The organism is Vreelandella sedimenti, from assembly GCF_013416325.1.
GTDB classification, from domain to species: Bacteria; Pseudomonadota; Gammaproteobacteria; order Pseudomonadales; family Halomonadaceae; genus Vreelandella; species Vreelandella sedimenti.
In genome coordinates, this window is the sequence record NZ_JACCGK010000012.1 from 57299 (window position 1) to 114969 (window position 57671).

At 55.9% G+C, this 57671-nt stretch carries 47 protein-coding genes and 3 tRNA genes (1 of these 50 cut by a window edge); 16 read left to right on the plus strand and 34 right to left on the minus strand.

Features of this window, described 5'->3' with window-relative positions; genetic code table 11:
• Positions 1–455, plus strand: the end of a protein-coding gene (locus HZU72_RS14395; RefSeq protein ID WP_235976125.1) for a tRNA dihydrouridine synthase. 541 nt of this gene lie to the left of the window's left edge; only the last 455 of its 996 coding nucleotides appear in the window; its start codon lies off the left edge, out of view; its stop codon occupies positions 453–455.
• Between the two features lie 176 nt (positions 456–631).
• On the opposite strand, the gene HZU72_RS14400 is transcribed toward HZU72_RS14395, so the two are convergent.
• From HZU72_RS14400 to HZU72_RS14440, 9 genes are all read right to left on the minus strand, one after another.
• A tRNA-Arg gene (locus HZU72_RS14400) sits at positions 632–708 on the minus strand.
• A gap of 141 nt (positions 709–849) precedes the next feature.
• Positions 850–926 (minus strand) — tRNA-Arg (locus HZU72_RS14405).
• A 56-nt stretch (positions 927–982) separates the two neighbouring features.
• Positions 983–1075: transfer RNA gene (locus HZU72_RS14410), tRNA-Ser, on the minus strand.
• A 133-nt stretch (positions 1076–1208) separates the two neighbouring features.
• The gene (csrA, locus tag HZU72_RS14415) at positions 1209–1397 is read right to left on the minus strand and encodes a carbon storage regulator CsrA (RefSeq protein WP_007111501.1); all 189 of its coding nucleotides are present in this window, start codon (positions 1395–1397) and stop codon (positions 1209–1211) included.
• A 193-nt stretch (positions 1398–1590) separates the two neighbouring features.
• Positions 1591–2841 carry an aspartate kinase gene (locus tag HZU72_RS14420; RefSeq protein ID WP_180093259.1) on the minus strand — a complete coding sequence of 417 codons (1251 nt, stop codon included), beginning with the start codon at positions 2839–2841 and terminating at the stop codon, positions 1591–1593.
• Positions 2842–2940: 99 nt separating this feature from the next.
• Positions 2941–5550 carry an alanine--tRNA ligase gene (gene alaS, locus HZU72_RS14425; RefSeq protein ID WP_180093261.1) on the minus strand — a complete coding sequence of 870 codons (2610 nt, stop codon included), beginning with the start codon at positions 5548–5550 and terminating at the stop codon, positions 2941–2943.
• Positions 5551–5764: 214 nt separating this feature from the next.
• A complete protein-coding gene (locus HZU72_RS14430; RefSeq protein WP_180093263.1) occupies positions 5765–6229 on the minus strand; it encodes a regulatory protein RecX in 465 nt (154 codons plus the stop codon).
• Positions 6230–6253: 24 nt separating this feature from the next.
• Positions 6254–7327, minus strand: coding sequence for a recombinase RecA (recA, locus tag HZU72_RS14435; RefSeq protein ID WP_180093266.1), 1074 nt, complete (start codon positions 7325–7327; stop codon positions 6254–6256).
• A 129-nt stretch (positions 7328–7456) separates the two neighbouring features.
• A complete protein-coding gene (locus tag HZU72_RS14440; RefSeq protein WP_180093494.1) occupies positions 7457–7996 on the minus strand; it encodes a CinA family protein in 540 nt (179 codons plus the stop codon).
• A gap of 213 nt (positions 7997–8209) precedes the next feature.
• Between HZU72_RS14440 and mutS the strand changes: the two genes are divergently transcribed.
• Together mutS and fdxA are read left to right on the plus strand one after the other, a co-directional pair.
• Complete coding sequence (mutS, locus tag HZU72_RS14445) at positions 8210–10771, plus strand: DNA mismatch repair protein MutS (protein ID WP_180093268.1); 2562 nt, start codon at positions 8210–8212, stop codon at positions 10769–10771.
• A gap of 159 nt (positions 10772–10930) precedes the next feature.
• On the plus strand, positions 10931–11254 hold the full coding sequence (gene fdxA / locus HZU72_RS14450; protein ID WP_007111508.1) for a ferredoxin FdxA: 324 nt from the start codon (positions 10931–10933) through the stop codon (positions 11252–11254).
• Between the two features lie 567 nt (positions 11255–11821).
• Here fdxA and eno read toward each other — a convergent pair.
• The 12 genes from eno to pilM all read right to left on the minus strand — a co-directional run bounded on the left by eno (position 11822) and on the right by pilM (position 29020).
• A complete protein-coding gene (gene eno / locus HZU72_RS14455; RefSeq protein WP_180093270.1) occupies positions 11822–13111 on the minus strand; it encodes a phosphopyruvate hydratase in 1290 nt (429 codons plus the stop codon).
• Between the two features lie 67 nt (positions 13112–13178).
• Positions 13179–14042 (minus strand): 3-deoxy-8-phosphooctulonate synthase, encoded by an 864-nt coding sequence (kdsA, locus tag HZU72_RS14460; RefSeq protein WP_180093272.1) that lies wholly within the window; start codon positions 14040–14042, stop codon positions 13179–13181.
• 12 nt (positions 14043–14054) lie between these two features.
• Positions 14055–15710: a CTP synthase gene (pyrG, locus tag HZU72_RS14465; RefSeq protein ID WP_180093274.1), complete on the minus strand. Its 1656-nt coding sequence runs from the start codon at positions 15708–15710 to the stop codon at positions 14055–14057.
• Between the two features lie 262 nt (positions 15711–15972).
• Positions 15973–17391, minus strand: a complete 1419-nt coding sequence (locus HZU72_RS14470) for a glutamate synthase small subunit GltD family protein (RefSeq protein WP_180093276.1) — start codon at positions 17389–17391, stop codon at positions 15973–15975.
• Positions 17392–17427: 36 nt separating this feature from the next.
• The gene (gene gltB, locus HZU72_RS14475) at positions 17428–21870 is read right to left on the minus strand and encodes a glutamate synthase large subunit (RefSeq protein WP_180093278.1); all 4443 of its coding nucleotides are present in this window, start codon (positions 21868–21870) and stop codon (positions 17428–17430) included.
• 540 nt (positions 21871–22410) lie between these two features.
• Positions 22411–23529, minus strand: coding sequence for a 3-dehydroquinate synthase (gene aroB / locus HZU72_RS14480; protein WP_180093280.1), 1119 nt, complete (start codon positions 23527–23529; stop codon positions 22411–22413).
• Positions 23526–24104: a shikimate kinase AroK gene (gene aroK, locus HZU72_RS14485; protein WP_180093282.1), complete on the minus strand. Its 579-nt coding sequence runs from the start codon at positions 24102–24104 to the stop codon at positions 23526–23528. The genes aroB and aroK overlap by 4 nt, the downstream gene beginning before the upstream one ends.
• Complete coding sequence (locus HZU72_RS14490; RefSeq protein WP_180093284.1) at positions 24104–26158, minus strand: type IV pilus secretin PilQ; 2055 nt, start codon at positions 26156–26158, stop codon at positions 24104–24106. Before HZU72_RS14490 ends, aroK begins: the two co-directional genes overlap by 1 nt.
• 13 nt (positions 26159–26171) lie before the next feature.
• Entirely contained in the window at positions 26172–26723 is a 552-nt protein-coding gene (locus HZU72_RS14495) for a pilus assembly protein PilP (RefSeq protein ID WP_180093286.1), read from the minus strand.
• Complete coding sequence (locus HZU72_RS14500; RefSeq protein ID WP_180093288.1) at positions 26720–27379, minus strand: type IV pilus inner membrane component PilO; 660 nt, start codon at positions 27377–27379, stop codon at positions 26720–26722. The genes HZU72_RS14495 and HZU72_RS14500 overlap by 4 nt, the downstream gene beginning before the upstream one ends.
• Positions 27376–27948 (minus strand): PilN domain-containing protein, encoded by a 573-nt coding sequence (locus tag HZU72_RS14505; RefSeq protein WP_180093290.1) that lies wholly within the window; start codon positions 27946–27948, stop codon positions 27376–27378. Before HZU72_RS14505 ends, HZU72_RS14500 begins: the two co-directional genes overlap by 4 nt.
• A gap of 10 nt (positions 27949–27958) precedes the next feature.
• Complete coding sequence (pilM, locus tag HZU72_RS14510; protein WP_180093292.1) at positions 27959–29020, minus strand: type IV pilus assembly protein PilM; 1062 nt, start codon at positions 29018–29020, stop codon at positions 27959–27961.
• Positions 29021–29223: 203 nt separating this feature from the next.
• Here pilM and HZU72_RS14515 point away from each other — a divergent pair, with 203 nt between their 5' ends.
• Positions 29224–31752 (plus strand): penicillin-binding protein 1A, encoded by a 2529-nt coding sequence (locus HZU72_RS14515; RefSeq protein WP_180093294.1) that lies wholly within the window; start codon positions 29224–29226, stop codon positions 31750–31752.
• Between the two features lie 130 nt (positions 31753–31882).
• On the opposite strand, the gene HZU72_RS14520 is transcribed toward HZU72_RS14515, so the two are convergent.
• From HZU72_RS14520 to HZU72_RS14530, 3 genes are read right to left on the minus strand one after another with little or no spacing between them, the layout of a single operon-like run.
• Positions 31883–33901 carry a TRAP transporter permease gene (locus HZU72_RS14520; RefSeq protein ID WP_180093296.1) on the minus strand — a complete coding sequence of 673 codons (2019 nt, stop codon included), beginning with the start codon at positions 33899–33901 and terminating at the stop codon, positions 31883–31885.
• Between the two features lie 32 nt (positions 33902–33933).
• Complete coding sequence (locus HZU72_RS14525) at positions 33934–34446, minus strand: DUF1850 domain-containing protein (protein ID WP_180093298.1); 513 nt, start codon at positions 34444–34446, stop codon at positions 33934–33936.
• A 46-nt stretch (positions 34447–34492) separates the two neighbouring features.
• Positions 34493–35464 carry a TAXI family TRAP transporter solute-binding subunit gene (locus HZU72_RS14530; protein WP_180093300.1) on the minus strand — a complete coding sequence of 324 codons (972 nt, stop codon included), beginning with the start codon at positions 35462–35464 and terminating at the stop codon, positions 34493–34495.
• Between the two features lie 361 nt (positions 35465–35825).
• Here HZU72_RS14530 and csiR point away from each other — a divergent pair, with 361 nt between their 5' ends.
• The 6 genes from csiR to gabT all read left to right on the plus strand — a co-directional run bounded on the left by csiR (position 35826) and on the right by gabT (position 42496).
• Positions 35826–36545 (plus strand): DNA-binding transcriptional regulator CsiR, encoded by a 720-nt coding sequence (gene csiR, locus HZU72_RS14535; RefSeq protein ID WP_180093302.1) that lies wholly within the window; start codon positions 35826–35828, stop codon positions 36543–36545.
• A 137-nt stretch (positions 36546–36682) separates the two neighbouring features.
• Complete coding sequence (locus HZU72_RS14540; protein ID WP_180093304.1) at positions 36683–37861, plus strand: acyl-CoA dehydrogenase; 1179 nt, start codon at positions 36683–36685, stop codon at positions 37859–37861.
• A gap of 42 nt (positions 37862–37903) precedes the next feature.
• Positions 37904–39118, plus strand: a complete 1215-nt coding sequence (locus HZU72_RS14545; protein WP_180093306.1) for a CaiB/BaiF CoA transferase family protein — start codon at positions 37904–37906, stop codon at positions 39116–39118.
• A 271-nt stretch (positions 39119–39389) separates the two neighbouring features.
• The gene (locus tag HZU72_RS14550; protein ID WP_180093308.1) at positions 39390–40199 is read left to right on the plus strand and encodes an EAL domain-containing protein; all 810 of its coding nucleotides are present in this window, start codon (positions 39390–39392) and stop codon (positions 40197–40199) included.
• Positions 40186–41124 carry a sensor domain-containing diguanylate cyclase gene (locus HZU72_RS14555; protein WP_180093310.1) on the plus strand — a complete coding sequence of 313 codons (939 nt, stop codon included), beginning with the start codon at positions 40186–40188 and terminating at the stop codon, positions 41122–41124. The genes HZU72_RS14550 and HZU72_RS14555 overlap by 14 nt, the downstream gene beginning before the upstream one ends.
• Positions 41125–41218: 94 nt before the next feature.
• The gene (gene gabT, locus HZU72_RS14560) at positions 41219–42496 is read left to right on the plus strand and encodes a 4-aminobutyrate--2-oxoglutarate transaminase (RefSeq protein ID WP_180093312.1); all 1278 of its coding nucleotides are present in this window, start codon (positions 41219–41221) and stop codon (positions 42494–42496) included.
• Positions 42497–42574: 78 nt separating this feature from the next.
• On the opposite strand, the gene HZU72_RS14565 is transcribed toward gabT, so the two are convergent.
• The 8 genes from HZU72_RS14565 to HZU72_RS14600 form a co-directional block, all read right to left on the minus strand.
• Positions 42575–43879 (minus strand): TRAP transporter large permease, encoded by a 1305-nt coding sequence (locus HZU72_RS14565; protein WP_180093314.1) that lies wholly within the window; start codon positions 43877–43879, stop codon positions 42575–42577.
• Between the two features lie 25 nt (positions 43880–43904).
• A complete protein-coding gene (locus tag HZU72_RS14570) occupies positions 43905–44417 on the minus strand; it encodes a TRAP transporter small permease (protein ID WP_180093316.1) in 513 nt (170 codons plus the stop codon).
• Complete coding sequence (locus HZU72_RS14575) at positions 44414–45433, minus strand: TRAP transporter substrate-binding protein (protein ID WP_180093318.1); 1020 nt, start codon at positions 45431–45433, stop codon at positions 44414–44416. Before HZU72_RS14575 ends, HZU72_RS14570 begins: the two co-directional genes overlap by 4 nt.
• A gap of 128 nt (positions 45434–45561) precedes the next feature.
• Positions 45562–45810, minus strand: coding sequence for a YkoF family thiamine/hydroxymethylpyrimidine-binding protein (locus tag HZU72_RS14580; RefSeq protein WP_180093320.1), 249 nt, complete (start codon positions 45808–45810; stop codon positions 45562–45564).
• Between the two features lie 9 nt (positions 45811–45819).
• Positions 45820–46647, minus strand: a complete 828-nt coding sequence (locus HZU72_RS14585) for an alpha/beta fold hydrolase (protein WP_180093322.1) — start codon at positions 46645–46647, stop codon at positions 45820–45822.
• 130 nt (positions 46648–46777) lie between these two features.
• Positions 46778–47824: a DNA polymerase IV gene (gene dinB, locus HZU72_RS14590; protein WP_022520023.1), complete on the minus strand. Its 1047-nt coding sequence runs from the start codon at positions 47822–47824 to the stop codon at positions 46778–46780.
• A gap of 204 nt (positions 47825–48028) precedes the next feature.
• Positions 48029–49492: a protein adenylyltransferase SelO gene (locus HZU72_RS14595; RefSeq protein ID WP_180093323.1), complete on the minus strand. Its 1464-nt coding sequence runs from the start codon at positions 49490–49492 to the stop codon at positions 48029–48031.
• 47 nt (positions 49493–49539) lie between these two features.
• Complete coding sequence (locus tag HZU72_RS14600; protein ID WP_180093325.1) at positions 49540–50406, minus strand: NAD-dependent protein deacetylase; 867 nt, start codon at positions 50404–50406, stop codon at positions 49540–49542.
• Between the two features lie 106 nt (positions 50407–50512).
• On the opposite strand from HZU72_RS14600, the gene HZU72_RS14605 reads away from it, so the two are divergent.
• Positions 50513–51685: a UbiH/UbiF/VisC/COQ6 family ubiquinone biosynthesis hydroxylase gene (locus tag HZU72_RS14605; RefSeq protein ID WP_180093327.1), complete on the plus strand. Its 1173-nt coding sequence runs from the start codon at positions 50513–50515 to the stop codon at positions 51683–51685.
• A gap of 112 nt (positions 51686–51797) precedes the next feature.
• Here HZU72_RS14605 and HZU72_RS14610 read toward each other — a convergent pair whose 3' ends face one another.
• Positions 51798–52745: an alpha/beta fold hydrolase gene (locus HZU72_RS14610; RefSeq protein WP_180093329.1), complete on the minus strand. Its 948-nt coding sequence runs from the start codon at positions 52743–52745 to the stop codon at positions 51798–51800.
• 92 nt (positions 52746–52837) lie between these two features.
• On the opposite strand from HZU72_RS14610, the gene HZU72_RS14615 reads away from it, so the two are divergent.
• The 5 genes from HZU72_RS14615 to HZU72_RS14635 all read left to right on the plus strand — a co-directional run bounded on the left by HZU72_RS14615 (position 52838) and on the right by HZU72_RS14635 (position 56755).
• A complete protein-coding gene (locus HZU72_RS14615) occupies positions 52838–53413 on the plus strand; it encodes a CGNR zinc finger domain-containing protein (protein ID WP_180093331.1) in 576 nt (191 codons plus the stop codon).
• A gap of 81 nt (positions 53414–53494) precedes the next feature.
• Complete coding sequence (locus HZU72_RS14620) at positions 53495–54736, plus strand: PDDEXK-like family protein (protein WP_180093333.1); 1242 nt, start codon at positions 53495–53497, stop codon at positions 54734–54736.
• Between the two features lie 127 nt (positions 54737–54863).
• Positions 54864–56057 carry an E22 family MetX-like putative esterase gene (locus tag HZU72_RS14625; RefSeq protein WP_180093335.1) on the plus strand — a complete coding sequence of 398 codons (1194 nt, stop codon included), beginning with the start codon at positions 54864–54866 and terminating at the stop codon, positions 56055–56057.
• 135 nt (positions 56058–56192) lie between these two features.
• Positions 56193–56438: a type II toxin-antitoxin system CcdA family antitoxin gene (locus tag HZU72_RS14630; RefSeq protein WP_074397356.1), complete on the plus strand. Its 246-nt coding sequence runs from the start codon at positions 56193–56195 to the stop codon at positions 56436–56438.
• Entirely contained in the window at positions 56438–56755 is a 318-nt protein-coding gene (locus tag HZU72_RS14635) for a CcdB family protein (protein WP_180093337.1), read from the plus strand. The genes HZU72_RS14630 and HZU72_RS14635 overlap by 1 nt, the downstream gene beginning before the upstream one ends.
• Before the next feature lie 157 nt (positions 56756–56912).
• On the opposite strand, the gene HZU72_RS14640 is transcribed toward HZU72_RS14635, so the two are convergent.
• Positions 56913–57566, minus strand: coding sequence for a DsbA family oxidoreductase (locus tag HZU72_RS14640; protein ID WP_180093339.1), 654 nt, complete (start codon positions 57564–57566; stop codon positions 56913–56915).
• Positions 57567–57671 lie beyond the last annotated feature (105 nt).

Genomic DNA, 57671 nt, shown 5'->3' on the forward strand with positions numbered 1-57671 from the left:
GGGACGAGGGCTACCGCCCACCGGCACACTGGGAATGGATCGGCAAAATTCGCCGCCAAGTGAGCATTCCCGTGGTCGCCAACGGCGATATTTGGACGCTGGAAGATTACTGGAAAGCCCGCACCCTGTCAGGATGTCGCGACGTGATGCTGGGACGTAGCGCCCTGGCCGACCCTTGGCTGGCGCCACGCATTCGCCACTGGCAGCAAACCGGCGAACGGCTACCTGAAAGTAGCTGGGCGATGCGCGCCAACGTGCTCAAAGAATACGCCGCTCTACAACGCCAAAAGCTACCAGACCGCGTCGTGGTCTCTTTGGTAAAGCAGTGGCTCGCCCAAATGCGTCAAGGCAGCAGTGAAGCTGAACAGAATTTTCAGCGCGTAAAGCGCATCACCGAATTAGACCAACTGCTCGACAGCCTTGTCGTCGACGAACAGCAAGCTGCAATGGCCTAGACCTTCTGCCGCGCCATCCCTTTAACAGGCAAAAAAAAAGCGCCCTACCGCAAAGCGGGGGCGCTACAAACGATCGCAAGACCGGGGCGCGAGCCACTTCCGGTCAGGCTAGAAACTGGAGGACAGACTGGAAACAGAAAACCCGCTCTCAATAAGAGAGCGGGTTTTTTGGAATCTGGCGCGCCCGGGAGGATTCGAACCTCCGACCCCCTGATTCGTAGTCAGGTACTCTATCCAGCTGAGCTACGGGCGCGTGATATTGCAATTAACTTTTACTGATCCTGATACGCTGCAACTAAATCAATGTAACTAAATTAATGTAATTACACCAACGGCTGCTAAGCAGCAACTACTGTTTAGGTTGCTAACACATAGCAAGCAAGTACCAAGAAGGTGGCGCGCCCGGGAGGATTCGAACCTCCGACCCCCTGATTCGTAGTCAGGTACTCTATCCAGCTGAGCTACGGGCGCATACCTTGTGACCATGCACTTTTTAACAAAGCAAAAGCACTTACTGGTCATGCGATTGGCGGAGAGAGAGGGATTCGAACCCTCGATAGGGCTATAAACCCTATACTCCCTTAGCAGGGGAGCGCCTTCAGCCACTCGGCCACCTCTCCTCAACGGCACGGCGCGAATATTACCGATTTAGCCTTCTTGTGTCTAGTCTTCTACGGATTTTTTTCGCACCGACCATATCTTACATGTAAGCTTACGCTTTAAGCATCGTTTCATCATGCGAGCCCGCAAGTGTTATTCCACTTCGTTTTCACTGTTTCGTTCGCGCTGAATACGCTGGTAAATCTCTTCACGATGAACTGCCACATCTTTAGGCGCATTTACGCCAATACGTACTTGATTGCCTTTCACACCTAGCACGGTGACGGTGATTTCATCACCGATCATCAGGGTTTCGCCAACACGGCGAGTTAGGATGAGCATGGCTGATCTCCTTTTCAGACGTTTTATGCAACGGGATATGTCAGCCGGAGGCAACACCATGCCATTATGCGGCATAGTGCTCCCTGTCACCAATGACTCCGGCTCCGTGACACCTTAACCTCCCGTTGAAAGAAAGCTCACCACCACACGGCAGTAAGTACCCCTTCAGCGTAGAAGGTTTAAGGCATAAATGTTATTCAGACTCGATATCTGCCTTATCTAAACCAAAAGCTTTGTGTAATGCATTAACAGCAAGTTCCATATGTTTCTCATCAATCACAACCGAGATCTTAATCTCAGAGGTAGAGACCATACGGATATTGATATTCTCGTCAGCTAGAACGCGGAACATTTTAGATGCCACACCCGCATGAGAACGCATACCAACACCGACCAAAGACACTTTAGCAATATTGTCGTCGCCACGCAGCTCACCGCCGCCCAAATCAGGAATCACCGTCTCTTCAAGCAGCTTCTTAGTGGCTTTGTAATCGCCCTTAGCAACTGTAAAGGTGAAGTCGGTATAGTCTCCGGCCGGCGCCACGTTCTGCACGATCATGTCCACTTCGATATTGGCATCGGCAATGGGTCCCAGAATGCGTGATGCCACACCCGGCACATCCGGCGTATTCAGCAGGGTTAATTTTGCTTCATTTTTGGTGAAAGCGATACCGGAGATCAGTGGTTCTTCCATAGCGTCCTCGTCTTGGTCAGCTTCTGCAACAATTAGGGTACCGGGGCCGTCTTCAAAGCTCGACAGCACCCGCAGGGGTACGTTGTACTTTCCGGCAAACTCTACCGCGCGGATCTGCAGCACTTTAGAGCCGAGACTGGCCAGTTCCAGCATCTCTTCCACGGTAATGCTCGTTAAGCGCTGGGCTTTGGAGCAGACGCGGGGGTCAGTGGTGTATACCCCGTCAACATCGGTGTAAATCTGGCACTCATCGGCACCTAATGCGGCGGCGAGGGCTACCCCAGTAGTGTCGGAACCACCGCGACCCAGGGTGGTGATATTGCCGTCTTCATCGACCCCTTGGAAACCGGCTACGACCACTACCTGCCCTGCTTCCAGATCGGCCTTGAGGTCTTCGGTTTCAATGCGCTGGATACGCGCCTTGGTATAGGCACTATCGGTATGGATACCTACCTGGGCGCCTGTGTGCGAAGTGGCTGGCACACCGATTTGCTGAAGCGCCATGGCGAGCAGTGAAATAGTTACCTGCTCGCCGGTCGACAGCAGCATATCCATCTCGCGCGGTGCGGGATCGTCGTTAAGCGCCTGTGCCATGTCCGTCAGGCGGTTGGTTTCGCCGCTCATGGCGGAGACCACGACCACTACCTGATGGCCTTGATCGCGGAAGCCCTTAACCTTTTCTGCTACGGCCTTGATACGCTCGACAGAGCCCACCGAAGTGCCGCCGAACTTCTGTACGTATAGTGCCATATGCCGTTTTTCCTATGCGTTCGGGAATGGAGGGTGAAAGTGTCACAAGTTTTAAATAAATAATAAGGCCGGTGACAATAATGCCACCGGCCCAGAGGTTTAGCTAAGAACGTTTTCCAACCATGCTGGTACGCTCTTCAACGCATCCGGCAGGGCGTCGGGTTGACTACCTCCCGCTTGGGCCATGTCGGGACGACCACCGCCCTTCCCTCCTACCTGGGAGGCAACATGGTTCACCAGCTCACCGGCTTTCACACGGCCGGTCAGATCCTGGGTGACCCCAGCGATCAGACTCACTTTGCCCTCCGCCTGGTCGGCAACGCCGAGGATAATCACTCCAGAGCTTAGCTTGTTCTTAAGCTGGTCAAGGACGCCGCGTAAATCTTTACCTGACACGCCATCCAGCTGCGTCGCCAGCAGCTTCACGCCGTTAACCTCCTGCACTTGGCTGAGCATATCGCTACCCGCTGCACTGGCTAGTTTGGCCTTGAGCTGCTCAAGCTCTTTTTCCAGACTACGGTTGCGCTCAACCAGTGATTCTACCCGCGCTTCGACCTGCTCAGGCTTGGTCTTCAAGCGCTCACCCAAGCGCTCGAGGCGGGCTTCCTGCTCGCGGAAGTGGGCCAGCGCATTTTCGCCGGTAATCGCTTCGATGCGGCGTACGCCAGAAGCAATGCCCACTTCGTTCATCACATGACAGCAGCCAATATCACCGCTGCGTGCCACGTGAGTGCCACCGCACAACTCGATCGAGAAGTCGTCGGCCCCAATGGTCAGCACGCGCACGTTCTCGGCGTATTTGGCTTCAAACAACGCTGCTGCGCCCTTGGCCTTGGCTTGATCCAGGCTCATCTGCTCGATTTTGGTCGGCGCATTAGCCAAAATCTGCTCATTGACCAGCCGCTCGACTTCCGCCAGTTGCTCGGCAGTCATCGGCTCGAAGTGGCTAAAGTCGAAGCGCAGGCGCTCGGCATTCACCAGCGAGCCTTTCTGCTGTACGTGATCACCCAGCACCATGCGCAGCGCTTTATGCAACAGGTGGGTGGCTGAGTGATTGCGAATGGTGGCTGTGCGTAGACTGGCATCCACTTCCCCGCGCACGCTTGCACCAACGCTTAGAGAGCCTTCTACCATCATGCCCTGGTGAAGGTGATGACCGCTCTGCTTTTGGGTGTCCGTCACCTGGAAACGGCCACCGTCGACATACAGGTAGCCGGTATCGCCTACCTGACCGCCCGACTCGCCGTAAAAAGGCGTACGGTCTAGTACTACGACGCCCTTCTGCCCCGCCTCCAGCGCGGCCAATGGGTTGCCTTCGCTGTCGACCAGCGCGGTTACCTTGGCCTGATCTTCCAAGCGGTCGTAGCCGGTGAATGCCGTCTCACCCTCCAATTCGATGGAAGCGCTGTAGTCGGCGCCAAACTGGCTGGCCGCCCGTGCGCGTTCACGCTGGGCCTCTAGTGCTTGTTGAAATCCATCTTCGTCCAGGCTAACGCCGCGTTCACGACAGACGTCGGCGGTAAGGTCGAAGGGAAAACCGTAGGTGTCATAAAGCTTAAACACCGTCTCACCCGGCAGCACCTTGCCATCCAGTTCGGCCAGCGCCGCATTCAAGAGCCCCATACCGTGATCCAGGGTGCGTGCGAACTGCTCTTCTTCTTTCAGCAGTACACGGGCAATTTGATCGCTCGCTTCACGCAGTTCCGGATAGGCATCGCCCATCTCCGCATCCAGCGCCTCCACCAGCTTGTGGAAGAACGGTTCTACCGCGCCCAGCTTATGGCCATGACGAATTGCGCGGCGAATGATCCGACGCAGCACATAGCCGCGTCCTTCGTTGGAAGGCAGCACCCCATCGGCAATCAGGAAAGCACAGGAACGGATATGGTCGGCAATCACGCGCAGTGAGGGCGTAGCAGTATCAGGGTGACCGGTCGCTTTAGCAGCGGCTTGCAGAAGGTTCTGGAACAGGTCGATCTCATAGTTGGAGTGGACGCCCTGCATGACGGCGGCGACACGCTCCAGCCCCATACCGGTATCGATGGAGGGCTTGGGCAGCGGGTTGAGCGTACCCTGGGCATCACGATCAAACTGCATGAATACCAGGTTCCAGATTTCGATATAGCGATCGCCGTCCTCTTCCGGGCTTCCCGGTGGGCCACCCCATACCTCAGGGCCATGATCAAAGAAAATTTCCGAACTGGGACCACAGGGGCCGGTATCGCCCATCTGCCAGAAGTTATCTTCATCCAGCTTGGAGAAGCGTTCAGGGTCGATGCCGATCTCATCTTTCCAGATGCGCTCAGCTTCATCATCGCTGATGTGTACCGTCACCCACAGCTTGTCTTTGGGGAGCCCCAGCGTTTCGGTTAAAAACACCCAGGCAAAGCGAATGGCGTCGCGCTTGAAGTAGTCGCCAAAGCTGAAGTTACCCAGCATTTCAAAGAAGGTGTGGTGGCGTGCGGTATAGCCGACGTTGTCCAAATCATTATGCTTACCGCCCGCGCGAACGCAGCGCTGCGCAGAGGTGGCGCGCACGTAAGGGCGCGGGTCGCGGCCTAGAAACACATCTTTAAACGGCACCATGCCGGCATTGGTAAACAGCAGCGTCGGGTCGTTGCCCGGCACTAAAGAGCTAGTGGGTACAATCGTATGTCCCTGCTCTTCGAAGAAGGTGAGAAAGGCCTGTCTAATCTCTGCGCTTTTCATAGGGTATCCGTAACAAGAAAGCGTGATGTCCCAGGGCGCTGTTGCCGCTACCCTCAGGGGTCGCAAAGCAGCCATTATAGCGCAGTTGTCAAACGACTAAAGCCGCACTTAGTGGCAGAAAGGCAAACAGCCACGTAAACAACTGGATGAGCAAGCGTATTAGAGCGCTACTAAAAATGTAAGAGGGGGTATTGTATAGGCTGGGGAAAACGTATTATAAACAGGAGATCGCGTGGCGAATTTGTTCAAAATCGAAGCCACGACTGGCGAGAAAACGTTCCCGCCTAGCGCGCTCTTTGGGTGTCTCACCGGGGCTATCAAAACGCCGCGCCAGGGTTTCCCGGGCTAGCTCAAACCAGTCGACCTGCTCGCCCTCCTCTACCTCTTCAAACGCGGCATTAAGGGTTTCCTGGTCAACGCCTCGTTGGCGCAGCTCGCCTTTGATACGAATCACGCCTTGGCCACGCAGTATACGCGAGCGGACGAAACTTGCCGCAAAGCGCGCGTCAGACTGTAGTCCTTGTTCAACCAAGGCATCCAAACACTCATCAATAGCGGCAGCGTCGAAGGATTTTTTCTTCAGGCGCTGGGCAAGCTCGGCGCGGGAGTACTCGCGCCGAGCCAGTAAGCCAATGGCGATATCACGGGGCGTAGCATCACGCTGGGAGGTGAATGCCATCAGCTTATCTTAGCCAGTATCGTCTTAAAGCAGATCGTCATCACCCGCATCCAACTCTGCCGCTGCTTCGGTAGGCGCATCATCCTTCTCCTTTTTGGGATCAGGCTTAGCCAGGAGCTGCTCACGAATCTGTGTTTCGATTTCGAGCATAATCTCCGGATGCTCTTCCAGATACAGCGCTGAATTGGCTTTACCTTGACCGATTTTCTTACCTTTATAGCTGTACCAGGCACCGGCTTTGTCGACCAGGTTGCACTGCACCCCCAGATCGATGACTTCACCAGCATGGTAGATACCCTTACCGTACAGAATCTGGAATTCAGCCTGACGGAATGGCGGTGCCACCTTGTTTTTGACAACTTTCACGCGAGTTTCATTACCGGTGACTTCATCACCCACTTTCACCGAGCCGGTGCGACGAATATCCAGACGCACGCTGGCGTAGAACTTAAGCGCGTTACCACCAGTAGTAGTTTCAGGGCTACCAAACATGACGCCGATCTTCATGCGGATCTGGTTGATGAAGATCACCAGGCAATTGGCGTTTTTGATATTACCGGTGATTTTACGCAGTGCCTGAGACATCAAACGCGCCTGCAGGCCAACGTGGGAATCACCCATTTCGCCTTCGATCTCAGCGCGCGGCGTTAGAGCTGCGACCGAGTCGATAACAATCACGTCAACACCGCCGGAGCGTACCAGCATGTCGGTAATTTCCAGTGCCTGCTCGCCGGTATCCGGCTGGGAAACCAGCAGGTCATCCAGGTTAACACCCAGCTTTTCTGCATAGCTGGGGTCAAGGGCGTGCTCGGCATCCACGAAAGCACACACTTTGCCCTGTTTTTGCGCCTGAGCAATCACCGAAAGGGTCAGAGTCGTTTTACCCGACGATTCCGGGCCAAAGATCTCGCACACACGACCAAACGGTAGACCGCCGATGCCGAGGGCGATATCCAGACCCAATGAACCGGTGGAAACCGACGGCATGACGACACGCGGCGCGTCGCCTAGACGCATGACGGTGCCCTTGCCGAACTGACGGTCGATTTGGGTGAGTGCAGCGTTTAGCGCTTTAGTGCGGTTGTCATCCTGAGCCATTCAGAGATTCCTCATAACAAGCTGTATAATTAGCCAGTAGTATGCCAAAGTTTGCGCCGTAAACAAATCCTTGATCACGCTTTCTCTCATCTATTTTATCAACAGCCTTTGTGCATAAGCGTCTTTTTCTTACGGCTGGTTCGTCTTGCTCGCCTTCTCGCGCTCATTCAGGCGCGCCACCAGCCCAACCAAGGCCTGACGCACGGCCTGCTCTCGCACCGACTGACGGTCACCTGGAAAGTGAAAGCATTCGGCCTCCTGAGCAGCAGCATCTCCCCAGGCCAACCAAACCGTACCCACCGGCTTTTCAGCGCTCCCCCCCTCTGGGCCTGCAACGCCGCTAACGGCAACGGCTAAACCTGCGCCACTTTCATTACAGGCACCCAGCACCATGGCTTTGACAACCTCTTTGCTGACAGCACCATGCTCGGCCAGCATGGCCTCAGGCACCCCCAATAAGCGCGTTTTAGCAGCATTCGCATAGGTCACATAGCCAGTCGTAAAGTAAGCAGAGCTACCCGCCACCTCGGTAATGGCGCTGGCAATGCCGCCCCCCGTACATGACTCAGCGGTGGTCACTTCCACATCCAGCTGCTTACACAGCCGCCCCAGCCGCTGAGCTAACAGGGTTAAATCAAGATTTTTCAGGCTCGTTTCGCTGGGCACTATGGTCGCTCCTTCAAGTGAGTCGTCTGTTCAGCGTAGAATACTGCGTTTAGCTTTCTCAACGAATTTATCCAAAGGGCTTGCTCGCAGAACTGACCCAAAAGCTTGCTCGAAGAACTTTCTTAAAGAACTTTCTCAAAGAACTGTTTCAAAGAACTGACTCAACGAACATGCCGTAAGCCGTAATGGCCTACGCTAAGCTTAATCAGGACGCCCATGTCACAGGCTATTCCCGCCAACACACCCATGATCACCCAGTATTTAAAGATCAAGCGCGAGCACCCCGAGGTACTGCTGTTCTACCGCATGGGGGATTTTTATGAACTGTTTTTTGACGACGCCAAGCGCGCCGCCGCCCTGCTGGATATTACCCTCACCCAGCGCGGGCAGTCAGGCGGTAAGCCGATTCCGATGGCGGGCGTCCCCTATCATAGCGCTGAGGGCTATCTGGCCCGCCTCGTCGCTGGCGGCGAGTCGGTCGCTATTTGTGAGCAAATTGGCGACCCCGCGACCAGCAAAGGGCCCGTTGAGCGCCAAGTAGTACGTATCGTCACCCCCGGCACACTCCACGATGAAGCGCTGCTCGATGCCCGTCGCGACAACGTGCTGGTGTCCGTTTCTCCCGGAAAAGAGAGCTGGGGCCTTGCCTGGCTGGAGCTCTCCAGTGGTCGCTTCAACGTACTGGAAGTAGACAGCGAAGCCGAAATGCTCGCCGAGCTGACGCGCCTCTCCCCGGCCGAGCTGCTGGTACCCGAAAGCTTAGCGCTACCCGAGGCCTGGTCGCAGAAACGCAGCCTGCGTCGCCAGGGCGAGTGGCTGTTTGATTTGGAAAGCGCTACCCGCAGCCTCTGCGACCAGTTCGAAGTGCAGGATTTACGCGGCTTTGGCTGCGCTCACTTAACCACTGCACTGATTGCTGCCGGCGTATTGATCGATTATGCCCGGGACACTCAGCGCTCGCGCCTGCCCCACGTGACTGCCATCAGCGTTGAGAACCGCGACGACGCGGTGGTGATCGACGCTGCCAGCCGCCGTAATCTGGAAATTGATATCAACCTGGGCGGCAGCAGCGACAACACCCTGGCCAGCGTGCTGGATACCTGTACCACTGCCATGGGCTCACGGCTACTCAAACGCTGGCTCAATCGTCCGTTACGTCAACGCGAGATTGTCCAGGCCCGTCATGCGGGTGTGGCGCTGCTAAGCCTGGATGCCGCCTATATGCCGCTGCGCGAGACGTTGAGCGCGGTGGGCGACGTTGAGCGCATTCTGGCACGGGTGGCGCTGTATAGCGCCCGCCCGCGCGATTTGGCTCGGCTGCGGGATGCGCTGATAACGCTCCCGGAGCTGGAGCAGCAGCTTAGTGAGGTTGAGAGTGGCAGTGCGCTGGATAACTTGCGCCCACATATTCGCCCCTACCCAGAAATGGCCGACACACTAAGACGCGCGCTGGTCGAGAACCCGCCGGTGGTGATCCGCGATGGCGGGGTGATTGCCGAGGGCTTTGACTCAGAGCTCGATGAGCACCGTGGCATGGCCGAAAACGCGGGCGACTATCTTATTCAGCTCGAGCTTCGCGAGCGCGAGCGTACGGGGCTAGCCAATCTCAAAGTGGGTTACAACCGTGTGCACGGCTACTTTATCGAACTACCGCGTTCACAAGCCCAGCAGGCGCCCGCCGACTATATTCGCCGCCAAACACTTAAAAATGCCGAACGGTTTATTATTCCCGAGCTCAAAGAGTTTGAAGATAAAGCGCTCTCCGCTAAATCTCGCGCGCTGACGCGTGAAAAATGGCTCTACGATCGCCTGCTTGGCGATCTCAACGAAAGCCTTCACGCGCTGCAGAGCACCTCGCAAGCCTTGGCGGAACTGGACGTACTGTGCGCCTTTGCCGAACGCGCCGAGGCGCTGAACTGGGTGCGTCCAACACTCAGTGAAACCACCGGGATTCAAATTGACGCGGGACGACATCCGGTAGTCGAGCAGGTGAGCGAGACACCCTTTGTGCCCAACGACGTGACGCTCAATCCTGACCAGCACATGCTGATTATTACCGGCCCCAATATGGGCGGTAAATCGACCTATATGCGTCAGACCGCGCTAATCGCCCTGCTGGCCCACTGTGGTAGCTTTGTGCCCGCGGATGCCGCTGAGATCGGCCCGCTGGATCGGATCTTTACCCGCATTGGCTCATCGGATGACTTGGCTGGCGGGCGCTCTACCTTTATGGTCGAGATGACTGAAACCGCCAACATTCTTCACAATGCCACCCAGCAAAGCTTGATCCTGATGGATGAAATTGGCCGTGGCACCAGCACTTTCGACGGTCTGTCGCTCGCCTGGGCAAGCGCTGAACACTTGGCAAAAGGACGCGCGCTGACGCTGTTTGCGACCCACTACTTTGAAATGACGGCGCTGCCTGAACATATGGAAGGGGTGGCCAATATTCACCTAACGGCGACCGAGCATGGCGACAGTATTGTGTTTATGCACCGCATCGAAGCGGGCCCGGCCAGCCAAAGCTATGGTTTGCAGGTGGCACAATTGGCGGGTGTGCCCAACCATGTGATTAAACGTGCCCGCGAGAAACTGATAAGTTTGGAGCAGCGCGATGTGGATAACACGGCGCAGGCGCCGCGAACCGCACCACAGCAAAACGATCTGTTCGCCGCTGCACCGCATCCAGTGGTCGAGGCGTTGGAAAACGTCGATATGGATGGTTTAACACCGCGGGAAGCGCTGTCACTGTTGTATCAGTGGCGAGACCTGATCTAATGGTGCTTATAGGAGGGAAAGCCATATGGCGCTTGCCGCCAGGTATGCGCACCTCTAGAATGTCGCTCAAACTTTTAGCTTATAAAAAACGGCTGATTTATAACCATTCACGATTGACCATGGCTGGGAGTCACCCGGCCCTGCAAGAGGGATAGCAAGATGACGTTTGTCGTTACCGAGAACTGCATCCAGTGCAAATACACCGACTGTGTGGAAGTCTGCCCGGTCGACTGTTTTTACGAGGGTCCGAACTTCCTGGTCATTCATCCTGACGAGTGTATCGACTGCGCCCTGTGTGAGCCCGAGTGCCCCGCCGAGGCGATATTCTCCGAGGATGAGTTGCCGGATGGACAGGAGGCCTTTATCGAGATTAACGCTGAGATGGCCGAAGTATGGCCCAATATCGCCGAAAGAAAAGACCCACTGCCGGACGCCGAAGAGTGGGATGGCAAACCAGGTAAGCTCGAAAAACTAGAGCGCTAAACGCTGTGACGGTTTAAAAATCAGCACATAGCTCTTTTTTAAAGGCTCTCTTTAAAAGCTCTTTTTAAACCAGCGCTTGTTGTTAAAAACAGCGCTGTTTTTTTTGTGCTGTCGAAAGTGTATCGTCAAAAATGTGCTGCCAAATTGCGGGCAAAAAAAAGGCGACCCGTAGGCCGCCCGCTCCAAGCACTTCCTCTGACCACTCCCTGGATCAACCTCCTCAGATGACGTCCTTGCCGGGGCTCACCTCACTGTATCACCCGACGCATCTGACCTACATCCCGCTGCATCCTGACTGAAGCGTCCTTGCCTCCCCTTGTCCTGTGCATATTGTGTCAGATCATGGCCACTTCTCAACAAAGCCAAAATGCAAAAAGGCGAGTCGCTGTGACTCGCCTTTTTTAAAAAACTACTTTTTAAACAATAAGTTAAATTTAAATTAGTGGCAAAGTACGCTATTTCTTACCCTAAACCGAGCGATTCTCGTCGGTATTTGTAAGATATCTCTTACAAAATTTTGAGACATCTCTTACAAGCACCTCTAAAAAATCGCTCGATATTGGCATTTTACTGCCCTTTAATGGCTTTCAAACCTGGGTAGGTCACATCACCCAGCTCTGCTTCAATCACCAGCAAGCGGTTGTACTTGGCAACCCGATCTGAGCGGCAAAGTGAGCCCGTTTTGATCTGACCGGCGCAGGTACCCACCGCCAAATCGGCAATGGTGGTATCTTCGGTTTCACCGGAGCGGTGAGAAATAACCGCCGTAAAGCCTGCATCCTGCGCCATCTTAATCGCGTCCAGCGTCTCGGAGAGCGAGCCGATCTGGTTGAACTTGATCAGGATGGAGTTACCGATTTGCTCATCGATACCGCGCTTGAGAATCTTGGTATTGGTCACGAATAGATCATCGCCCACCAGCTGCACTTTATCGCCCAGCTTGTCGGTCAGCGCTTTCCAACCCGCCCAATCTGATTCATCCATGCCGTCTTCGATAGACACAATCGGATAATCGGCACACAGGCCTGCCAGGTAATCAGTAAAGCCTTGGGCGTCGTAGCTTTTGCCTTCACCGGAAAGGTTGTACTGACCGTCTTTGTAAAACTCAGACGAAGCACAATCCAGCGCCAAGGTAACGTCTTTACCCAGGGAGTATCCTGCATCAGCAACGGCCTGTTTAATCACCGCTAGCGCATCAGCGTTAGATGCCAGGTTAGGCGCAAAGCCGCCCTCGTCACCGACGGATGTAGAGAGCCCCTTCGCGGAGAGCACCTTCTTCAGCGCGTGGAAAATTTCCGCGCCCATCCGCAGCCCTTCGCGGAAGTTAGGAGCGCCCACTGGCTGTACCATAAATTCCTGGATATCGACGTTGTTATCCGCGTGCTCGCCGCCGTTGATGATGTTCATCATTGGCACCGGCATGCTGTACTGACCCGGCTGGCCATAAAGTTCAGCAATGTGGGCATATAGCGGTACGCCTTTGGCGTTAGCAGCGGCTTTAGCCGCTGCCAGGGAAACGGCCAAAATCGCGTTCGCGCCCAAGTTCGCTTTATTCTCCGTGCCATCCAGCGCCAGCATGGCATCGTCCAGGCCGCGCTGATCACGCGCATCCATGCCCAGCAGCGCATCACGAATTTTGCCATTAACCGCATCGACTGCTTTCAGCACGCCTTTACCCAGGTAACGCGACTTATCGCCGTCGCGTAGCTCTAACGCTTCCCTGGAACCGGTTGAGGCACCACTAGGGGCACAGGCTTCACCGACAGCGCCACTGGCTAGGCGTACGTGGGCCTGCACGGTCGGGTTACCACGGGAATCCAGCACTTCCAACGCACTGATAGCAACAATTTTGGTCATGGCAGTATCCTTTCCTGTTAGTCAGATAAAATTATTAATATAACGACCTAAGTTAGCGAAACACAGCTTAGCGAATCGTTAGCGGCTCAAAACCTTTAACCAGTGCATCCAACTGGGCAAGCTGAGTCAAGAACGGCTCTAATTGATCCAGCGGCAATGCACAGGGCCCATCGCACTTGGCGTTATCAGGGTCAGGGTGAGCTTCTAAAAACAGCCCGGCAAGGCCGACAGCCACGCCTGCACGCGCTAACTCCGCTACCTGGGCACGGCGCCCATCAGCACTATCGGCACGCCCACCGGGGCGCTGCAGCGCGTGGGTCACATCGAAAAATACCGGATAGCCGGTTTGTTTCATATCACCAAAGCCCAGCATATCAACAATCAGATTGTTGTAACCAAAGCTTGAGCCGCGCTCGCAGAGCATCAGTTGGTCGTTACCCGCTTCCTGGAACTTGCTGAGGATATGACGCATTTCATGGGGCGCCAAAAACTGCGGCTTTTTAATATTGATGACCGCGCCGGTTTTGGCCATGGCGACCACCAAATCGGTTTGGCGAGCCAAAAAGGCCGGCAGTTGAATAATGTCAGCGACTTCAGCGGCTGCTTCTGCCTGCCAAGGCTCGTGAACGTCAGTGATGATCGGCACGTTGTGGCGAGCTTTGATATCGGCCAGTATCTGCAGCCCTTTCTCGAGACCCGGGCCGCGGTAGGAGTGAATCGAACTGCGATTGGCTTTATCAAAGCTGGCCTTGAAAACGTAGGGCATTCCCAGTTTCTGGGTCACCGTGGCGTAGGCTTGAGCGACTTCGTCGGCAAGCTCGGCCGACTCCAACACGTTCATGCCACCTAGCAGCATCAGCGGTAACGAATTGCCGGCGGTTAAGCCGGCAACGTTAATATGACGCTCTTGAGATCGTTCTTGAAAAGCCATGCTTCTGCCCTCTTATTCCTGCGAATTCGCATGGGCGCGGCTGCGCGCTGTTTTGTGCTCCAACGCAGCATTCACAAAGCCCGAGAATAGCGGATGACCATCCCGGGGAGTAGACGTGAACTCCGGGTGGAACTGGCAGGCTACGTACCAAGGGTGGTCAGCCAACTCGATGACTTCAACCAGCGATTGGTCAACGCTCTTGCCTGAGATAACCAAGCCCGCCTTTTCAAGCTCATCGATAAACTGGTTATTGACCTCAAAGCGGTGACGGTGGCGCTCGACAATCTCATCCGAGCCGTAGGCTTCGCGCGCTTTGGTTCCCGATGCCAAATGACACACCTGACCACCTAAGCGCATGGTGCCACCTAAATCAGACGCTGCATCGCGCAGTTCGACTTTGCCTTCAGGGCTTAGCCACTCGGTGATCAAACCTACTACCGGGTGCTGGGTGTCGTGGGTGAACTCGGTAGAGTTGGCGTCGTTCCAGCCTGCCACATTACGGGCAAATTCAATTACTGCCACTTGCATACCCAGGCAGATACCTAGATACGGCACGTTGTTTTCGCGGGCGAATTGAGCGGTCATAATCTTGCCTTCTACGCCGCGCTCGCCAAAGCCGCCGGGCACTAAAATGGCGTCTTTACCCGCCAAGCGTTCAGTGCCGTGACGCTCGATGTCTTCTGAATCAATATAGTCGACGTTGACCTTGATGCGTCCTTGGATACCGGCGTGAATCAGCGCTTCGTTGAGCGACTTGTAGGCATCCAGCAGCTCCATGTACTTACCCACCATGGCGATGCTGACCGACTTGAGCGGGTTGAGCTTGGCGTCTAGCACTTTCACCCATTCAGAGAGATCGGCTTCAGGGGCTTCAAGACGCAGCTTATCGCAAACGATCTCATCCAGGCCGTGCTCGTGGAGCATCAGCGGAATGCGGTAGATCGTATCGGCATCCTGAAGCGGAACCACGGCACGCTCTTCGACGTTGGTGAACAGGGCGATTTTGCGGCGCTCGCTCTCTTCCAGCTCAACTTCGCTGCGGCAAATCAGAATATCCGGCTGGATACCAATGGAACGCAGCTCTTTAACGCTGTGCTGGGTCGGTTTGGTTTTGGTCTCACCCGCCGTCTTGATGTAGGGCACCAGGGTCAGGTGCATAAACAGCGCGCGGTTGGCGCCCTGCTCACTACGAATTTGGCGGATCGACTCAAGGAAAGGCAGCGATTCGATATCACCGACCGTGCCGCCGATCTCTACCAGCGCCACATCAAAACCTTCACCGCCCGCATAAACGCGCTCTTTAATCTCGTCGGTGATATGCGGAATCACCTGAACGGTGCCGCCTAGATAGTCGCCACGGCGCTCTTTACGCAGCACGTGCTCGTAGACACGACCGGTCGTAAAGTTGTTGCGCTGGGTCATCTTGGTGCGAATAAAGCGCTCGTAATGCCCGAGATCAAGGTCGGTTTCGGCGCCATCTTCTGTGACGAACACCTCACCGTGCTGGAAGGGGCTCATGGTGCCCGGATCCACGTTGATGTACGGGTCGAGCTTGAGCATGGTGACCTTAAGGCCGCGGGCCTCTAAAATCGCCGCAAGCGAGGCGGAGGCGATGCCCTTGCCAAGAGAGGACACAACGCCGCCGGTCACGAAGATATATCGTGTCATGGATAACCTGTCGAAACGTGATCAGAAGGCACGGCAGAAAGCCACGCCAGGATGGGTCGACAGACTAGCAGATTACGACCTAAGGCTCAATTTGAACTGAGCAGCCAAAACTACTCACCTTAATCACGCTTGTGCAACCGCCCCAGCGATAGGTCTACGCGAGGGCGCTGTGAACCCATCCCTGGGCGCTACTTTTGTCATCCATGACAAAAGACCCTCGCTACGACCTATCCCTGGAGCTGCTCTATGCATCAGACACGCTCTATACGCCCAGGTAGTCCAGAATGCCTTCTGCAGCTTGACGGCCTTCGTAAATCGCCGTGACCACCAAATCAGAGCCGCGCACCATATCGCCACCGGCAAAGATTTTTTCGTTGCTGGTTTGGAAGGCGTACTGGCCGTGCTCCGGCGCGGTGACGCGATCACGCTCGTCGACCTGAATATTGGCGCTATCGAACCACGGTGCGGGGCTTGCCTGGAAGCCAAAAGCAATAACCACAGCATCCGCCGCAATGATCTCTTCAGAACCGGGCACTACTTCCGGACGCTGACGGCCGTTTTCGTCCGGCTCGCCCAAGCGGGTGCGCACAACCTTCACGCCTTCGACCTTCTCTTCACCGATGACCGCCACCGGCTGACGGTTGAACAGAAACTCAACGCCCTCTTCACGGGCATTGGAGACCTCACGGCGCGACCCCGGCATGTTGCCCTCGTCACGACGATACGCACAGGTCACGCTGGCCGCATTTTGACGGATAGAGGTACGGTTACAGTCCATCGCCGTGTCGCCGCCGCCCAGCACCACCACGCGCTTGTCTTCCATGGAGATATAGTCGTTGGGATCCTTCTCGAAGCCTAAGCAGCGATTGACGTTGGCAATCAGGAAATCGAGGGCCTTGTACACGCCCGGCAGATCTTCACCAGGGAAGCCACCTTCCATGTACTTATAGGTACCCATGCCCAGGAAGACCGCGTCGTACTCCTGCATCAGGGTCTCAAATTCGATATCGGAGCCGATTTCGGTGTTAAGACGGAACTCGACACCCATCTCTTCAAAGACTGCCCGGCGGCGCTCCATCACGCTCTTTTCCAGCTTAAACTCGGGAATACCAAAGGTCAGCAGGCCACCGATTTCCGGGTACTTGTCGAACACCACCGGCTTGACGCCGTTACGGGCCAAAATATCCGCACAGCCCAGCCCTGCAGGGCCTGCGCCAATGATGGCGACCTTTTTATCGGTCCAGGTAACGTGGGACATATCCGGACGCCAGCCCATGGCAAACGCCGTATCGGTGATGTACTTCTCCACCGAACCGATGGTCACCGCGCCAAAGCCGTCGTTCAGCGTGCAATCGCCTTCACAAAGACGATCCTGCGGGCACACGCGGCCACATACTTCGGGCAGCGAATTAGTTTTGTGTGAAAGCTCAGCGGCTTCAATAATATTGCCTTCCACCACCAGCTGCAGCCAGTTAGGAATGTAGTTGTGCACTGGGCACTTCCACTCGCAGTACGGGTTACCGCAGTGCAGACAGCGATGCGCTTGGCTCGCCGCATCGGTGGGCTTGTAAGGTTCGTAAATTTCCGCAAACTCTTTGGCACGGGCACGGGCGTCTTTCTTCTGTGGATCCTGACGACCCACATCTACAAACTGAAAATCGTTATTTAAACGGTTAGCCATGATCTTTCTCCTGTCAGCGTGAGGGGCATAAACGGGTTATTGCGGCTGACGCCGAGACTGATCCAGCAAACTACCCAAGCTGGCCGCTTTTGGCTTAACCAGCCAGAAGTGGCGTGCATAGTCGCTGAAGTCTTCCAGAATAGCCGCCCCACGCGCGGAATCCGTCGCGGCCACATAGGCTTCTATCATTTCACGCAGGTGACGACGATACGCCTCCATGGCCTCTGTGTTAACGCGGTGAATTTCGACCAGTTCGTGGTTGTACTTGTCCACGAAGGTGCGCTCTTCATCCAACACATAGGCAAACCCGCCGGTCATGCCCGCACCGAAGTTGACCCCGGTCTCACCGAGCACGCAGACCAGACCGCCGGTCATATATTCGCAGCAGTGGTCGCCTGCACCCTCGATCACCGCAGAGGCACCAGAGTTACGCACTGCAAAGCGCTCGCCCGCGGTACCGGCGGCAAATAGCGTCCCGCCGGTGGCACCGTAAAGGCAGGTGTTGCCGATAATGGCCGTTTTATGACTCTCAAACTGGCTGACTTTGGGCGGCACAATCACGATACTGCCGCCGTTCATGCCCTTGCCGACGTAGTCGTTGGCGTCGCCTTCCAGGTAGAGGTTCAGGCCACGAGCGTTCCACACCCCGAAGCTCTGCCCCGCCACCCCGGTAAAGCGGGCGGTGATCGGCGCAGCTTCCAGACCCTCTTCGCCATAGCGCTTGGCGATGGCGCCGGACGTTAACGCGGCCACGCTGCGGTCACAGTTGGTGATGGTGAAATCAAACTCACCGCCTGACTGATTTTCGATAGCGTCTTTCAAGGCCGCCAGCACTTCCTGATTTTTGGCACCCGGATCGTGAGGCACGTTACGGTTGACCTTGCAGAACTGCGGCGCGTCTTTAGGTACAAAATCATTGGCCAGCAGCGGCGTTAAGTCGAGCTTACGCTGAGAAGGCGTATTACCTTCCAACACTTCCAGCAAGTCAGTACGTCCAATTAGATCGGTCAGCTTGCGCACACCCAGCGCTGCCATCAGCTCGCGCACTTCTTCAGCGATAAAGCGGAAGTAGTTTTTGACCATATCCACGGTGCCGCGGAAGTGCTCGCCGCGCAGGAAATCATCCTGGGTGGCCACACCGGTGGCGCAGTTGTTGAGGTGACAGATGCGCAGGTACTTACAGCCCAGCGCCACCATCGGCGCGGTACCAAAACCGAAACTTTCAGCACCCAGAATCGCTGCTTTAACAACGTCTAAGCCGGTTTTCAGCCCGCCGTCGGTCTGCAGGCGAATCTTGTCACGCAGGCCGTTGATACGTAGCGCCTGGTGTACTTCCGGTAGCCCCAGCTCCCAGGGTGAACCGGCGTGTTTGATGGAGGTCAACGGACTCGCCGCCGTGCCACCGTCGTAACCGGAGACGGTAATCAGGTCGGCGTAGGCTTTGGCCACACCGGTGGCGATCGTGCCGATCCCCGGCTCGGAAACCAGCTTCACCGACACCTGAGCCTCAGGATTGACCTGCTTAAGGTCAAAAATCAACTGAGCCAAATCCTCGATAGAGTAAATATCGTGGTGTGGCGGCGGTGAAATCAGCGTGACGCCGGGGACTGCGTAGCGCAGCCGGGCAATCAGTTCGTTCACTTTACCGCCGGGCAGCTGACCACCTTCGCCGGGCTTGGCGCCCTGGGCGACTTTGATCTGCAGCACTTCCGCATTGACCAGGTAATGTGGCGTCACGCCAAAACGACCGGAGGCGATTTGCTTGATCTTCGAGCTGCGCACCGTGCCGTAGCGTGCTGGGTCTTCGCCGCCTTCCCCTGAATTGGAGCGGCCGCCCGCTTCGTTCATGGCCTGGGCCAACGCTTCGTGGGCTTCCGGCGACAGCGCACCCAGCGACATGCCCGCACTGTCAAAGCGTGGCAGCAGCGCTTCAACCGGCTCAACCTCGTCAAGTGGCAACGGCGTTTCAACTGGTTTGAGCTTGAGCAGATCGCGGATGGTGGCCACCGGGCGCTCGTTCACCAACTGGGCGAACTTCTTCCACTTGGTGTAGCTGCCCTCTTGAACCGCGGCCTGAAGCGACATCACCACATCGGGGTTGTAGGCGTGGTATTCGTGGCCGTGGACATACTTGAACATCCCGCCTTGGGAGATTCCTTTACGGGGGATCCAGGCATCTTTTGCCAGCAGCGCCTGCTGCATCTGAAGCTCGGCAAAACCGGCGCCCTGAATGCGCGAGGCCATACCGACAAAGCAGAGATCCATTACTTCATCTGCCAAGCCCACGGCTTCAAACAGCATCGAGCCGCGGTAGGAAGCCAGCGTCGAGATACCCATTTTAGACAGGATCTTGAACAGGCCTTTCTGCAGCCCTTTACGGTAGTTCTCGCGACCGTCAGCCGGGTTGCCAGTAAGCTCGCCCGTGCGGTGCATATCCGCCATGACCTGATAAGCGAGCCACGGATAAACCGCCGTAGCGCCCACGCCAAACAGCACCGCCATTTGATGGGCGTCGCGAGCGTAGCCGGTTTCTACCACGATATTAGCGTTGGGGCGCAGTGCCAACCGGCCTAAGTGAGAGTGCACGGCACCCACGGCCAGGGCGGCCTGAATGGGAATCAGGCCTTTCGCCAGTTCCGCGTCGGTGAGTACCAGAATGACCTTACCGGCGCGGACTTGAGCTTCTGCCTCTTCACATAAAGCCTTAAGCGCTTGATGCAAGCTCTGCTGTTCGGGGTCGTAACCCAACGACAGTGTATAGCTGGCAAACGCCGGATCGTCCTGGCTAACCAGGGCAGTAAACTTGCGTGGGGACAGTACCGGCGTGGTCAAGATCAAGCGATGCGCGTGCTCAGGCGTCGCTTTAAAGACGTTAAGCTCAGCGCCACAGCAGGTTTCCAGCGACATCACGATCGCTTCGCGCAGCGGGTCTATGGGCGGGTTGGTGACCTGGGCAAACTTCTGACGGAAGAAGTCAGTCAGCAGGCGCGGGCGGCTCGACAGCACCGCCATGGGCGTATCGTCGCCCATGGAGCCAACGGCTTCCTGGCCACTCTCTGCCAGCGGGCGCAGCACCTGGTCGCGCTCTTCGAAGCTAACCTGGAACAACTTCTGCTGAACGTTGAGCGAATCGGTATCCATGGTTTGGAAACGCGCAAGCTCGGTCAGTGCCGACTCTAAATAGTTCGCCTCCTGCTTAAGCCAACGCTTATAGGGGTAAGCGGATTTCAGCCGCTCATCGATATCGGTGGTGTGCAGCACTTCGCCGGTTTCGGTATCCACGGCGAGCATTTGACCAGGGCCAACGCGACCTTTAGCGACCACGTCTTCCGGCTTATAGCCGTAGGTGCCAATTTCAGAGGCCAGGGTAATGTAACCATTCTTGGTAATTACCCAGCGCGCCGGGCGCAGGCCGTTACGGTCTAGCATACACACCGCTTGGCGGCCGTCGGTCATCACTACGCCCGCCGGACCGTCCCACGGCTCCATGTGCATGGAGTTGTATTCGTAGAAGGCGCGCAGCTCGGCGTCCATAGTCTCTACGTTCTGCCAGGCGGGCGGCACCATCATGCGTACCGCGCGGTGTAGTTCCATGCCGCCGGTAAGCAACACTTCCAGCATGTTGTCCATACTGGAGGAGTCAGAGCCAGTGGTGTTGACGATCTCATCCAGCTCGGCGATATCCGGCAGGCGATCGTTAACGAAATTGGCTTTACGCGAGTTCGCCCAACCGCGGTTGGCCTCAATGGTGTTGATCTCGCCGTTGTGGGCCAATAGGCGGAACGGCTGCGCCAGCGGCCAGCGCGGCGCGGTATTGGTCGAGAAGCGCTGGTGGAACACGCAAATAGCGGTTTCCAGACGCGGGTCATTCAAGTCCTGATAAAACGCCGGTAGGTCTTCCGGCATCACCAGGCCTTTATAGGAGACCACTTCTGACGAGAGCGAGGCGACGTAGAAGTCTTCTTCATCGCGAAGCGCCTGCTCGGCACGGCGGCGGGCCATAAAAAGGTCAACATCGAAGTGCTCACCCTGGCCTGGCTGTACAAACAGCTGACGAATACGCGGCAAGCAGTCCAGCGCCATGGGGCCGCAAACGCTGGAGTCAGTGGGCACATCGCGCCAGCCCAACACGTTAAGACCACGCGCTTCCAGCTCCCCCGTCAGGGTGTCGCGAGCACGCGCTTCACGGGCATCATCGTTAGGTAGAAACACGACACCCACGGCAAAACGTTCGCCCAGCTCGGCATCGAACGCCTCTTTGGCCAGCGCCTGCATAAACGGAGTGGGCATTTTCAACAGCAAACCACAGCCATCGCCGGTTTTGCCGTCGGCAGCGATACCACCCCGGTGGGTCATGCAGGTCAGGGATTCAATGGCAGTTTTCAGCAAATCATGGCTAGCCTGGCCTTCCATATGGGCAATCAGGCCAAAACCACAGTTATCGCGAAACTCGCCAGGCTGGTGAAGACCTTTATTCATGGGCGTGCCTCTACTAGTCAGCGTATTTTTTTAGCAGCGTGCTTATGGTATAAAGGACGGTTTCGCTTTTTTTATAGTGCTTATAACCTGCCCTGAATGGGGTACTTCCCACGTTCGCTGCCGCAACAAAATGGCCGGTCAGCATAGCGATTGCCAACCACTTTGCGCAATCTCTTGGCGCCCATATCGTTAGAGAAACTCTTTTCAAATCCTGTATTTGCATCCTCATTTAAGGAGAAAATACATATACTTCAACCACTTGTAACAATCTAAAACGCTATTTTAACGCTTTTTGTTTTCCATTAAACTTTAGTCTAAATAGCACCCACAAACCCATGCCGATAGCGCATAAGGCATACGGATTATATAAAACAGTGTTCGACAAATGGGCTCACGATGTAGCCGAGCGAATAAAAAACCGCCCAATGAAAACCACTCTACAAGAAGCGATCCATTGGGCGGGCAAGATATAGCTGACCAGGTCTTGAAATGGCCAGGTTTTGAAATGAATAAGTTTTGAATGACTAGCGGGTGAAAGGATTACTTTGCCACTTGGCAGCGCGGGTAATCATCGAGCAGCGTGCGAAGGACGTCAACAGGCGTGGCATCGCTAACACAAGCATCGCCCAGAGCGTTAAGCAGCACCAAGCGCAGCCGCGTATCGATATTTTTCTTATCCAGCCGCATGCGGGTTAAAAAGTCATCGCTGTCCATATTCGCCGGTGCCGCTAACGGTAGCTCGGCGCTCTCGATCACCGCCAGACTTCGTGCTAGCGCTGCATCGGTGAGCCAGCCCAAGCGTCGGGAAAGCGTTGCCGCCATGGCCATACCAGCGCCCACTGCTTCGCCGTGTAGCCAGTTGCCGTAGCCCTGATGCGCCTCAATGGCATGGCCAAAGGTGTGACCCAGGTTGAGCAGCGCGCGGACGCCCTGTTCCGTCTCATCTTCGGCAACAATGTCTGCTTTGATTTGGCAACTGCGTGCAATGGCTTCTGCGACGACCTCAGGCTCCACATCAAGCAGTGCGGGCATGTTAGCTTCCAGCCAGCTTAAAAACGCTTCGTCGCGGATCAGCCCGTACTTGATGACCTCAGCCAGCCCGGCGGAGAGTTCGCGACGGGGTAGACTCTTGAGCGTATCAATATCCACCAGCACTGCTTTGGGCTGCCAGAAGGCGCCAATCATGTTTTTACCCAGCGGATGGTTAACGCCGGTTTTACCCCCCACCGACGAATCCACCTGGGAAAGCAGCGTGGTGGGCACTTGGATAAACGCTACACCTCGCTGATAGGAAGCAGCGGCGTAGCCGACCATATCGCCGATCACTCCACCGCCTAAAGCAATTAGCGTGCAGCGACGGTTAAAACCGGCCTCTAGCAGCGCATCCCAAATACGGCTGACCTGTTCGATGGTTTTGTATTGCTCGCCATCTGGGAGTATGACCGTGCGCACTTCCAGATGATCCGGCAGGCTAGCGCAAAGCTTGTCCAGGTAGAGCGGCGCGATAGTCTCGTTAGTGACGACCATCACCTGCTGGCCGGCCAGATAAGGCGTTAGCATATCGGCACGCCCCATCAGCTCGGTGCCAATATGAATCGGATAGCTGCGCTCATCTAAAGCAACATGAAGGGTGCGTTGCGCGCTGGCTGTCGAGTTCATTGCGATACCTTATGGTTAAGCTTTCTAGCCGACGATGATGAGGGCTCAAGTGGATCCACCAGCCGATGCACCCGGCGCAGAATTTCATTAACCACCGCCCGCGGGCTGCGACGGTCGGTGCGCACGGCAATATCCGAGGTGGCGCGATAGAGCGGGTCGCGCTGGGCAAACATATCGTTAAGCACCTGCTCGCGGTTGGCGCACTGCAGTAGTGGCCGGTTGCGATCTTTCGCTGTCCGTTTGAGCTGTTGGTCGACGGTGGTGAGCAGATACACCACCGTGCCACGCTCACGCAGTGCACGGCGATTCTCTTCGCGCAGCACCGCACCGCCGCCCGTGGCAACCACAACCGGAGAGAGCCGGGTTAGCTCATCAATCATATGAATTTCCCGCAGGCGAAAGCCTTGTTCGCCCTCGACATCAAAAATCCACGGGATATCTGCCCCGCAGCGGTCTTGGATGGCGTGGTCACTGTCGTAAAACGGGCGCGCAAGCTCGGCCGCCAATAGGCGACCAATGGTGCTTTTGCCAGCCCCCATGGGGCCTATGAGAAATAAATTGGGTAAATCCTGCATCAGCGAACCGTTAAGCCATCGTCTAGGAGTCGTGGAGTAATAAAGACTAACAACTCTACCTTTTCATTGCTCTCTTCGGTATAGCGAAACAGTCTACCGAGCAAAGGAATATCACCCAAAAGCGGTGTTTTGGCGATTTGGCGCAGCTCTTCGGTGGTCAAAATTCCGCCTAACACCACCGTTTGGCCGTTATCTACCAGCACTTGGGTCTCAATCTGGTTGGTATCAATCGGCGGTTCACCGCCAAACGCCGATTCACGAAAGCTGTCATTTTTAATCACCAGATCCATAATAATGCGGTTATCCGGGGTAATCTGCGGGGTGACTTCCAATGAAAGCTCGGCTTCTTTGAATTCAGTATCTGGGTTGTCGTTGCCATCCACGCTCTGGAAGGCACGCTCTTCCCCCTGGCTAATTTTGGCGGTACGTTGATTGGCGGTAATAATTCTAGGCTGAGAAATAGTCTGGCTTTTCCCTTCACTTTCCAGTGCGCGCAGCTCCAAATCCAACAGGATATCACCGGATAAGTAGCCAAAGCTAAAGCCGGTGCCCGGACCAGTGGCAGCACCTAAATCCACAGCCAAGCCGCCCTGTGCCCGGTTGATGCCACCGGGGTTGATATTCCGTCGACTGAAGGTGCCGTCTTCCCCCTCCTGAAAGCCGCGGGTACTCGACATACCCCAGTTAACTCCCAGTTCACGGGAAGCAGTGTCCCTTGCAATGACAATGCGCGCCTCAATCTGTACCTGCCGAACAGCCACATCCAGGCGGTCAATGGTGTGGGCAATATCGCGCACTTGATCAGCGGTATCTTGCACCAGCAGCGTATTGGTGCGGTTATCAATGCTGACGCGCCCCCGCTCGGTGAGCAAACCAAAGCCGTCACCTCCGCGTAGCAACTGAGCTAAATCTTTGGCCCGCGCATACTTGATCTCGATAAACTCAGTGACCAACGGCGAGAGCGTTTCGCGTTGATTGCGCGCTTCTAGCTCTTGGCGTTCCAAATCGGCCAATTCACTAGCGGGCGCTACCACGATCACATTGCCCTGCTCACGACTCGATAGCCTCTTACTTTGCAGAATCAATTCGAGCGCCTGATCCCAGGGCACATCATTTAAATTGAGCGTTACACGCCCCGATACGCTATCGCTGGCGACTAAATTTAGCCCGGTAAATTCGGCCAGCTTCGCTAGCACCGAGCGTACTTCTATATCCTGAAAATTAAGACTCAACCGTTCGCCGGTGAAGCGTTCACCTGCCGCCTGGGAGGGTTGCACCTCCTGACTGGCGGGCTGGACTTCCACAGTCAGCGTACGGCCACTTTGCGTGGAGATCATCGCATAAGCGCCCTGCGTGGCGATCGCTAACTGGGTGGCGTCATGGCTGGTGCGGGGCGTAATCCGTGTGATGGGAGTGGCGAAATCGGTGACATCGTAGACTTGGTTAAGCGAGTCTGGAATCGCCACATCGCGCAGATCCACCATCACTTGATCGGGACCATCTTCCCGCACGTTCGCCTCGACGCCTTCGCGATCAAAGGTGACTATCAACCGTCCGGCACCACCTGCACCACGACGAAAGTCAATATTTTCAACCTGCGGCCCTTCATCGGTTTCAAGCCCCGCTGAAGCGATGCTGGGAGAAGGGCTAGGCGAGCGGCTGACACCTGAAGCAAAGGTAATGCGTAGGCGATTATCCATTACCCGTGATGTGAACGCCTGAGACTCGCTCAGATTGACCACCAAACGTGTGCGGCCATTACCCTCCAGAGAGGTAATCTGTTCGATACCGTTACGATTAACGTTGATGCGCCGATCCGCGAGACCGCTTTGGGTTGCTGCCAAATCCAGCATCACTCGGGGAGGGGAGTCTAAGCGGTAGCTGCGTAGCTCAGGCACACCGCCGGTAAAACGCAGGTCAAGGTGGGTTCCACCTTTCTTAGCGGGTTGAACCTCAATACCGGTCAGCACCGAGGCAGCCGCCAATGAGGGCAACAGTGAGCATAGTGCGGCCATGGCCATGTAGAAAGTGATTCGCCAAGCTGTAACTGCCATGAGCTGTATCCGCTTACTCGCTGTTTTCGTTGATGACTAGTGACACTTGCCGCTCCTGCCACCCCTCAGGCTGAGTTAACACCCGTTCGGTAACGCGTATTTCTTGTGCGTTGATCTGGGCGATACGCCCATAGTCGGTGCCCATATAGTTACCCTCTTTGACGCTGGTCACGTTGCCATCCGGCGATGCAATCAACGCCACTTGTCGCTCTCCCATACGCATGGTACCGACCAATCGCAGCTCTTGCAGTGAGAAGCGCTCCAGCGGCTCTGGCGTGCGCTGCTGGTCGGGAGCGAATGCAGTTTCGCCTCGATCAGCGCTATCCTGAGCAATCTCGTCGGGGGGCAAAAAGGGGCTACGCCCGCCGCTATACAAATAGGACAAATCCAGGCTTTCGGGCAGCGCGACAGCCATAACCGGCGGTTGCCCGCCAGGGGACTGACGAATATCAGCCAGCGTGCCTTCAAGCTGAGCCAAGTCGGCGTCCGCACAGCCTGTAAGCACCACCGCGGAGCCCCCCAAGGTTACTAACTTTGCCGCAAACGGTAGCTGTTTAGCTCTCATGGCGCCTGCTCCCCCTCTGTGGAGGCTTGGTCGCTCTCTTCCACGTAGTGGTAGGTGCGAGCCAAGAGCGAAAGGCGCAGCGCTTCGCCGCGGCCATCGACGGGTTCCAGGTTAAAATCGTGCTGGGTCAGCATACGGGGTAGCGAGGCAATATCGGCACTAAAGCGCGCTAATTGGTGATAGCCGCCACGCACCTGTATATCCAGCGGCTGCTCGACATAATGGGCCTGGGCTTGCGTTGGGCGCAGCCGAATCGTTTCAATGGTCAGGCGGTTATCGGCGGCGGCATCGCTAATGCTATCCAGCAGCGAGGGGATTTCTGCATCGGTAGGGAGCATGGTACGCAAGCGCCCCATCTGCCCTTCCAGGGTCGCCAACTGATCGCGCATTTCCGACAGGAAGGCTGCTTGCGAGGCTTTGCTGCGGTATTCGCTCAGCAGCCTGGCTTCTTGACGCTGGGCGGTCATAAAGGCCTCGCGCTGTTCACTCACCACTAACCACATCATCACACTTAATGCCGCTAGCAGTGCCAAGCAGCAACACAGCACTTTTAATAGCCACGGCCAGCCGCCGGCCTCTTTAACGTCTAGATCCCGCCAGTCGACATTGCGCAGGCGCTGCCACTCAATAGCCCACTGCTCGCGGTTAAGCGTCATGGAAGCGCCTCCTCAACGTCTTGCGGCAGCACGGTGGCGGTCTGTTCCACATCAAAACGAAATACACGGCCTGAGCCGTTTTGCTCACTCTCAACCGCCAATAGCGAGGGCACGGCTAACCCCGGTAGAGCGGCAATGCGGCGCAGTTGCTCGGGAACCTGGCGCTCACTGCCTGCCACCGCAGTGACACTGACGTTATTACCGCTCTTCGATAAGCGTTGATAAATGACGCCATTGGCCACGCTCTCTGCCACATCATTAAACAGCTGCACAGCATCCGTTCGTTCGGTCTGCAGCGCTTGAAACACCGCGATCTGTTCGCCTAAGCGTTCAGCGTCGCTGGCGTAGCGTGAGACGCTCTCGATATCGGCATTAAGACGCTCAATATGGCTACTAATGTAAGCATTGCGTTGCTGCTGGGCTGCCAGCTTGAGCTGGTAAAAATGCGCGACCAGCAGGCCAAGCACGACACCCACCACCAGCATGCCCGCCACCACGACGAAGAATGTGTGGGTTCGCCGTTCACGTTGCGCTTCACGCCAGGGCAGTAGGTTAATGGCCATGCTCATTGGCGAACCCTCATTGACTCACCCGCATGGCCAAGCCACCCGCTGTGAGCATCGCTGGGGCATCGTTGGTTAACGCCTGAAGGTTCAAGCGTTTGTTCACCCGCATGCGCTGGAAGGGGTTGGCAATGGTCACCGACATACCAATATCTTCAGCAATGCGCTCGGCAAGCCCTGGAATCACACTCGAACCGCCCGCTAATACGATGTGTTGCACTTCTTGCTGACGCACGGCGGTGTAATAAAGCTGCAGAGAGCGCCCCACTTGCTGCACCACGGTTTCCAAAAAAGGGTTGAGCATACGCTCATGATAATCATCGGGTAGCCCGCCGCGCTCTTTGGCGAAACCCGCTTCCTCCATGCTTAAATCGTAGCGGTCGCGAATCGCATTGGTGAGCTGACGGCCGCCAAACACCGTGTCGCGGGTATAAACGATATGCCCGCCGCGGACGACGTGGAAAGCATTTATATTGGCACCAATATCCACCAGTCCAACGCAGGCGGCAGGGTCGCGTTCCACCTTAAGCTGGCGCCGCAGCTCGGCAAGTGAACGCTCTATGGCGAAGGTCTCCACGTCCACTGCCGCGGGCTCTAAACCTGCCTGTTCTAGCGTGTCGGTAAGCTGCTCCACATCCTGCTGCCGACAGGCGACCAGCACTACCTGCTGCTGCTCATCGTCAAAGGGTGCGGGGCCAAGGCACTCAAAATCAAATGCCACTTCATTGAACGGAAATGGAATATGACGGTCGGATTCGGCCATGATGCGCTCTTCGATCTCCTCTTCGCTTAGCCCGCTAGGGAAGCTCAGCGTTTTGGTAATCGCGGCGCTAGCGGGAACAGCTACCGCGGCTTTGCGGGTAGAGGGTTTAGCGTGCTCCACTGCACGTCTAAGCACACTGGCAACGTCATCGATATCGCGAATTCGACGCTCCACAACCGCCCCTTCGCGAAGTGGTCGCACGGCATAGCTTTCTACCTGGTAATTATCGTGGCACTGTTTTAGCTCAAGCAGTTTGACGGTCGCCGAGGTAATATCGACGCCAATCAATCCTTTACCAGGTTTTAGAAAGCGCATATTGGGTCTGGCTCCACCTGCTTGTCGCCCGTTCTTCACATGTGATTTGAGGTTACATGATTTTTAGTTCCGTCACACGCGAACCCACTTAGCGCATATCAACACTGGTGGCCGCCGCTTCAGGTTCCTATAATGGCTGCCAATTGCATGATACGGCCGTTTAGATGCCGATCTTTTCATTCTTCCCAGGGTGCTCTTCGTACATGACGTTTCTTCGAACCCTTATTGTGTCGCTTTTTTTCCTCATCGTCTCGTTGGTGGGCGCCACCGCCTTAGCCGTGGTGGGGGCCGCCATTTACTTTGCGCCAGGGCTGCCCGACGTTCGCCAACTGCAGGACTTCGAACTGCACACGCCGCTACGTATTTTCACCCAAGACGGTAAATTGATTGGCGAGTTCGGCGAAGAGCGCCGCATGGCGATCAATTTTGATGAAATTCCGCAGGATATGATCAATGCCTTGATCGCAGCCGAAGATGCCAGCTATTTTGACCATGCCGGTGTCGACCCGCGGGGCTTGGCCCGTGCGGCGTTCGAGCTTGTGCAGAGTGGCGGTACCATCCAATCCGGTGGTTCGACGATCACTATGCAGGTCGCGCGGAACTATATGTTGACCCTCGACCAGACCTTTACGCGTAAAATTCGCGAGATTCTGCTGGCGCTGCAAATGGAGCAGGTGCTCAATAAAGAAGAAATCTTCGAGCTTTACGTCAATAAGATTTTCCTGGGTAATCGCGCCTACGGCATCGCGGCCGCTGCTGAAACCTATTACGACAAGCCCCTCGCTGAACTTAATCTGGCGCAAACGGCGATGATTGCGGGGCTGCCCAAGGCACCTTCTGCCTTTAACCCGTTGGCTAACTCCGAGCGTTCACTGATTCGCCGCAACTGGATTCTGTTCCGTATGCGCGAACTCGGCTACATCGATGATGCCACCTATCAGGTATCGGTTCAGGATCCTGTAACGGCCCGCCGCCACTATACTCAAGCTGAAGTCGATGCCGCCTATGTCTCTGAAATGGCGCGTCAGTATGCTGTAGAACGCTTTGGCGATGACGCTTACACCGGTGGCTATCGTATTTACACTACGATTGATAGCGAGCTGCAGCCCTTTGCCCGCCAAGCGTTGGCTAACGGCCTGACGGCCTATGACCTTCGCCATGGCTGGCGCGGGCCGGAACAGCGTGAGATTGCGGCAAGCCTTGTCGAGGCCCAGGAGCAAACCGCGACTCAAGGCCTGGAGGAAGAGCTTTCTGAGTCTCCCGAAATTCGCCAAACCGCACGCCAAGCCGCCCAGCGCAGCCAAACGGAAGTCGAAGGGATCGAGGGAGACGTCAGCAACTGGGTTCAGGTGCTTGAGCGCACACCCAATTATGGCCTACTCCAGCCCGCCATCGTGGTAGAAAGTAGCGGCCGCGAAATGCAGGTACTAACTCGCAACGATGGTCTACAGACGATCGGTTGGGAAGGTTTGAACTGGGCACGCCCTTACCTGAGCCCACGGAGCCGCGGAGCTGCGCCCAGTTCGGCGGAGGAGATTGCCGTACGGGGCGATATGGTGCGCATCATTGAGAATGAAGACGGTTCGCTACGCCTCTCTCAACAGCCGGATACTGAAGGCTCGCTGGTCGCTCAAGACCCACAAACCGGTGCTATCCTGGCACTCCAGGGCGGTTTCGACTTTAACGCCAGTAAGTTCAACCGCGCGGTGCAGGCACGGCGTCAATCGGGCTCGATTTTCAAACCGTTTATTTACTTAGCGGCCCTTGCAGAGGGTGAGATGAACGCCGCCAGCGTGGTTAACGACTCGCCCGTGGTACTCGACGACGGCAGCAATTCGTTGTGGCGGCCGGTCAACTCTAGCCGTGACTTCCAAGGCCCTATGCGCTTACGTCCAGCCCTTGCCCGTTCGCGCAATCTAGTCACTATTCGCGTTCTACAAACCATGGGGCTGGATTACACGATTAACTTTTTGGAAGGCTTCGGCTTCTCTCCCGCCCAGCTCCCTCGTGGCTTATCGTTAGCGCTAGGCAGTGCAAGCTTAACGCCGATGGAAATGACCAACGCTTACGCGGTGCTCGCCAACGGTGGTTTCCAGGTGTCGCCCTGGTTTATTGAGCGGGTTACCCGTGACGACGACAATGAACTGATTGATGAAGCCACGCCGCAGGTTGCCTGCCCCAGCTGTACCGAAGGCCAGGAGACGGTGGAAATTGATGGCCGCGAATACCCGATCGCCAAACGGGTAGCCGACCCGGCCGCTGTCTATATTCTGCGCGATATGCTGCGTGACGTTATCACCTCGGGCACTGGCCGCGGCGCACTGAGCCTTAACCGTGAGGATATCGTCGGTAAAACCGGCACCACCAACAGCCAGCGTGACGCCTGGTTTGCGGGCTTCAACAGCAACCTGGTGACCACGGTTTGGGTCGGCAAGGACAGCAACGAGACCATTGCCGAGTATGGCTCGAATGCGGCGCTGCCTATTTGGGTAGAGTTTATGGGGGATGCCCTGGACGGTACGCCGAACGCCGTGCCTGAACGTCCAGCAACGGTGGTCACCGCTCGCGTTGACCCTGACTCCGGCCAACGCTTAGCGGATGGCCAGTCTGGCGGAATTACCGAGCTGTTCCATGAGGATCACCTGCCGGATTACCAGCAGCGCCGCATTAGCCGCGAACTGGAAGAAGCCAGTGGTTCTGAGGGTTCAGGCACCGCTGAGTCGATCTTCTAACGCGATCTTCTAAACCAACCAATCCCGTAGCACACCAAACAGCCCACCAAGCAAAAGGCCCGGAGATTATCTCTCCGGGCCTTTTCTGTTACTGGCTATCTTTGGGTCTGTATGTAGGGTCGCCTAACGTTTAACCACTAACGGGTGTCGCAGGCGTTTCGCGCTTACTGGCCAACCAGTTAGCGCCTATGGCGACGATCATGACAGCGACACCGGCAATTTCGGTCATCAGATTAGGATAGAACACCCCAAAGATCGCGGCGGTAATCGCGATGCGCGGTAGCCACGACATTTTGGTAAACAGATAGCCTTCCAGCGCCGCGGCAAAGGCACCTAATGCCAGAATGGCAATCACCCCATTCCAGATGACCACCGGCACCGGGCCCCCAATGATAATCTCAGGGTTGAAGACCATAAATAGCGGGATCAGGTAGAGGCCTTTGGCAAACTTCCACGCTTGGAAGCTGGTTTCCATCGGCTTACTGCCCGCAATCGCCGCCCCGGCAAAGCCTGCCAAGGCGATGGGAGGCGTCACGTTGGAATCCTGGGAGTACCAGAACACGACCAAGTGGGCGACCAGCAGCGGCACACCAAACTCGGCTGTCAATGCCGGCCCAACGAGTACGATGAGCACGATATAGCTGGCGGTAACGGGCAGCCCCATCCCCAGTACTAAGCTTGCCAACAGTACCATGACCAGCGCCAATACCAGGTTGCCGCCGGAGAAAGCCAGCATCATGGAGGAGAATTTCAGTCCCAAGCCGGTTAAACCCACTACCCCAACGATAATCCCGGCGACCGCACAGGCCATGGAAACCGCTACCGCATTGCGAGCACCTAGTTCCAAGCCTTCGATCAGCTTGGTAAAGCCTGTACGAACCACGTCTTTAACGGCCGTTGCGGTCACCGGCTGGCCCTGCCTTGGTGCCACAAAGAAGAACCACAGCACATAGCGCAATACCGCTACCGCCAAAATGGTGACCACTGCGTAATAGCCTACCCGCATGGGCGACATACTCATCGCCAGCAGCCAGACCAGCACCGCCAACGGCAGCAGGAAGTGCCAGCCATCCTTCATGACCTGGCGCATCTGCGGCAGCTCGTCCTTGGGTAGCCCCTGCATACCCTGCTTGAGAGCGATGATATGCACAAACAGGTACACCGTCGCGAAATACATGATCGCTGGCAGGATACTGACCTTGACGATGTCCAGGTACGGCGTATTGGTATACTCAGCAATCAGGAATGCCCCGGCCCCCATCAACGGCGGCATGATTTGCCCGCCGGTCGAGGCCGCCGCTTCGATACCGCCTGCCTGTTTGGCTTTGTAGCCCAGCCGCTTCATCAACGGAATGGTAAAAGCACCGGTGGTGACCACGTTGGCAATCGCACTGCCAGAAATCGAGCCCATGCCCGCCGAGGCTAATACCGCCGCCTTGGCTGGCCCGCCGCGCTGGCGGCCGGTCGCCGCATAGGCCATATCGATAAAGAATTTACCCGCCCCGGTGCACTCCAAAAAAGCACCAAAGAGGACAAAAATAAAGATATAGGTTGCCGCAACGCCTAGCGGCAGGCCGAAAATACCCTCTTGCCCCAGGTAGAGTTGGCCGGCAACTCGATCAATAGTGTATCCGCGGTGCTCAAGAATGCCCGGCATCCACTCGCCAAGCCACGGCAGCTCACCCCGCGGCCCCGCAAAGGCATACACAATCGCCAAGAGGCCAATCACGGTCATACCAAAACCTACCGCGCGACGGCTGGCTTCCAGTACCGTCACCGTGGCAATACAGGCAACCAGGATATCGGTACTGTTCCAAAAACCCGCACGGCTAAAAATCTCATCCAGGTTGAGTACCAAGTAACCACCGGTGAGAATCGCCCCGGCAAAAAACACTAGATCAAGCCCCCAGCCCAATACACCACGCTTGCGAGTGGGCCCAAAGGCTGGAAACATGAGAAATGCCAGCACCATAATCAGTGCCAGGTGAATACTGCGCTGATAAAAAAGCCCTAAGGGCTGAATACCAGCGGAATAGAGCTGAAACAGGGAAAGACCCACCGCCACAATGGTGATCGACCACAGCACCATGCGGGGTTGAATCACATTACCGCCAGGCACCACGCTCGACGGCTGATTGGATTCGCTCATGAAGTCCTCGGAAGCGTTAACTAATGTCGTTTTTATTCACGCGGGGATGCGTGAGGGTCTATCAACTGAATGGTCACGCGTTGTCCAGCGGCGTGCTCACTTAGGCTCACTGGCGCATGCTCACCGCCTGGCCACACCACACGATGATTAACAGCCGGTGAACCTACCCTCAACACATAACGGTTATTGGCTACAGGCTCGTTAATGGCATTAATCCAGTAACCGCCTTCACCGTCTGATAGCTGCTCGCCGCGGCCAAAAATATGCCCCAGTCCTGCGGCGAAATCAGGTTGATGGCTACGCTCTAATTGCATGACGCCCGCTACATTACGATAGCAGTCCAGCACCGTGAAATGTTCAACGGAGTGCTGCCATTTAATACACCAGCGACCGTCAGCAGGTACCGCTTCATCCACTAGCGTGTCGCCTTGTTCGGTCACCACGGCTAGGCGCATAAACGCCAACGCCGAAGCGGGGGCAGCCCCCACTTCGGCGAACGGACAACATGCAATCAGTAGCGCCATCAGTCGTCGCTGCCACTGCATGGCAATGTCCTTATGGCAATCTGATTATGAAAATACCATTACACGATTAAGGACGCAGACGATCCGGGATCTCAGCACCGACTTCTTCGAAATAGCGCAGTGCGCCCGGGTGCAACGGCACGGGGGTAGACTCCATAGTGAATTTAACGGTGGTGTCGTTAGCCGCCGGATGAACCGCAATCAGCTCGTCAGTATTTTCAAACAGCAGTTGTGTGAGTTGATAAGCCAGCTCTTCGTCCATATCGGCATTAACGACCAGCACGTTGGGGATACCGATAGTCTGAACGGCTTCGTCCATACCGTCGTACATACCGGCAGCAAGCTCGTAGGGAGCAAATACCGCTTCTTCTTCCTGGGCATTGGCCACTTCTTCATCGGACAAGCTAATCAGGCGAATATCGCGGGTGGCTGCCAGATTGAGAATCGAGCTGGTGGGCGGCCCAACGCTCCAGAAGCCGGCGTCGATATCACCGTCGCGAATTGCATCAGCAGTTTCGTTGAAATTAAGACGCTGGGGAGTGAAGTCTTCATAGCTAATGCCATTGGCTTCAAGCAATGCACGGGCATTCAGCTCGGTGCCGCTACCCGGTGCACCGACGGAAACGCGCTTGCCCGCTAGATCAGCAATCGACTCGATATCCGACTCGGCCAGGGTCACCAGCTGTACCGCGTTGGGATAAACCGACGCCAGTGCGCGAGTATTTTCAATCTGACGGCCTTCAAAATCATCCGTGCCGGTATAGGCTTGATAGACCGTATCGGCCAGGGCCAGGGCGAGATCCGCGTCGCCGCGCATGATCAGGCCCATATTTTCAACCGAGGCACCGGTCACTTCAGCAGTCGCCTGAGCGCCTTCGATATGGTTGTTGATCATTTCGGCAAAACCACCGCCGATAGGATAGTAAACGCCACCGGTGCCGCCAGTCGCGATTGAGAGTTGCTGGGCGCTTGCTGGAAGTGCGACCGCGAGTATAGAAGCGGCAGCGGCTGTGGTGTATAGAGAGCGTAGAGTTCGCATGAGCATTTCCTCCGTCCTGCTTGGACTTATAGGTATGGTTGACGATAAAAAGGAAGTGTTGAAGCCCCAGCTTCTGGCTGCCGTCACGACGAACCGGAAGCGGTGGAGGTGAAGTTAGCACGGCTTATGCGTTGGATGCTAATAGGGCGTTATCAGCGCAGCAGCGCCTTTACCTCATACAGCCGTGAGTGCCCCAGAAGGTGTAACCGCCCGGCAGTTGGATCGAATAGCCAACTATTAAAAACATGAAATCTCGCATAAATGTCTTATTTTATGCCGAATTGTTATTATTTATTGCTAATGGCCGTCAATTTCGCCCACCCCATCGTTATTATTGATTCAGGATAGGAGCCACACTGCTATGGAGCCCGGTTTTAAAGAGGACAGTAGTCGGGATAAAGGCGCGCCGCGGCAAAACCTCGCCATTAGTGCTTACCGCCAACTCAAGCACGACATTATTCGTGGCCGCTATGCGCCTGAGCAGAAGCTGCTGATGAGCCGGCTCAAAGAGCAGTACGGCGCCAGCACCGGGCCGCTAAGAGAAGCGCTATCGCAGTTAGTTTCTGACCGCCTTGTGGTCGCGATCAGCCAGCGCGGCTACCGGGTAGCACCCATGTCGCTGGCCGAACTCAACGATATATACGATGCCCGGGCCCAGCTTGAAGGGCTGATCCTGCGCTTGGCTATAGAGCGCGGCGACGACGACTGGGAAGCCACGGTGCTGGCTACCGCACACCGGCTGGCCAAGGTCACCGACATCAACACCCCCAACGACCTGCTCGACATCTGGGATCAGCGCCACAAAGCCTTCCATACCGCCATTGCCAGCGGCTGCAACTCTCCTCACCTACTGCAAATGCGCAACACCCTGTTTGACCAAGTAGAGCGCTACCGCCACCTGTGGCTGCAGGAAACCGTGATGTCGCCCCAGGCGCTGGAGCTTAAGCGCCAAGAGCACACTGCGCTGGTCGATGTCATTCTGGCTCGCGATACCGCTGAAGCCGACACCCTGATGCGCGATCACCTGATGACCCCCGTACCGATTATTACCCGCGTCCTCCAAGAGCGCGGCATCGGCTGAGCTTTTCGTTTCTACTCTTCGCCCTCAGACCAAAGCTCTACGTTTTAAAAAAATGTAGATATTTTAAAGAAACGGCGATACATTGATTACCAGCTATCTTGCATTTATTCCTGCCCACGAACTTAGGAATCCACGCCATGACACATTTCAACTGGGACGACCCGCTACTTCTGGAACAACAGCTCACTGATGAAGAGCGCCAGATCCGCGATGCGGCCTACGACTACTGCCAGGAAAACCTTCAGCCCCGCGTGCTAACCGCCTTCCGTGAAGAGCGCTTTGACCGCGAGATCATGACTGAAATGGGTGAACTTGGACTGCTGGGTGCCACCGTGGCTCCCGAGTACGGCGGTGCAGGCGTTAACCACGTGGCCTACGGATTGATTGCCCGCGAAGTAGAGCGCGTTGACTCCGGCTACCGTTCAGCCATGAGCGTGCAGTCATCGTTGGTAATGTACCCCATCGAGACTTACGGCTCTGAAGAGCAGAAGCACAAGTACCTGCCTAAGCTGGCCAGCGGTGAAATGGTCGGCTGCTTTGGCTTGACCGAGCCTGACCACGGCTCTGATCCGGGCAACATGATTACGCGCGCGGAAAAAGTCGATGGCGGCTACCGCCTGACTGGCGCAAAAATGTGGATCACCAACAGCCCGATTGCCGATATTGCAGTGGTATGGGCGAAATCAGTTGCTCACGACAATCAGATTAAAGGCTTTATTGTCGAGCGCGGCACCGCAGGTTTCACCACACCCAAAATCGAAGGCAAAGTCTCTTTGCGCGCATCGATTACCGGTGAGATCGTGCTGGATAACGCCTTCGTTCCCGAAGAGAACCTGCTGCCCAACGTCAGTGGCCTGAAAGGCCCCTTCGGCTGCCTTAATAAAGCCCGCTACGGCATCGCCTGGGGTGTGTTGGGCACGGCTGAGTTCTGCTGGCACGCAGCACGCCAATATACCCTCGACCGCAAGCAGTTTGGCCGCCCGCTGGCCGCCAATCAATTGATCCAGAAAAAGCTCGCCGATATGCAGACCGAGATCACCCTGGGCTTGCAGGCAGCTCTGCAAGTGGGCCGGCTAATGGATAGCGGCAACTGGGCACCGGAAATGGTTTCGCTGATAAAGCGTAACAACTGCGGCAAAGCGCTGGATATCGCTCGTCAATCCCGCGATATGCACGGCGGCAATGGCGTCTCCGACGAGTACGGCGTTATTCGCCATATGGTCAACCTGGAGTCAGTGAATACCTATGAAGGTACTCACGATGTTCACGCCTTGATTCTTGGTCGCGCCCAGACAGGCATTCAGTCGTTCTTTTAATCACTGCACCTTGATCACTTGTCATTTATTAACGGAGCCTCTATGAACGAGCCAACCAAACCACTGGCCGGTATAAAAGTACTCGATATTTCCCGCGTACTGGCCGGGCCTTGGTGCGGACAAATGCTCGCGGATATGGGGGCAGATGTGATCAAGGTAGAGCGCCCCGGTAGCGGCGATGACACTCGCCACTGGGGCCCTCCTTGGCTGGCGGGCAGCGAAGAGTCGGCGTACTACCTGTGCGCTAACCGGGGTAAACGCTCGCTGACCGTCGATATGGCCAAGCCCGAAGGTCAGGCGGTGATCAAGCAGCTAGTGGCTAACTCCGACGTGCTGATAGAGAACTTCAAGGTCGGCGGCCTGAAACGCTACGGTCTGGATTACGCCAGCTTGAAGGCGCTCAACCCACGACTGATCTACTGCTCCATCACCGGTTTTGGCCAGGAGAGCCCTTACGCTCACCGCGCCGGTTATGACTTTATGATCCAAGCCATGGGCGGGATCATGAGCCTAACTGGCAAGCCCGACAGTGAGCCCGGCGGTGGCCCGGTAAAAAGCGGCGTCGCCTTTACCGATATTTTCACCGGGCTATATGCCGCTAACGCAATTTTAGCGGCACTTTATCAGCGCCGTGATAGCGGCGAAGGTTGCCATATCGATATGGCATTAATGGATGTCCAGGTGGGGGTGCTCGCCAACCAGGCACTGAATTACCTCACCTCCGGTAATGTGCCCCAGCGGCTGGGTAATGCCCACCCTAACATCGTGCCTTACCAGGCGTTTGCCACCCAGGATGGCCATATGATTATGGCTGTCGGCAACGACGAGCAATTCAAGCGTTTTTGCGCGGTGCTTTCGCTACCGGCTCTGGCGGAAGATTCGCGCTTTGTCACCAATGGCGCCAGGGTAAATAACCGTGCACTGCTCGTGCCGCAGCTGGAAGCGGCGTTGGCCCAGCGCAGCACTGATGAATGGCTAGCCGCTTTTGAAGCTGTAGGTGTTCCCTGCGGGCCAATCAATACGCTGGATCGGGTGTTCGACGACCCCCATGTGAAAGCCCGCGGACTTAAGCAAACCCTGCCCCACGACCAAGCAGGCCAGGTGGATCTGGTCGCTAACCCTATCCGTTTTAACGGTGCCCAAATGAGTGCCACTACGGCTCCTCCCCACTTAGGCCAACATACGGAAAGCGTGCTGGAAGAACTTGGTATTAGCTTGGAGCAGCGCACTGCGCTTCGCGCAGCAGGCATCATTTAATAACACTAATGTTTATGCACTCGGTTTATACACTTCCCTCTTAGGCGCCTCACCTGGCGCTTTTTTTTTTAAGCCCAAAAAAACTGACCAGCATTGCCAGCCAATAGGCGGGCAAGTGGTTAGTGCTTCGCAACCAAAATCTGTACAACATCTATACAAAGAGTATACTTATGCTTAACCTTAAGAGCTTACATGCTTCAGTGTAAGCATTAAGTTATCTAATGTTATGGCATTAACAGCGCCATCCAACAGCCACCCCTCAGGAGCAGCTATGAGCCAGTGCGCACGCGTCAATGGCAGTTGCAAACGCTGTGAAGGCGACTTGCCCTTTGGGTTCACCATGGCCTTTCAGCCAATCGTGGATCTATCGCTGGCCCAAATCGTCACCTATGAAGCACTGGTTCGTGGGCCACGCGGTGAATCCGCCTGGAGCGTCATTTCGCAAGTGACTGATGAGCTCCTCTACCGTTTTGATCAGGCCTGCCGGGTAAAAGCGATCGAAATGGCCAGCGCACTGGGCATGCAGACCGACCTTTCGATCAACTTTCTACCCAACGCCGTATATGAGCCGGAAGCGTGTATCCAGGCAACGTTAGCAGTATCAAAACGAGTGGGTTGGCCTGCCCATCGGCTTATTTTTGAAATCACTGAAACCGAGCGCGTCCGCGACCGGCAGCACCTGTCCAATATCATCGATGCCTACCGCTCCATGGGCTTTAAAACGGCGCTGGATGATTTTGGCAACGGGTACGCCAATTTGGACTTATTGGCCGATTTGACACCTGACAAGCTCAAAATCGACCGTGAGCTGGTGATGAATTGCGATAATGATCTTCGCCGCCAAGCGTTGTTAAACGCGATTATCCTGCTCGCTCAAGAGCTCGATATGACTCTTATCGCCGAAGGTGTCGAGACTCGTGCCGAAGCCTTATGGCTCGCCCGCGCGGGGATTGTTCGTCAGCAGGGTTTCTACTACGCAAAACCGGCGATTAACGCTTTGTGTACCAATATTGTCCCGCTACTAGTGGGGTTAAAAAATGAAGTAGAGAGCAGCTCAGGAGCGGTGCATGAAAGAGATTAGTCCCGATAAGCTCTACCAGTTATTTAACCGCTCAAAGCGCAATACCGAAAACGTTATCAAAGCGGCACCGATTGGAATCTGTATTACGAACCCTTTGGGTCACTTTGAAATGGTCAACCCAGCTTACTGTGAGTTTTATGGATACCGGCAGGAAGAACTTTTAGGCCAGCACTTTACTCACGTAGTACCCGAAGTGAACCAAGCGGTTTTATCAGCGCTGCATGCTGAGTTTATGCAGGGCAACGAGGATCAAGAGCTGCGCCAAGAGTGGGAAGTGGTTCTCAAAAACGGCGAAAGACGCACCATCATCGCCGAAGCTGCGCGTATTGAGGCTGATGACGGCGAGCCGCGTAAAGTCACTTTTATAATCGACATTACCCAGCGCAAACAGCTAGAAGAGCGGCTAAAGCAGGCCAATGAGCGCTTGGATCATTTGGCCCACCACGATGAGCTAACGGAGCTGCTCAACCGTCGTGCTGGTTTGCAGCGTCTGGATGAAGAGATCAAGCGCTGCGAGCGATATGGAACACCTTTCAGTATCGCGATCTATGATCTGGATGACTTCAAAGCGATCAACGATACCTATGGGCACAGCGCGGGCGATAGCGTTTTACAGCAAATTACCTCCTTAGTGAGCGATGTACTGCGCGATACCGATTTGCACATACGATTGGGTGGTGAAGAATTTTTGATCATTATGCCAGGCGTAAACGCCGAAGAAGCCTACCAAGGCATGGAACGCGTTCGTGAAAGCGTCGCGCAACAAACGTTTACCGAGCACCAATTAACGATGACGCTCTCTTCGGGGATTGCCAGCTACGTTGAAGCCTCGGGCACACGTCTACTTGAACGTGCTGATAAAGCTATGTATCAAGCTAAACAGACGGGGCGCAACCGTATTGTCATAGCCTTGTCATCCATGTAAGCAACGCTTTTAAACTTCACAATCAGGCCCCTATCAGGCACCACTATTAAGCACTATGCTAAAAGATCAATCCTCATCAATTAGGAAGTAAGCCATGAGCAGCAATGCCGAACTGAACGAGCTAAAACATAAATACGTCGCTGCTGGCGCTGCAAGCCCCGCAACGGCGTTCGCCGACCACGCTGAAAACGCTGAAATCTGGGACGCGGACGGCAACCGCTTTATCGACTTCGCGGGCGGCATTGGCGTACTCAACGTAGGTCACCGTCACCCCAAAGTGGTCGCAGCGGTAAAAGCCCAGCTCGATAAGCTGATGCATACCTGCCAAACGGTCATGCCTTATGAAGGCTATGTGAAAGTCGCGGAAAAACTCAGCCACATCGTGCCCGTTCGTGGCCATGCCAAAGTCATGCTGGCCAACTCAGGTGCGGAAGCGCTGGAAAATGCGGTCAAGATCGCACGCGCCGCCACTGGCCGTTCTAACGTCATCTGTTTCGATGGCGGTTACCACGGCCGTACCTTCTTCACCATGGCCATGAACGGCAAGGTGGCGCCCTACCAGAGCGACTTCGGCCCCATGCCGGGCACCGTTTTCCGTGCGCCCTACCCGGTGCCTTACCACGGCGTTAGCGAAGACGAAGCCATTCGAGGCCTGAAAATGACGCTGAAAACCGATGCTAACCCCAAAGATACCGCGGCCATCGTGCTCGAGCCGGTGCTTGGCGAAGGCGGTTTCTACCCGGCCTCTACCAGCTTCCTGACCAAGATACGTGAGATCTGCGATGAGCACGGCATCCTGATGATCATCGATGAAGTGCAGTCGGGCTTTGGCCGTACCGGCAAAATGTTTGCCATCGAGCATAGCGGCGTTGAGCCGGACATTATGACCATGGCCAAGAGTATGGCCGACGGCATGCCGATCTCCGCCATCGTGGGTACTGACAAGGTGATGGATGCTTCAGGCCCTAACTCATTGGGCGGCACCTATACCGGCAGCCCCACCGCCTGTGCGGCGGCGTTGGCGGTCATGGAAGTGTTTGAAGAAGATAACATTCTGGAGAAGAGCCAGGCTTTGGGCGACAAGCTGGCCAAGCGCTTCAATGTGTGGGCAGACAAGTTTGATTGCATCGACAACGTGCGCAACATGGGCGCCATGGCCGCATTTGAGCTGGTGTCGGATAAAGCCGATCACACACCTAACCCTGAGCTAGCTGCCGCGCTGTGCAAGAAAGCCCGCGAAGAGGGCTTGATCCTGCTCTCCTGCGGCATGTACGGCAACACCATCCGCTTCCTGATGCCTGTCACCATTCAAGATGACGTGCTCAATGAAGGGCTGGATATTATTGAGTCCTGCCTGGATTCCCTGGTGTAATTAAGCGTTAGTCAGCAAGCACCAAACCGCCGTCCCAAATTGGGGCGGCGGTTTTGCTTGTGTGGATACCTAACCGGCCTATTGTGCCATGAAGCGCGGCAGCCACAGCGCAATATCCGGCCATACGCTGATGATCAGGGCTGCCACGCACATCAGCAGGAAGAAGGGTAGTGCTGCCAAGGCCACACGGCTGATGCTTTCCCCCGTCAGGCTTTGCAGCACAAACAGGTTGAATCCAACTGGAGGCGTTATCTGGCCAAGCTCAATCATGATAATCAGGAAGATGCCAAACCAGATAGGATCGAACCCCGCCAGTAGCACGATCGGCAACGTAATCGGCAGGCTCATCACTGTGATCGAAATACCGTCCAGGAAAAGCCCAAGCACCACATAGAAAACCGCCAGCGCCAGCAGCAACAACATCGGGCTAAAGTTTTGCGCGGCGATCCACTCCGCAAGCTCCCGGGGCAGATGCAGATAGCCCATCGCCGTGGAGAGCAGCGTGGCGGTAATCAACAGGCTGCACACCATGATACTGGTGATCAAGGTGCCTCTGAACGCCTCGATAAACAGCCGCGTCGAAAGCTGGCGCTCGACGCCAAGCAGCACCAGCGTCGCGGCCACGCCCACCGCCGCCGCTTCTGAGGGCGTGGCAATACCGCTATAGATAGAGCCAATCACGATGCTGATCAACACCAGCACGGGCAACAGCAACAAAATGGATTGCCCTACGCTCTGGCCAGACGCCGCCTGTTTGGGTGCCAGCGACGGCGATAGATAGGACCTCGCGCCGATATACACGCTGTACAGCAGCGCGATTAACAGGCCCGGCACTACCCCCGCCATGAACAGCTGACTGATGGAGACTTCCGCCTGAACGCCATAAACGATCATCACGATCGAAGGCGGAATCAACAACCCCAGGCTACCGGCGCCCGCCAGCGAGCCGATCGACAGGTTGCGATCATAACCCCTCGTTTTCAGCTCCTGGGTGGTGATTTTGCCAATCGTCGCGGTAGTCGCCGCGCTGGAGCCGCTCACCGCCGCAAACAGCGTACAGCCCAGCACATTGGTGTGGAGAATGCCGCCCGGCAAACGGCGGGTGATAGGCACCAGCCCTTTGAAAAGCCGATCGGAAATATTGGAGCGAAAAATCAGCTCGCCCATCAATATAAACAGCGGGATAGCTGATAACTCCCAGCTATTACTGGCACGGTAGAGAATTCGTGAGAAAATCAGGCCAATACGATCAGCACCAAAGTCGCCAAACAGCCAAAGCGAGCCAATGGAAACGGCCAGCATGGCCGCAAAAATCCAGGTGCCCATCGACAAAAAGAACAACAGCAGTACGCCAACCCCGACGGCCGACCAAAAAATATCCATAACGCCTTTCCTATTAGTCGCTGCTTCAATTGACGCTAGGCGAGTAGCCTGAACGCAGAACCATTATTTTCAGGGCTCTGACTAACAGCGTGATGGAAATTAACCACATGCCCACGAGGATGGCGCTCTCCGGCAGCCAAATAGGCGTCTCTGCCATGGTTTCGCTGACGGTGCCGCGGCTATAGCTACGCTGAACGTTCTGAAACCAGAAGGTCGAGAGCCACACAAAGCAGCCTGCCGTTACCAGGCTGCTAAATAGCTCCAGCGGCCAGCGCCTGGTTTCAGGAAAGCGCTCCAGAATCAGAGACACACGAATCAGCCCGCCTTTCTCCAGCACATAAGGCAGGCCTAAAAATGACATCGTGGCCACGGCATAGCCGATATACTCATCGAGGATAAACGTTGAGTGACCAAACAGCCTCAGCGCTATCTCTAACAGGATGTGGCCGAGCATATAAATAATGAGCAGCACGGCAATGACAGCACCGACCCTATTGAGCAGTTGAGAGATACGCTCAATGACGTTGAGCGCCCTCATTCGGCGCCTCGGAACTCGCTCAAGATAGACTCGCCGTCATCTCCGGTCTTCTCTAGCCAACTTTCGACCACGCTACTGGCGGCTTCTTTGAGAGGCGTTAGCAACTCGTCCGAGACGGGATCACTGATCACCACATCGTGCTCACCCAGCGTCTGGTAGTTCTCTTCGGTACGCGTTTCAACCGCTTCCCAGTTATGTTGGTCGGTCTGGCTGGCCGCTTCCATGACCGCCTCCTGTTGAGCGTCGGTCAGCGATTCGAACGCAGCGCGATTCATGTGCACCATGTTAAGGGGAATGGCGTACTGAACCCCGGCAAAGTAATTCTGGTGTTCCCAAAAACTGGCATTGGCCCCCGCTTCGGCGGACGTTAGCACCGCCTCGATACCGCCGGTAGCCAGCTGGGGTACCACATCGGCCCAGGACAGGCTGACCGGCGAGGCACCTACATTTCTAAATGTCTCGGTACCGTTACGGTCAAAGGTGCGAATCTTCAGGTTCTCAAGATCGTCCTGGCTCGCGACCTCGTCTTCCGACCAGATACCGCTCGGTGGCCAGGGCGAGGCATACAGCAGTACCTGGTTATTATCGGCGAATACCTCTTCGTAATAGGGTTTCGCTATGTCATAAAGTCGCCGCGCATCGGCAACGTCGTCGACAATAAAGGGGAGCGAAGAGAGTAGAAACAGCGAGTCGATACCGCTCATGGTGCCCGAGAGCGTATCCGCTATCTCGACGGCGCCATCGGCCACGCCATAAAAATGATCACCGGAATTAAAGCCGAGCGAGCCACCCGTATGCAGCGTGATATCAATATCGCCATCGGTTAATTCGGCAAGCTTATCAATAAAATAGGCATCGCCCTGAGCATGAATGGAGGAAGCATTATACTCATTGGAGAAGTCCATACTGACCGACTGGGAATGCGCATAGCCACTGACGAGTAGCGCTCCTAGCGCTATCGAGAGCTTTTTACCCGCATGAGGGAATTTGTTATTTAAATCAGCAGGATGGAACATTATTTCAACCCCTATTTTGATTGGTATAGGGGTTAAACTACAGTCATTTGGGAACCATTTATGTCCCATAGCGACGCGAACGGACCAGACAACGACACGCCGCCCGGTGGGCGGCGTTTGCTGCGTGATTAACGCGGTCGGCGGTCGCCTTCGAGAAAGTTGGCCGTGAAGACGGCTTTGCCATGGGTCTCAAACGACCACTTCATCACCTCAGTTAGCGCTGCCATCACAGCATCGAACTCGCCAAATACCTGAGTGCTCATGCGATTCGGGTGTACGTCCAATCCTGTCGCCTCAAGGCGTTTTACCACCTCTTTGACCACCGGCTTGAAGTCATCAGCCAACGGGTAATAGCTAAGCTGTACGGAAAGATACATAACGCCTCCTTACGCTGTGTTTTGGGGCTGACGGGCGCTGGATAAACGCTGCCAGGCAGCCAAAATAGCGGCACGGGTCTCGTCCGGATGCTCCATCGGGAACATATGTGTACCGGGAACCTCGCTCACTGTTAACCCCTTGCGCTTCAAGCGCTTTATGCGTGAAGCGGTCAGTAAGTGGGACTCTTCGCCCGCCACCAGCTCTAACGGCACGCCCAGCCGCTGGGGCAGGCGCGAGAGGTGATCCGGCAGATGGCGGAAAATTTCCACCTCAATACCAGGATCAAAGGTCAACTCTGCACTGCCATCGTTTAGCAAGCGCGTCCCTGCTTCAATGTAGTCGTTGAGCGCCTCTGGGGTAAAGCGACGAAACAGCCCCCGGCGCCCCAGCGAGCTTGCCATCGCTTCGCGACTCGGCCACACGGTGCGCCGACCCAAGGTTTTTCCAGCAGGGGTAACCCGATCCACAAAGCCAAACCGCTTGGCGGCTTTCATTGCCCAGGCGTCCTTCCCCAGCATCAAAGGGGGATCGAGCATAATCACCCCGCAGAAGCGCTCGGGCTGCTTATCCGCCGCCATGGCCATCAAGGTGCCGCCCAATGAGTGCCCCACGCCCAGCAGCGGCGTATCCGTCTCGGGTAGGTAGCTCAGCAGCTCATCCACCAAGTTGCCCCAGTTATGATTAACGGGGTAGTCAGGGTGGTGACCCAGGCGATCCAGAGGGTGCAGATCAAAGGTCTCTGCCAGTGGGTTCAGCAGGCTACGATAGCTTAGGCCCGGAAAACCATTGGCATGGGCAAACACTAAACGGGGACGTTGGGCAGCATTAGCAGACATGGCAAGGCTCGCGCGTTAAAAAGGCAGGAAGACGGCTAATGTGAAACATGATTATTTACGCCGCCTATCATACATCTGTTTTAACGCGCTCCTGCATGAGCGTCAATCGACAAAAGGATTAACAGGCTAATTAAAAAAGCGACAGCTGATGCTCCTGGCTGTTGTCCGCCAGCCGATACCCCACGCCAAGCAGGCGCACGGGACGCTCGCCCCTAGCCCAGCCAACGTTAAGCAGAGTTTCAAACTGTTCAAGGTTGGGCGCTGGGTCAGCGTGTTCGACGGTGGTTTGGGTAAAGTCGTTGAACTTCACTTTTACGATTAGCCCGCGCACCGCCAGTGGCGGATCAAGCCGTGCGTAGCGGCGCTCTAAATCTTCGATCAGCGCGGGTAGCTCACGGCGGCAGGCATCGAGGTTGGGTAAATCCTGGGCGTAAGTCTGCTCGGTGCTGACCGATTTGCGCTCCCGGTGGGTTTTCACCGGGCGCTCGTCCCGCCCCCAGCTTAGCTCATGCAGCCGCCGCCCAAAGCGGCCAAAGTGCTCGACCAGGTCGGTCAGCGTGCGGGTACGCAGGTCAGCGCAGGTGTGGATATCCAGCCCCGCCAGTTTCTCGGCCGTGCGCGGCCCTACCCCGTGGATTTTCTTGACCGGCAACTGTTGTACGAAGCTATCGACCTTATCCGGCGTAATCACGCACAGGCCGTCAGGTTTGTTCCAGTCGCTGGCAATTTTGGCCAGAAACTTGTTGGGCGCTACGCCCGCCGAAACGGTGATCCCCACTTCGCGGCTGACCCGTTCACGGATCGCTTCAGCCATTAGCGTCGCGCTGCCGTGATGCTGGGTGACCTCCGAGACATCCAGAAAGGCCTCATCCAGAGAGAGCGGTTCGATCAGTTCAGTCACATCGCGATAAATGGCGAAGACCTGGCGGGCGACCTCTTTGTATTTGGCCATCTCACCGCGAATCACGGTGAGGTGCGGGCAGCGCTTGAGTGCCTGGGCCATCGGCATGGCCGAGTGGATACCAAATTCACGGGCGGGATAGTTGCAGGTGGCAACCACCCCGCGCTGCTCGACGCTGCCGCCAATGGCAATCGGTATATCCCGCAGCGCGGGGTTATCGCGCATTTCCACTGCTGCATAAAAGCAGTCACAGTCGCAGTGAATGATTTTGCGCACCGGCTAGCCTTCCAACTGTAAAAAACCACAGTTTATCACAGCGATTACGAGAGAAATCATAACGTCTTATGTCATTCTAAAATCGGCCGGATCAACCCTAGGCGGGGCGCTGTGCCCCCCTCCCTGGGCGCTACTTTTTCCATCCCTGGAAAAAGACCCCCGCTACGGGCTGATTCCACCCTCAGCTCAATGGCATAGGCTATTTTAAGTTCCGCAGAATGTCCTTAGCACCTGCTCATTTTCCGTGGCGGGCGCTGCTAAACGGCGCGCTTCAACGGAGTCATCGAATGGCTGGGTGACGACCGCCAGCAGAGTATGGAAAGGGGTAAAGTCACCGTCGTAAGCGGCATCAATGACCTCTTGAATCCGGTGGTTGCGGGGAATAATGACCGGGTTGGCGCTTCGCATGGCGGCAAAACGCTCGCTATCTTGGCTGGCTATCTGCGCTTGCTGCCAGGTATCCAGCCACTCGGTTAACTCATTGGGCTGGGTCGTCAGCGCCAGCAGCGCGTCACGCCGCTCAGCGCCCGGCGAGGCGGCGTACTGGGTCAGCGCGTCGAAGGTAGCGGTCATATCCATCCGCCCCTGATGCATATGGCTTTCGAGACTTTCCATTAGCGCTTCGGCTTGGGGGCTTTCCGCCGCTAAACCGAGCTTATCGGCATGCAGGCGGAGTTGCTCGGCGCTGAAAAGCGATTCAAAGCGGCGGATGACGTCAGTGGCCTGTTCCACGACCGCGTCGCCCTCTTCCCGCATCAGCGGCAGCAGCGTTTCGGCAAAGCGAGCCAGATTCCACTGGGCAATCGCTGGCTGGTTGGCAAAGGCGTAGCGGCGGCCTTGATCGATGGAGCTGTACACCTTCTGCGGGTCAAACTGCTCCATAAAGGCGCAGGGGCCGTAATCGATGGTTTCACCGGCGATGCTGCAGTTATCAGTATTCATCACGCCATGGATAAAGCCGACGCTGATCCAGCGGGCAATCAGCACCGCCTGACGAGCGACCACCGCTTCCAGCAGCGCCATATAGGGATCTTCTGCGTTGGCGGCATCCGGATAGTGGCGCGCAATCACATGATCCGCCAGGGCTTTGAGCAATGCTTCATCCCGCTGTGCAGCGGCAAACTGAAAGGTGCCCACGCGAATATGGCTGCTCGCCACGCGGGTAAAGACGGCACCGGGCTCAGCCATTTGCCGTACCACGCGCTCGCCGCTAGTGACGGCCGCCAGCGCGCGGGTGGTGGGAATTCCCATCGCCGCCATAAACTCACTGACTAGGTACTCACGCAGCACCGGACCTAGCGGTGAACGGCCATCGCCACCACGGGAAAACGGCGTGCGGCCGCTACCTTTTAGCTGCACATCGCGGCGAACGCCATTCTGATCGATCACTTCGCCCAGCAGTAACGCGCGGCCATCGCCCAATTGCGGCACAAAGTTGCCGAACTGATGCCCGGCGTAACCTAATGCGCCCGGCTTGGCATCAGGCATGGCCTGGTTGCCGCTAAACCACTCGGCAAGCGTTGTAGAGTCAGGTATCTCTTTGGCCCCTAGCTCATGGGCAAGCGGCGCATTGAACGCAATCAGCTCTGGGCTGGCCACAGGCGTTGCTTGGGTGGCGACCCAAAGGGGTTCAGGTAAGGAGGAATAGAGATGTTCGAATGGCAGCACGATAGGCTCCGCTATTGATGGCGATATCTACCTAATACCCTAGCACTTTAGTCAAGTAAACGCCGCTGCAAACAGCTCACAGCCTGCTCGAGCACCGGCGTCAACGGCGCCCGCCACTGGTGGGTCAATAGCGCATCTGCCCGGGTGACGCCGAGCGATAGCGATGCCAGCGGGATGCCCCGTTCATGGGCGGCACGGCAGAAACGGTAGCCGGAAAACACCATCAACGAGGTGCCGACTGCCAGCAACGCATCCGACTCGGCCAGTGCTACCTGCGCTGCCAGCCGCCGTTCGGCGGGTACCACATCACCGTAGAACACCACATCGGGCTTCAGGATGCCGCTGCAGCGCGGGCAGTCGAAAATACGAAAGGTGCTGAAGTCGGTTTCCAGGTCGGCATCGCCATCCGGAGCGTGCCCCGCCTGCAAACCAGTAAAGCTCGGATTCATGCGCGCCATTTCGGTATGCATGGCGTGGCGCATCATTTGATAGTCGCACACCATGCACTTCACCATGTCCGCCCGGCCATGGAGGTCGATCACCCGGCGGGAACCGGCGCGCTGATGTAAGCGGTCAACGTTTTGGGTCACCAACTGCTGGATATAGCCCTGCGACTCCAGCGCGGCCAACGCACGGTGGGCGCCGCTGGCTTGGGCTTCGCGCATGGCACTAAAACCGATCAGCGCGCGAGCCCAGTAGCGCTGGCGAACGTGATGAGAACTCATGAAGTCGCCATGCTGCAACGGGGGTGGCCGCTTCCACTGGCCATCCGCATCGCGATAGTCCGGAATGCCGCTGTCAGTACTCACACCGGCACCGGTAATCACCCACAGTTTGGGGTGCCGCTGAATAAAATCAGCCAGTTCCTCGCCCACCTGGGCAACGCTTTCTGCAATTTCCACGGCCTGCGTCAATCGTTCACCTCTAGGCAATGTGGCTCAAACTCAACGATACTGTATAGCAACAGCGGGCCATGCAACGCGCCCTTTAACGGTTATTGTGCACCCAGGAGATACTCTAATGCAGCACGATCATGACATTATTATTGTCGGTGGCGGCATGGTGGGCGCCGCCCTGGCGGCTCGCGTGGGTCATGCGGGCTTCTCCGTAGGGCTGGTGGAGCACGGCGATGCCCCTACTCCCCCTAGCGGTGACTATGACCTGCGTATTTCATCGCTGAATGCGCGCTCGTTAGCCTTTGTTAAGGCCAGCGGCACGACATTACCTGAGGAGCGTTGCTGCCCTTTTCGGCATATCGATGTTTCCAACCAGGACGGTACCGGCCACTCGCTGTTTTCCGCTGAAGATAGCGGCATGGATGACTTCGGCATCTTTATCGAAAACCGCACGTTGCAGTACGCGCTATGGCAACGGCTAGAACAGCTGCCCAGCGTCACCTGCTACACCCAATGCGCGCCGTTAAGTACGATCACCTCAAGCACTGGCCGCCTGCTGGAGCTGGATAATGGCAAAACCCTAAGCGCCCGTTTGATCGTCGGCGCCGACGGCGCGCAATCGACCCTACGTGAGCTAGCGGGGATCAACGTTAGTAGCCACGACTACCATCAGCGGGCGATGATCATTAACGTGGAAACCGAGCTGCCCCAGCAGGATGTCAGTTGGCAGGTTTTCACCCCCACGGGCCCCATCGCCATGCTGCCATTGCCCGGCCATCGCGCTTCCTTGGTGTGGTACGACACAGATAACACCACCCAAGCCCGCGAACAGCTGGACGATGAGGCACTTAAAGCAGCCATCGAAATGGCCTTCCCTAAACGCCTGGGCAACCTCATCCGCATCGTCGCCCGGGCCAGCTTCCCCATCAAGCGCCAACATGCCCACCGCTATATCGGCAAACGTTTAGCACTCATTGGCGACGCGGCCCATGTGGTGCACCCGCTGGCAGGCCAGGGGTTAAATATCGGCCTTCACGACGCCGACACCCTTGCCGAGATCATTATTCAGGGTCGCGACCCGGGTGACTATGTCAACCTACTGCGCTTTGAGTGCCAGCGCCGCACGGCCAACCAGGCGATGATCGCCGCCACCGACACTTTTCACCACCTGTTTACCGGTGCCAAACCGCTGCGCCAGCTAGGCGATTTAAGCCTGCAGATTGCCGAGCGCTTCCCGTTCGCCAAACGCATGATGATGCAGCAAGCCAACGGGCTGAATCCGTTCAAAATGCGCTAGTTACTCATAAAACCTTCCTCTTCCAGCGAATGGGCATGCCCAGCATAAAGCGGCGGACTTAGAGCCCCCCCGCATAGTGGAGAAAAGTGCAGAAAAATAAGCAGGTGGCATCTTATGCTTTCAGGTGGCCATCCAAGAACTCACGAATAGCCGGGATAATAACACTGCCATGGGTTTCCAATGCGAAATGCCCAGTGTCGTAAAAGCGGATGTCGGCCTGAGGAATATCCCGTTTCCAGGCTTCTGCCCCCGGCGGGAGGAAGAACGGGTCATGCTTCCCCCACACGGCGAGCAGCGGAGGTTGATGCTCACGAAAATAGGCCTGAAATTCGGGATACTTCGCAACGTTGGTTGCGTAGTCCAACAACAGGTCGAGCTGAATATCCGCCATCCCAGGTTGAGATATCTGAGCCCCCTCCAACGTATAGGCATCCGGTGCTACGGCACTTGTATCGCTTACCCCCTCCACGTACTGCCATTTGATAGACGCTGGCGTCGGAAAATCGCTAAGGGCATCACGATTCCCCTGAGAAGGAGTATTCCAGTACGTCCGGATAGGCTCCCACCCTTTTGAAAGCCCCTCCTCATAGGCATTGCCGTTTTGCGAAATGATAGCGGTGATTTTTGATGGGTGGGCCACCGCCAGACGCCAGCCTACAGGGGCACCATAGTCGTGAACGGCAATGGCATAGCGGTCAAGCTTTAACTGCTCAGTGAATCGATCAATCGTCTTTGTCAGGTTGGCAAAGGTGTGCTCATACTCACCGCGTGCCGGTGACTGGGTAAAGCCAAAGGCGGGCAAATCCGGTGCCACGACGTGATAGCCATCGGCAAGCGCCTCAATCACATCCCGCCACATATACGAGGAGGCAGCAAACCCGTGGAGCAGCAGCAGAGTCGGTGTCGCCGGATCCCCCGCTTCACGATAGAAAACCTCCACATCGCCCACTTTCTCGAATCGATAATGAACCTGCCACGTTGTCGAGCCAGAGGACTGCTCAGCGCTGGTCGCCGGTGCCTCCTGGGAAGTCGCAGAGACCGAGGTATTTTCAGATGTCATGGATATACTCCTTGGTAACCGTTAATAACTATTTTTGAAGGTTACAAAGAATAATAGTAACCTGTCAAATACAGAATTAAGGGTTACTCAATATGGCATCAAAAAATACGCCTCCGTTTATCGCCAGCAATCTCGCCATCGATTTCATCAACACGCAGTTTGGCGTAGGGGGGGAGCAGCAAGAGTGCCTGGATGACGACAGCAGTGTCATTGCGTGGCTTCAACAGGCGGGTGTGTTGTCGGAGGAGTGTGAAAGCCCCCCGCCTGGAATAGTCCACATTGCGCGGGAACTGCGCGACAACATGCGGGAACTCCTGATTTCGGCCCAGCAAGGGCGGGCTGCGGATCCCACAGTGGTGAATCACGTTCTGGAACGGGGTTATCCCCTAGAGAAAATCGAATGGCAGCCAACGGCGTCGGCGTTTCAGAAAAAAAACTATCAGCGCAACATGGAAAGCGAGAGCCTGTTGCAGCCTGTCGCTTCCGCGTTAGTCCAGTTGCTTACCGAGGAAGATCTACAGCTGGTGAAAGAGTGCGAAGCCTCAGACTGCGTTCTACTGTTCCACGATCAAACAAAATCGCACCGGCGCCGCTGGTGTAGCATGGCCTCCTGCGGAAACAGAATGAAAGCGGCAGCGCATCGGGCTAGGAAAAAAACGAGCACGTGAGACTCGTCGTCTTCAGCCAAACGTATGAGTATGCTGCAAGCTAATGGGCTGAATAAGCTTAGAGTTATTTAGGAATAAACAATGCACTCAGAGTCGACTGATCTAGCCACATTGGAGCGTTTTTTTGAGAAGCTGGCACTGCTGCCCAAACCGCCACCCCCTATCCCCAATCTGTTTACCGTTGCAGGACCCGGGCAGAATGAGAACCGCCTATCGAACTTAATGGCCTTCTTTATGGGCGGTTATCCCGGCGCGCCCCACTGGTTAGCCAAAGCCCTGCTGCATGCACTGGTACGTAGCGATGAATTCGATCACGAACATCTACAGCAAATCGACTGGGAAGCGGTTAATACCGAGCGGGAAGCAGGCAGTTGGAACGCTGAGAGCGAATCAACCAAGCGCCTGGATTTAGTGGTTTCAGGAAATGACTTCGTTTTGGGTATTGAGCATAAAGTATGGGCTTCGGCGGAGAATAATCCGTTTTATGCCTATGACGATTTGCTGAACAGCTATGGGGTTAAAGCCTACAGGTGTGTTTTATGCCCGGATGACTCCAAGGCAAGCGTTCAAGCACCCGCCAAGAGCGCAGGCTGGCCGACGCTGTCCTACTCAGCGCTATTGGCCTCGGCCTATGAACTGTACGGGCAAGATGTAGCACCATCTAGCCAGACAAAATGGCAAATTTTCTATCAAGAGTTGTTGCTGCACCTCTCCTCTATCGCCCATCCAACAGAAGAAAAGACAATGACGAAAGACGAGCTGTTATTTTCGTTAAAGCATTTCAATGACTTGCACGAAGCATCTCAGCGTTTAGAGCAATTCGAACTAGAGTTGATGGTGGAAGGGAAAAGCTCTATTGCTGCTGCGTTACAGATAGACATCAGCGAACTCAGTACCAATAAGAAGCCGGAAAATTGGAAGCAAACAAGAGCGTGGCGTTTCATTCCCTCTGCTTGGAGTAATAGCCACGGTGGAGCCTCTCAAGTTTGCCTTGTTTATTATCCTTCATCAGAGTCGGAAGGCGATGAAAGCATCGGTTTCGAGATACGGGCATATTTGGAAAGTCAGGAAAGCAATGATCCTTGGCTTAAAGAAATCGAACAGTCATTTCTGAAGGGAACGCCTGCTACCAAACAGCCGGGCTGCAGTTGGTACAGAGATGGCGGTGACAACGATGCTTGGTATGAAGTCAAAGGACGCTGGTTGGCGTTGAGTGTTTGGCCCAGAGAGTACACCAAGGTTGGAGCTATGAAAGCGCTGGGAGATTTAGCCAAATGGGTAAATGAATGCGCTTTCCAGCCAGAAACCAATAAAACTCGCTAATGAGATTGAAACGCTAAACGGTACAACTTGAATGCGTTCAAAATGCGCTAGTGTCGACTACGCTGAGAGGGTGGCTACTGGCTGTGACCAAAAATAAACACAATAAACTCTCGCTTAAGGCAACCCTATGGCTCCTAAACGACAAACGCTGTTAACGGCGACGCTATGTTCCAGCTTTGGCCTGCTCTTGGTCTCTCCTCTTTGGGCCTGGGACGGCATCGTCGAGAAACAAACCTTCGAAATGGACAGCTTCACTACCCAGGGCGGCGAGACCATTCCCAACGTGACGGTGGGCTGGGAAGCCTACGGTGAACTCAACGACGCCCGCGATAACGTTATTTTAATCACCCATTTTTTCTCAGGCACCAGCCATGCGGCTGGCCGCTATGAGGAAGATGGGCAGCCGACCGGCTACTGGGATGCCATCATTGGCTCCGGCAAGCCACTCGATACCGATGAGTACTACATCATCTCCTCGGATACGCTGGTTAACCTGAATGCCAATGACCCCAACGTCACCACCACCGGGCCCGCTTCCATCAACCCCGATACCGGCGAGCCCTGGGGCATGGATTTCCCGGTCATTACCATCCGCGATTTTGTCGAGGTACAGCGCGAGCTGTTAGAGAGCCAAGGGATTGAATCGCTGCATGCAGTGATGGGCGCCTCGATGGGCGCGCTACAAGCTATCGAGTGGGCCAGCGCCTACCCAGACCGAGTAGAACGGCTAATCTCAGTGATTGGCGGGGGCGTAGCCGACCCCTGGCTGCTGGCCACGCTAAGCGCCTGGGCAGCGCCGATTCGATTGGATGCCAACTGGAACGAGGGTAACTACTACGACGGCGAACCGCCCACCGACGGGCTAAAAGAAGCGCTGAAACTGGTGACACTCAACGCCAACCACTGGCAGTGGGCTAACGAAACCTTTAACCGCGATTGGGCCGACGAAGCGCGTGACCCAGCCCAGGATATCAACGCCCGCTACGCGATCGAGCAAACGTTGGATGACGTCGCCGCCGCCCGTGCTGCCACCTCCGATGCCAATCATCTGCTCTATCTGGTGCGCGCCAACCAAACCTTTATGGCGGGCCACGGCGACTCGTTAGAAGAAGGACTTTCCGCCATCGAAGCACCGACCCTGATGCTGTATAGCGAAAACGATCTCGTCTTCGCGCCCCAAGGTGTGCGCCGCACCGCCGAGCTGATCGAAGCAGACGGCACCGACGTGACGCTGGAAACCCTGGAAGGCAATCGAGGCCACTTGGATGGTGTGCTATCCATTGACCAGGCGAGTGATACGTTGCGGGCGTTTTTGCGCTAACTGAGTGAGCGCTGGCTTTTTGGTTAAAGCCAGCGCCCAAGTGCAACTGACAATATTTATGGTGTTAACCGCTTGAGTGCGCACTACCATGCGCATATTCTATCTTTATGCTTATGACAGTCACAGGGGGCTGCAATGGCCGCGCTATATAACACCGCAGCACCGAAAAAAGCCGCAAATTTGTCAGTTAACAGCGACTTGCTTCAAAAATCTCGCGCGTTGAACATTAATCTCTCGGCCACACTAGAGCGAGCATTGAGAGAAGAGTTGGCAAAATGCGAGGCTTCCCAGTGGGTTGAAGAAAACCGAGCTGCAATCACAAGCTACAACGAATTTGTCGAGCAGCATGGCTGCTTCGGTGACGAATTTCGGGAGTTTTGATGGCTCAGTTCGATGTTTACCCTAACCCCAGCAAGACCAGCAGGGCGCACTACCCCTACTTGGTGGATATCCAAAGTAGCCTACTAACGGATCTAACAACCCGCATTGTGATCCCACTGGGTAATCGAGCGGCTTTTGGTGGCAACGCCATGCAAGGCCTCACGCCGGAAATAGCGTTCAACGGTCAGGAGCTGTTGTTACTGACACCGCAGATCTCATCAGTACCAGAGAAACATCTCAAAACCCCCGTCGGTACCCTTTCACATTTTAAGGGCCAGATTGTAGGTGCGCTTGATCTCGCAGTTACTGGGATTTAAGGTTCAAAATTATCGCGTCCATGCTCTCTTTTTAGCACTCCGAACCTGGGTTGCAGGCATATTGTGTCCCAATCATTACGATTGTTCGGATTTTTTACGACAGGAAGATCAGCGACAACGATAGCTATCCTCATCTCAGGCCAGAGCCTCTAAAACATTAGCGGTTGGCGTTCTCTTCGGCCAACTGTCGAAGCGCATCGACCAGCACTTCAGCTGGCTGGGCGCCCGAAATCAGGTAGCGCCCGTCAAGGATGAAGCCCGGCACCGCGCTCACCCCTGCTTCCATGAATCGCTGCTCTGCCGCGCGAACTTCGTCTGCGTACTGATCAGACCGGGCGATGGCCTCGGCAACATCACCGTCAAGCCCGACCTCAATGGCCTTCTCCCGCAGAACCTCTGGGTTTGAAGGGTTTTTCGCCTCACCGAAGTAGGCCTCAAACAGTGCCAATTGCAAGGGCGTCTCTAGGTTCTGCGTTGCAGCCCAAGCAAGCACGCGGTGGGCAGCGAAAGTGTTGTTCGCCCGACGCTCCTGGGCGCCACGAAAATTTAATCCAAGCTCTTCGGCCACCGCCATAATCTCGCGCTGGGACTGCTCCATGCTGGCCGCGTCCTTGCCGTACTTGCGGCACAAGTGCTCCAGGATCGGCTCGCCCTCGGGCGACATATCCCGGTTCAGCTCAAAAGGCTGCCAGACCAGCTCAACATCGATCTCGCTATCAAGGGTTTCTAGCGCTTGTTCCAAGCGCCGATAGCCGATCGCGCACCACGGACAGGCTACATCGGACACTAGGTCAATTCTTACCTTTTGCATTTTGTATATCCCTTCGACATATTCCAAAATTCGATCAGACTAAAGAAAGTATGTTACGTGTATATATTGAGTAACGGCAGTATTGATAAGGAGACCGCCATGGAA

Excerpts from the sequence above, each read along its gene's own strand:
- alaS (WP_180093261.1), bottom strand. The coding sequence starts at position 5,550 with ATGAAAAGCGCAGAGATTAGACAGGCCTTTCTCACCTTCTTCGAAGAG.
- HZU72_RS14540 (WP_180093304.1), top strand. The coding sequence starts at position 36,683 with ATGACACATTTCAACTGGGACGACCCGCTACTTCTGGAACAACAGCTC.
- gabT (WP_180093312.1), top strand. The coding sequence starts at position 41,219 with ATGAGCAGCAATGCCGAACTGAACGAGCTAAAACATAAATACGTCGCT.
- HZU72_RS14550 (WP_180093308.1), top strand. The coding sequence starts at position 39,390 with ATGAGCCAGTGCGCACGCGTCAATGGCAGTTGCAAACGCTGTGAAGGC.
- HZU72_RS14630 (WP_074397356.1), top strand. The coding sequence starts at position 56,193 with ATGGCCGCGCTATATAACACCGCAGCACCGAAAAAAGCCGCAAATTTG.
- HZU72_RS14495 (WP_180093286.1), bottom strand. The coding sequence starts at position 26,723 with ATGAGAGCTAAACAGCTACCGTTTGCGGCAAAGTTAGTAACCTTGGGG.
- HZU72_RS14500 (WP_180093288.1), bottom strand. The coding sequence starts at position 27,379 with ATGACGCTTAACCGCGAGCAGTGGGCTATTGAGTGGCAGCGCCTGCGC.
- eno (WP_180093270.1), bottom strand. The coding sequence starts at position 13,111 with ATGACCAAAATTGTTGCTATCAGTGCGTTGGAAGTGCTGGATTCCCGT.
- HZU72_RS14515 (WP_180093294.1), top strand. The coding sequence starts at position 29,224 with ATGACGTTTCTTCGAACCCTTATTGTGTCGCTTTTTTTCCTCATCGTC.
- HZU72_RS14635 (WP_180093337.1), top strand. The coding sequence starts at position 56,438 with ATGGCTCAGTTCGATGTTTACCCTAACCCCAGCAAGACCAGCAGGGCG.
- HZU72_RS14640 (WP_180093339.1), bottom strand. The coding sequence starts at position 57,566 with ATGCAAAAGGTAAGAATTGACCTAGTGTCCGATGTAGCCTGTCCGTGG.
- HZU72_RS14565 (WP_180093314.1), bottom strand. The coding sequence starts at position 43,879 with ATGGATATTTTTTGGTCGGCCGTCGGGGTTGGCGTACTGCTGTTGTTC.
- HZU72_RS14615 (WP_180093331.1), top strand. The coding sequence starts at position 52,838 with ATGGCATCAAAAAATACGCCTCCGTTTATCGCCAGCAATCTCGCCATC.
- HZU72_RS14580 (WP_180093320.1), bottom strand. The coding sequence starts at position 45,810 with ATGTATCTTTCCGTACAGCTTAGCTATTACCCGTTGGCTGATGACTTC.
- gltB (WP_180093278.1), bottom strand. The coding sequence starts at position 21,870 with ATGAATAAAGGTCTTCACCAGCCTGGCGAGTTTCGCGATAACTGTGGT.
- HZU72_RS14430 (WP_180093263.1), bottom strand. The coding sequence starts at position 6,229 with ATGGCATTCACCTCCCAGCGTGATGCTACGCCCCGTGATATCGCCATT.
- HZU72_RS14570 (WP_180093316.1), bottom strand. The coding sequence starts at position 44,417 with ATGAGGGCGCTCAACGTCATTGAGCGTATCTCTCAACTGCTCAATAGG.
- HZU72_RS14555 (WP_180093310.1), top strand. The coding sequence starts at position 40,186 with ATGAAAGAGATTAGTCCCGATAAGCTCTACCAGTTATTTAACCGCTCA.
- HZU72_RS14610 (WP_180093329.1), bottom strand. The coding sequence starts at position 52,745 with ATGACATCTGAAAATACCTCGGTCTCTGCGACTTCCCAGGAGGCACCG.
- HZU72_RS14605 (WP_180093327.1), top strand. The coding sequence starts at position 50,513 with ATGCAGCACGATCATGACATTATTATTGTCGGTGGCGGCATGGTGGGC.
- fdxA (WP_007111508.1), top strand. The coding sequence starts at position 10,931 with ATGACGTTTGTCGTTACCGAGAACTGCATCCAGTGCAAATACACCGAC.
- pyrG (WP_180093274.1), bottom strand. The coding sequence starts at position 15,710 with ATGACACGATATATCTTCGTGACCGGCGGCGTTGTGTCCTCTCTTGGC.
- HZU72_RS14490 (WP_180093284.1), bottom strand. The coding sequence starts at position 26,158 with ATGGCAGTTACAGCTTGGCGAATCACTTTCTACATGGCCATGGCCGCA.
- pilM (WP_180093292.1), bottom strand. The coding sequence starts at position 29,020 with ATGCGCTTTCTAAAACCTGGTAAAGGATTGATTGGCGTCGATATTACC.
- HZU72_RS14530 (WP_180093300.1), bottom strand. The coding sequence starts at position 35,464 with ATGCGAACTCTACGCTCTCTATACACCACAGCCGCTGCCGCTTCTATA.
- HZU72_RS14620 (WP_180093333.1), top strand. The coding sequence starts at position 53,495 with ATGCACTCAGAGTCGACTGATCTAGCCACATTGGAGCGTTTTTTTGAG.
- HZU72_RS14575 (WP_180093318.1), bottom strand. The coding sequence starts at position 45,433 with ATGTTCCATCCTGCTGATTTAAATAACAAATTCCCTCATGCGGGTAAA.
- HZU72_RS14505 (WP_180093290.1), bottom strand. The coding sequence starts at position 27,948 with ATGAGCATGGCCATTAACCTACTGCCCTGGCGTGAAGCGCAACGTGAA.
- recA (WP_180093266.1), bottom strand. The coding sequence starts at position 7,327 with ATGGCTCAGGATGACAACCGCACTAAAGCGCTAAACGCTGCACTCACC.
- HZU72_RS14525 (WP_180093298.1), bottom strand. The coding sequence starts at position 34,446 with ATGCAGTGGCAGCGACGACTGATGGCGCTACTGATTGCATGTTGTCCG.
- csrA (WP_007111501.1), bottom strand. The coding sequence starts at position 1,397 with ATGCTCATCCTAACTCGCCGTGTTGGCGAAACCCTGATGATCGGTGAT.
- HZU72_RS14420 (WP_180093259.1), bottom strand. The coding sequence starts at position 2,841 with ATGGCACTATACGTACAGAAGTTCGGCGGCACTTCGGTGGGCTCTGTC.
- aroK (WP_180093282.1), bottom strand. The coding sequence starts at position 24,104 with ATGCAGGATTTACCCAATTTATTTCTCATAGGCCCCATGGGGGCTGGC.
- HZU72_RS14545 (WP_180093306.1), top strand. The coding sequence starts at position 37,904 with ATGAACGAGCCAACCAAACCACTGGCCGGTATAAAAGTACTCGATATT.
- csiR (WP_180093302.1), top strand. The coding sequence starts at position 35,826 with ATGGAGCCCGGTTTTAAAGAGGACAGTAGTCGGGATAAAGGCGCGCCG.
- HZU72_RS14625 (WP_180093335.1), top strand. The coding sequence starts at position 54,864 with ATGGCTCCTAAACGACAAACGCTGTTAACGGCGACGCTATGTTCCAGC.
- kdsA (WP_180093272.1), bottom strand. The coding sequence starts at position 14,042 with ATGGCTTTTCAAGAACGATCTCAAGAGCGTCATATTAACGTTGCCGGC.
- HZU72_RS14470 (WP_180093276.1), bottom strand. The coding sequence starts at position 17,391 with ATGGCTAACCGTTTAAATAACGATTTTCAGTTTGTAGATGTGGGTCGT.
- mutS (WP_180093268.1), top strand. The coding sequence starts at position 8,210 with ATGTCACAGGCTATTCCCGCCAACACACCCATGATCACCCAGTATTTA.
- aroB (WP_180093280.1), bottom strand. The coding sequence starts at position 23,529 with ATGAACTCGACAGCCAGCGCGCAACGCACCCTTCATGTTGCTTTAGAT.
- HZU72_RS14520 (WP_180093296.1), bottom strand. The coding sequence starts at position 33,901 with ATGAGCGAATCCAATCAGCCGTCGAGCGTGGTGCCTGGCGGTAATGTG.
- HZU72_RS14585 (WP_180093322.1), bottom strand. The coding sequence starts at position 46,647 with ATGTCTGCTAATGCTGCCCAACGTCCCCGTTTAGTGTTTGCCCATGCC.